General features: G+C 70.9%; 46 protein-coding genes and 2 pseudogenes. 34 read left to right on the top strand and 14 right to left on the bottom strand.

Annotated features, from left to right (window positions below; genetic code table 11):
* Positions 1–689 (top strand): annotated as a pseudogene (locus PV396_RS22960) (hypothetical protein); the annotation flags it as partial.
* Positions 689–1417: a tetratricopeptide repeat protein gene (locus PV396_RS22965; protein ID WP_319207427.1), complete on the top strand. Its 729-nt coding sequence runs from the start codon at positions 689–691 to the stop codon at positions 1415–1417. The pseudogene PV396_RS22960 and the gene PV396_RS22965, both read left to right, overlap by 1 nt.
* 56 nt (positions 1418–1473) lie before the next feature.
* On the opposite strand, the gene PV396_RS22970 is transcribed toward PV396_RS22965, so the two are convergent.
* Positions 1474–2778 carry a DUF1015 domain-containing protein gene (locus PV396_RS22970; protein WP_319207429.1) on the bottom strand — a complete coding sequence of 435 codons (1305 nt, stop codon included), beginning with the start codon at positions 2776–2778 and terminating at the stop codon, positions 1474–1476.
* A 73-nt stretch (positions 2779–2851) separates the two neighbouring features.
* Here PV396_RS22970 and PV396_RS22975 point away from each other — a divergent pair, with 73 nt between their 5' ends.
* The 4 genes from PV396_RS22975 to PV396_RS22990 all read left to right on the top strand — a co-directional run bounded on the left by PV396_RS22975 (position 2852) and on the right by PV396_RS22990 (position 6972).
* On the top strand, positions 2852–3886 hold the full coding sequence (locus PV396_RS22975) for an HAD hydrolase-like protein (RefSeq protein WP_319207430.1): 1035 nt from the start codon (positions 2852–2854) through the stop codon (positions 3884–3886).
* A 94-nt stretch (positions 3887–3980) separates the two neighbouring features.
* Positions 3981–5024 carry a FecCD family ABC transporter permease gene (locus PV396_RS22980; RefSeq protein WP_319207432.1) on the top strand — a complete coding sequence of 348 codons (1044 nt, stop codon included), beginning with the start codon at positions 3981–3983 and terminating at the stop codon, positions 5022–5024.
* A complete protein-coding gene (locus PV396_RS22985; RefSeq protein WP_319207435.1) occupies positions 5021–6094 on the top strand; it encodes a FecCD family ABC transporter permease in 1074 nt (357 codons plus the stop codon). Before PV396_RS22980 ends, PV396_RS22985 begins: the two co-directional genes overlap by 4 nt.
* Complete coding sequence (locus PV396_RS22990; protein WP_416071462.1) at positions 6091–6972, top strand: ABC transporter ATP-binding protein; 882 nt, start codon at positions 6091–6093, stop codon at positions 6970–6972. Before PV396_RS22985 ends, PV396_RS22990 begins: the two co-directional genes overlap by 4 nt.
* On the opposite strand, the gene PV396_RS22995 is transcribed toward PV396_RS22990, so the two are convergent.
* On the bottom strand, positions 6956–7303 hold the full coding sequence (locus tag PV396_RS22995; RefSeq protein WP_319207437.1) for an SCP2 sterol-binding domain-containing protein: 348 nt from the start codon (positions 7301–7303) through the stop codon (positions 6956–6958). The two genes, PV396_RS22990 and PV396_RS22995, sit on opposite strands and share 17 nt — an antisense overlap.
* A 42-nt stretch (positions 7304–7345) precedes the next feature.
* Between PV396_RS22995 and PV396_RS23000 the strand changes: the two genes are divergently transcribed.
* From PV396_RS23000 to PV396_RS23020, 5 genes are all read left to right on the top strand, one after another.
* A complete protein-coding gene (locus PV396_RS23000; protein ID WP_319207439.1) occupies positions 7346–7693 on the top strand; it encodes a hypothetical protein in 348 nt (115 codons plus the stop codon).
* Between the two features lie 7 nt (positions 7694–7700).
* A complete protein-coding gene (locus PV396_RS23005; protein ID WP_319207441.1) occupies positions 7701–8516 on the top strand; it encodes a TlyA family RNA methyltransferase in 816 nt (271 codons plus the stop codon).
* Entirely contained in the window at positions 8513–9418 is a 906-nt protein-coding gene (locus tag PV396_RS23010; RefSeq protein WP_319207444.1) for an NAD kinase, read from the top strand. The genes PV396_RS23005 and PV396_RS23010 overlap by 4 nt, the downstream gene beginning before the upstream one ends.
* Before the next feature lie 140 nt (positions 9419–9558).
* A complete protein-coding gene (gene recN, locus PV396_RS23015; RefSeq protein ID WP_319207446.1) occupies positions 9559–11301 on the top strand; it encodes a DNA repair protein RecN in 1743 nt (580 codons plus the stop codon).
* A 230-nt stretch (positions 11302–11531) separates the two neighbouring features.
* Positions 11532–12653 carry a glycosyltransferase family 4 protein gene (locus PV396_RS23020; protein ID WP_319207448.1) on the top strand — a complete coding sequence of 374 codons (1122 nt, stop codon included), beginning with the start codon at positions 11532–11534 and terminating at the stop codon, positions 12651–12653.
* 14 nt (positions 12654–12667) lie between these two features.
* Here the strand turns inward: PV396_RS23020 and PV396_RS23025 are convergent, their stop codons facing one another.
* From PV396_RS23025 to PV396_RS23035, 3 genes are all read right to left on the bottom strand, one after another.
* Entirely contained in the window at positions 12668–14311 is a 1644-nt protein-coding gene (locus PV396_RS23025) for a PucR family transcriptional regulator (protein WP_319207450.1), read from the bottom strand.
* Between the two features lie 66 nt (positions 14312–14377).
* Positions 14378–15760, bottom strand: coding sequence for an FAD-binding oxidoreductase (locus PV396_RS23030; protein ID WP_319207452.1), 1383 nt, complete (start codon positions 15758–15760; stop codon positions 14378–14380).
* A 171-nt stretch (positions 15761–15931) separates the two neighbouring features.
* The gene (locus tag PV396_RS23035) at positions 15932–17734 is read right to left on the bottom strand and encodes a glycoside hydrolase family 15 protein (protein WP_319208388.1); all 1803 of its coding nucleotides are present in this window, start codon (positions 17732–17734) and stop codon (positions 15932–15934) included.
* A 530-nt stretch (positions 17735–18264) separates the two neighbouring features.
* On the opposite strand from PV396_RS23035, the gene PV396_RS23040 reads away from it, so the two are divergent.
* The 12 genes from PV396_RS23040 (at position 18265) to PV396_RS23095 (ending at position 32200) form a co-directional block, all read left to right on the top strand.
* A complete protein-coding gene (locus tag PV396_RS23040) occupies positions 18265–19932 on the top strand; it encodes a CTP synthase (protein ID WP_319208389.1) in 1668 nt (555 codons plus the stop codon).
* Positions 19933–20068: 136 nt separating this feature from the next.
* Complete coding sequence (locus PV396_RS23045) at positions 20069–20698, top strand: NUDIX hydrolase (protein WP_319207453.1); 630 nt, start codon at positions 20069–20071, stop codon at positions 20696–20698.
* A 181-nt stretch (positions 20699–20879) separates the two neighbouring features.
* A complete protein-coding gene (locus PV396_RS23050) occupies positions 20880–22988 on the top strand; it encodes a tetratricopeptide repeat protein (RefSeq protein WP_319207456.1) in 2109 nt (702 codons plus the stop codon).
* Between the two features lie 142 nt (positions 22989–23130).
* Positions 23131–24246, top strand: coding sequence for an alanine dehydrogenase (ald, locus tag PV396_RS23055; protein WP_319208391.1), 1116 nt, complete (start codon positions 23131–23133; stop codon positions 24244–24246).
* A gap of 447 nt (positions 24247–24693) precedes the next feature.
* On the top strand, positions 24694–25830 hold the full coding sequence (locus PV396_RS23060; RefSeq protein ID WP_319207458.1) for a ParA family protein: 1137 nt from the start codon (positions 24694–24696) through the stop codon (positions 25828–25830).
* Positions 25815–26405 (top strand): hypothetical protein, encoded by a 591-nt coding sequence (locus PV396_RS23065; protein WP_319207460.1) that lies wholly within the window; start codon positions 25815–25817, stop codon positions 26403–26405. Before PV396_RS23060 ends, PV396_RS23065 begins: the two co-directional genes overlap by 16 nt.
* An 18-nt stretch (positions 26406–26423) precedes the next feature.
* Positions 26424–27461 carry a segregation and condensation protein A gene (locus PV396_RS23070; protein WP_319207461.1) on the top strand — a complete coding sequence of 346 codons (1038 nt, stop codon included), beginning with the start codon at positions 26424–26426 and terminating at the stop codon, positions 27459–27461.
* Positions 27458–28120, top strand: coding sequence for an SMC-Scp complex subunit ScpB (gene scpB, locus PV396_RS23075; protein WP_319207463.1), 663 nt, complete (start codon positions 27458–27460; stop codon positions 28118–28120). The genes PV396_RS23070 and scpB overlap by 4 nt, the downstream gene beginning before the upstream one ends.
* Positions 28120–29334, top strand: a complete 1215-nt coding sequence (locus PV396_RS23080; protein ID WP_319207464.1) for a pseudouridine synthase — start codon at positions 28120–28122, stop codon at positions 29332–29334. Before scpB ends, PV396_RS23080 begins: the two co-directional genes overlap by 1 nt.
* A gap of 281 nt (positions 29335–29615) precedes the next feature.
* On the top strand, positions 29616–30407 hold the full coding sequence (locus tag PV396_RS23085) for an NUDIX hydrolase (protein ID WP_319207466.1): 792 nt from the start codon (positions 29616–29618) through the stop codon (positions 30405–30407).
* On the top strand, positions 30404–31426 hold the full coding sequence (locus PV396_RS23090) for an ADP-ribosylglycohydrolase family protein (protein ID WP_319207468.1): 1023 nt from the start codon (positions 30404–30406) through the stop codon (positions 31424–31426). Before PV396_RS23085 ends, PV396_RS23090 begins: the two co-directional genes overlap by 4 nt.
* 3 nt (positions 31427–31429) lie before the next feature.
* Entirely contained in the window at positions 31430–32200 is a 771-nt protein-coding gene (locus tag PV396_RS23095; RefSeq protein ID WP_319207469.1) for a DNA polymerase beta superfamily protein, read from the top strand.
* Here the strand turns inward: PV396_RS23095 and PV396_RS23100 are convergent.
* Genes PV396_RS23100 through PV396_RS23115 form a run of 4 tightly spaced genes read right to left on the bottom strand, consistent with a single transcriptional unit; the run spans position 32126 to position 34616 of the window.
* On the bottom strand, positions 32126–32899 hold the full coding sequence (locus PV396_RS23100; protein ID WP_319207471.1) for a DNA polymerase beta superfamily protein: 774 nt from the start codon (positions 32897–32899) through the stop codon (positions 32126–32128). The two genes, PV396_RS23095 and PV396_RS23100, sit on opposite strands and share 75 nt — an antisense overlap.
* A 22-nt stretch (positions 32900–32921) precedes the next feature.
* Positions 32922–33329 carry a Rieske (2Fe-2S) protein gene (locus PV396_RS23105; RefSeq protein WP_319207473.1) on the bottom strand — a complete coding sequence of 136 codons (408 nt, stop codon included), beginning with the start codon at positions 33327–33329 and terminating at the stop codon, positions 32922–32924.
* The gene (locus tag PV396_RS23110) at positions 33326–33910 is read right to left on the bottom strand and encodes a DUF6529 family protein (protein WP_319207475.1); all 585 of its coding nucleotides are present in this window, start codon (positions 33908–33910) and stop codon (positions 33326–33328) included. The genes PV396_RS23105 and PV396_RS23110 overlap by 4 nt, the downstream gene beginning before the upstream one ends.
* A 34-nt stretch (positions 33911–33944) precedes the next feature.
* On the bottom strand, positions 33945–34616 hold the full coding sequence (locus PV396_RS23115; RefSeq protein WP_319207476.1) for a hypothetical protein: 672 nt from the start codon (positions 34614–34616) through the stop codon (positions 33945–33947).
* Between the two features lie 270 nt (positions 34617–34886).
* Here PV396_RS23115 and aroH point away from each other — a divergent pair, with 270 nt between their 5' ends.
* The 5 genes from aroH to der all read left to right on the top strand — a co-directional run bounded on the left by aroH (position 34887) and on the right by der (position 39479).
* Positions 34887–35249, top strand: a complete 363-nt coding sequence (gene aroH / locus PV396_RS23120; RefSeq protein ID WP_319207477.1) for a chorismate mutase — start codon at positions 34887–34889, stop codon at positions 35247–35249.
* Positions 35246–36331 (top strand): prephenate dehydrogenase, encoded by a 1086-nt coding sequence (locus PV396_RS23125; protein ID WP_319207478.1) that lies wholly within the window; start codon positions 35246–35248, stop codon positions 36329–36331. The genes aroH and PV396_RS23125 overlap by 4 nt, the downstream gene beginning before the upstream one ends.
* A 215-nt stretch (positions 36332–36546) precedes the next feature.
* Positions 36547–37224, top strand: coding sequence for a (d)CMP kinase (gene cmk / locus PV396_RS23130; protein ID WP_319207480.1), 678 nt, complete (start codon positions 36547–36549; stop codon positions 37222–37224).
* Positions 37182–37934, top strand: coding sequence for a lysophospholipid acyltransferase family protein (locus tag PV396_RS23135; RefSeq protein WP_416071463.1), 753 nt, complete (start codon positions 37182–37184; stop codon positions 37932–37934). Before cmk ends, PV396_RS23135 begins: the two co-directional genes overlap by 43 nt.
* Positions 37935–38033: 99 nt before the next feature.
* On the top strand, positions 38034–39479 hold the full coding sequence (gene der, locus PV396_RS23140) for a ribosome biogenesis GTPase Der (protein ID WP_319207482.1): 1446 nt from the start codon (positions 38034–38036) through the stop codon (positions 39477–39479).
* Positions 39480–39541: 62 nt separating this feature from the next.
* Here the strand turns inward: der and PV396_RS23145 are convergent, their stop codons facing one another.
* Positions 39542–39976, bottom strand: a complete 435-nt coding sequence (locus PV396_RS23145; protein ID WP_319207485.1) for a hypothetical protein — start codon at positions 39974–39976, stop codon at positions 39542–39544.
* Positions 39977–40133: 157 nt separating this feature from the next.
* Positions 40134–40907, bottom strand: a complete 774-nt coding sequence (locus tag PV396_RS23150; protein ID WP_319207487.1) for a hypothetical protein — start codon at positions 40905–40907, stop codon at positions 40134–40136.
* A 538-nt stretch (positions 40908–41445) separates the two neighbouring features.
* Between PV396_RS23150 and PV396_RS23155 the strand changes: the two genes are divergently transcribed.
* The 3 genes from PV396_RS23155 to PV396_RS23165 all read left to right on the top strand — a co-directional run bounded on the left by PV396_RS23155 (position 41446) and on the right by PV396_RS23165 (position 43822).
* Positions 41446–42162, top strand: a complete 717-nt coding sequence (locus PV396_RS23155) for a transglycosylase family protein (protein WP_319207489.1) — start codon at positions 41446–41448, stop codon at positions 42160–42162.
* Between the two features lie 179 nt (positions 42163–42341).
* Entirely contained in the window at positions 42342–43343 is a 1002-nt protein-coding gene (locus PV396_RS23160) for a helix-turn-helix transcriptional regulator (RefSeq protein ID WP_416071464.1), read from the top strand.
* A 266-nt stretch (positions 43344–43609) separates the two neighbouring features.
* Positions 43610–43822 carry an I78 family peptidase inhibitor gene (locus PV396_RS23165; protein ID WP_319207492.1) on the top strand — a complete coding sequence of 71 codons (213 nt, stop codon included), beginning with the start codon at positions 43610–43612 and terminating at the stop codon, positions 43820–43822.
* 24 nt (positions 43823–43846) lie between these two features.
* Here PV396_RS23165 and PV396_RS23170 read toward each other — a convergent pair whose 3' ends face one another.
* Positions 43847–44890, bottom strand: coding sequence for a phosphatase PAP2 family protein (locus tag PV396_RS23170; protein WP_319207494.1), 1044 nt, complete (start codon positions 44888–44890; stop codon positions 43847–43849).
* 222 nt (positions 44891–45112) lie between these two features.
* The gene (locus PV396_RS23175) at positions 45113–46276 is read right to left on the bottom strand and encodes a mannosyltransferase family protein (protein WP_416071465.1); all 1164 of its coding nucleotides are present in this window, start codon (positions 46274–46276) and stop codon (positions 45113–45115) included.
* A 266-nt stretch (positions 46277–46542) separates the two neighbouring features.
* On the opposite strand from PV396_RS23175, the gene PV396_RS23180 reads away from it, so the two are divergent.
* Together PV396_RS23180 and PV396_RS23185 are read left to right on the top strand one after the other, a co-directional pair.
* Positions 46543–48183, top strand: coding sequence for an MFS transporter (locus tag PV396_RS23180; protein ID WP_319207495.1), 1641 nt, complete (start codon positions 46543–46545; stop codon positions 48181–48183).
* Positions 48184–48395: 212 nt separating this feature from the next.
* Complete coding sequence (locus PV396_RS23185) at positions 48396–49592, top strand: acyl-CoA dehydrogenase family protein (protein WP_319207496.1); 1197 nt, start codon at positions 48396–48398, stop codon at positions 49590–49592.
* Between the two features lie 38 nt (positions 49593–49630).
* On the opposite strand, the gene PV396_RS23190 is transcribed toward PV396_RS23185, so the two are convergent.
* Positions 49631–50071 carry a cell division protein SepF gene (locus tag PV396_RS23190; protein ID WP_319207499.1) on the bottom strand — a complete coding sequence of 147 codons (441 nt, stop codon included), beginning with the start codon at positions 50069–50071 and terminating at the stop codon, positions 49631–49633.
* An 879-nt stretch (positions 50072–50950) separates the two neighbouring features.
* On the opposite strand from PV396_RS23190, the pseudogene PV396_RS23195 reads away from it, so the two are divergent.
* Positions 50951–52711 (top strand): annotated as a pseudogene (locus tag PV396_RS23195) (FAD/NAD(P)-binding protein); the annotation flags it as partial.
* Positions 52712–53115 lie beyond the last annotated feature (404 nt).

The following is a 53115-nucleotide window of genomic DNA, read 5'->3' on the forward strand; positions in this document are numbered from 1 at the left end:
CGATCGCCGTGAGGGTGAGCGTTCCGGTTTCCGTCGGGATGATGATCGCGGTGGGTTCCGTGGGCGTAGTGACGATCGTGGGGATCGTGGCGGGTTCGTCCGGCGTGACGATCGTCGGGACGATCGCGGTGGTGACCGTGGTGGCCGTCCGGCCAGTGGCGGCTTCCGGCGTGATGACGACCGTGGTGGCCGTCCCGCCGGTGGCGGCTTCCGTCGTGATGACGACCGTGGTGGGCGTCCCGCCGGTGGTGGGTTCCGTCGTGACGACGACCGTGGTGGGCGCCCCGCCGGTGGTGGGTTCCGTGGGCGTGATGACCGTGGTGACCGCGGTGGCTTCCGGCGTGATGACGACCGTCGGGACAGCGACCGTGGCGGGTTCCGTCGCGACGACAACCGTGGTGAGCGCACTGGCTTTGCGCGGCGGGACGACGATCGCGGTGGATTCCGTGGTCGGAGCGACGACCGCGGTGGCCGTCCGGCCGGCGGAGGCTACCGTGGGCGGGACGACCGTGGCGGTCGGCCCGGTGATGGCGGCGGTTTCCGGGGGCGTGATGACCGCCGGGACGACCGTCGCGACGGTGGGCGGTTCCGTGACGAGCGCGACCGGGACCGGGAGCCGATCAAGCGGCTGCCGATCGCCGAGGACGTCACGGGCGAGGAGATCGACAAGGACGTACGCCAGGAGCTGATGAGCCTGCCCAAGGGGCTGGCTGAGGAGGTCTCCAAGAACCTGGTGATGGTCGCGAGGCTCATCGACGAGGACCCCGAGAGCGCCTACGGGTACTCGCGGGTGGCTCTGCGGCTGGCTTCGCGCGTGGCCGCCGTACGGGAGGCGGCCGGGTTCGCCGCGTACGCGAACCAGAAGTACAGCGAGGCGCTGGCCGAGTTCCGTGCGGCTCGGCGGATGACGGGGAACGTCGAACTGTGGCCCGTCATGGCCGACTGCGAGCGTGGGCTCGGGCGGCCCGAGAAGGCGCTCGACATGGCCGGGGCGCCCGAGGTGCACAAGCTGGACAAGGCCGGTCAGGTCGAGATGCGGCTCGTCGCGGCCGGTGCCCGGCGTGACATGGATCAGCTGGACGCTGCCATCGTGACCCTGCAGAGCCCCGAGCTGGCCTCCAACTCCGTGCAGCCGTGGACCGCGCGACTGCGGTACGCGTACGCCGACGCCCTGTTGGCGGCCGGGCGTGAGGACGAGGCGCGGGAGTGGTTCGCCAAGGCCGTCGAGTCCGACAAGGACGGCAGCACGGACGCCTCCGACCGGCTCGCCGAGCTGGACGGCGTGGAGTTCGTCGACGCGTTCGACGACAGCGAGAGCGACAGCGACAGCGACGACGATGCCGATGGTGATGAGGCTGCTGAATCGGCTGTCACCGTCGCCGCCGCCGACGACAGTGCCGAGGACGAGCAGCGCTGATCTGCGGTAATAGGTGAAGGGCGGGATCCCGGTCAGGGGTCCCGCCCTTTCGCGTTTCAGTGCGCCAAGGTGCGCAGGACCAGGCCCGAGGCCGGTTTGGGGCCGAAGGACGTCGACTTGCGGGGCATCGTGACGCCCTGGCGCGCCAGGTCCCGTACGACCTCCTCGCGGACCGGGTGCATCAGGACTGCCGTACCGCCGTCCTGTTCCGCCTTCTCCACGGTGGCGGCGGTGTCGTGGATGTACGCGATGCGCGCCGGTGAGTCCTCGGGGATGTGCCAGATGTGGGCGAGGAGCGTCGCGTGCAGGACTGTCGCGTCCAGGGTGCGCCAAGCCTGCGGGCGGTCGGCCGGGATCGTACGGGCCAGGAGGGCCTCGTCCGGGCGGTCCACGAGGTGGAAGGCGCCGTCGCCGGCCAGGAGGAAGGCGTTGCCCGTGGTGGCCGCCTCGGCGAGGGCGGTGAGTGCCTCGGGGAGGAGAGCCGAGAGGTGACGTACCCGGAAGTGGCCCTCCAGAGCCGCCAGGGCCTCGGAGACCGGGAGGTCGTGCAGGAGGCGGTGGATCGCGCGGACGCGCAGGGGGTAGTGGGCGGTGTCCACGAGGAGTACTAGACCGTGGTCCCAGGGGCTGGGGGAGGGATGCTCCGCGCGTAGACGCAGATACGTCGCCCAGCGGTGGTGTCCGTCGGCGATGAGTGCCTGGTGATGTGCCAGATCTGTCTGGATCCCGGCCAGTTCGGCAGGGTCGGTGATGGCCCAGAGACGGTGGCCGTAACCGTCCTCCGTGGTCGTCGAGAGCAATGGGGGGCGGTCAACCGTCCGTTCGATCAGCGTGCTGGTCGCGTGGGGCGACGGGGCGGAGGAGTTGTCGCTCCGGTAGGTCAGGAGGAGGGGTTCCAGGTTCGCGTAGGTGGCGCGCATCAGGGCCGCGCGTTCCGCCACCACGTGCGGCATGACGTCCTCGTGGGGCAGGACGACGCGCTCCGAGGGCTCCGACAGACGCAGGGCGCCGATGACCCCGCGCTGGAGGTGGCCGGTCGTGTCGCGCTGCTCGTAGACGTACAGGGCGGGTTCGGGGTCGGTGGTCAGGATGCCTTCGGCCAGCCAGTCGTCCAGGGTGTCGGCGGCCTGTTCGTTGCGGATGGACGGGGTCGCCGCCTGGGGGAGGATCAGCCGGACGATGTTGTGCGGGTCGGCCGATTCGAGGTGTATCAGGCCGTCCGGGCGCACGATGACGTCGTACGGCGGAGAGGTCACGGCGGCCAGGCTGCCGACCCGGTCGGGGTCGTAGCGAAGGCCCCGGAAAGGGGTCAGTTGAAGGCCCATGCGAGCCGGTACGTCCGCGGGACCTGCAGTGTTCATTGGTGCATCGTAGGGCTGTCAGTGCCATGGGGGATGATCGGGGGAAAGCCGGTCGAACGAGGAGCGATGCACAATGAGCCAGACCGTCAGGACGCGGCCCGAGGGCAGTGCGCGGGCCCTCAGCGAGGCGTACGACACGGCGCTGCTCGACCTCGACGGGGTGGTGTATGCGGGGGGCAGCGCGATCGTGCACGCCGTCGAGTCGCTCGGTGTCGCGCGCGACGGTGGGATGCGGCTCGCGTATGTCACCAACAACGCGTTGCGTACTCCGGACGCGGTGGCCGAGCATCTCACCGAGCTGGGTATAGCGACGGAGGGCTCGGACGTCATCACCTCGGCGCAGGCGGTGGCCCGGCTGATCGCCGACCAGGTGCCGGCGGGGGCGCGTGTGCTGGTGATCGGCGGTGAGGGGCTCAGGGTCGCGCTGCGCGAGCGGGGGCTCGAGCCCGTCGACTCGGCCGAGGACGAGCCGGTGGCGGTCGTGCAGGGGTACGGCGGGCCCGAGTTGCCCTGGGGGCGGTTCGCCGAGGCGTGCTATGCCATCGCGCGCGGGGTGCCCTGGTTCGCGTCCAACACCGACCTGACGATTCCCAGCGGGCGTGGGATCGCGCCGGGCAACGGGGCCGCGGTGGAGGTCGTGCGCATCGCGACCGGGGCCGAACCGCAGGTGGCGGGCAAGCCGTTGCCGCCGATGCACCGGGAGACGGTGCTGCGGACCGGGGCCCGGCGTCCACTGGTCGTCGGGGACCGGCTGGACACGGACATCGAGGGCGCGTTCAACGGGGAGGTCGATTCGCTGCTGGTGCTGACCGGAGTGGCGGACGGCGCGCAGTTGCTGGCCGCGCCGCCGCAGCACCGGCCCACCTATGTCGACGCCGACCTGAGGGGGCTGCTGACCGGGCAGCCGGAGGTGACGGAGACGGACGGGGGCGGCGGATTCCGGTGCGGGGGATGGACGGCCACGGCGGGGGAGGAGTTGCTCGAACTGACCGGGGACGGGGAGGCCCTCGACGGGCTTCGCGCGCTGTGCGCGGCGGCCTGGACGGCGGCGGGGGACGGCGCGTGCACGTTGGACGGGGGGAAGGCGCTGGCGCGGCTCGGGTTGTGAGGACTTCGACGCGCCGAGGGCCAACGTGGCACGCGTCGGGGGCGCTCGCAGGGCAGGGACCGAGGTGTTAGCCAGGGTAGGCTAACCTAACTTCGTGATGGTCGACGGTCCTCCCGAGCAGTGCGCGCAGACGGCTCCCGCGCCGCCCAAGCGGCAGGCGATACGGGCCGTGGGACTCCTCGTCTCCGTGGGAATCCTGCTTCTCGTAGTCCTCGCGAGCATTGCGATCGGCGCGAAGGAACTGTCCCTCGATCAGGTCTGGCACGGCCTGTTCCAGGACTCGGGGACCTACGGCGACGTCGTCGTGGGCGAGCGCGTCTCGCGCACCCTTCTCGGCCTGCTCGCCGGTGCCGCGCTCGGCCTGTCCGGAGCCGTGCTCCAGGCGCTGACGCGCAACCCGCTGGCCGATCCCGGGCTGCTCGGCATCAACGCGGGCGCCTCGGCCGCCGTGGTCACCGCCATCACCTTTCTCGGCGTCACCTCGCTGAGCGGCTATGTGTGGTTCGCCTTCTTCGGAGCTGCCGCCGTCGGGGCCCTGGTCTGGTTCCTCGGGGGCAGCCGGGGTGCCACACCCGTGCGGCTCGCGCTCGCGGGCACCGCGATCAGCGCCGCGCTCTACGGCTATCTCCAGGCCGTGATGATCACGGACGACGCCGCACTGAGCAGGATGCGCTTCTGGACGGTCGGTTCCCTGGCCTCGGCCACCGACGACACCATCACCCAGGTCCTGCCGTTCATCGTGGTCGGCACCGTCCTCGCGCTGCTGCTCGCCCGGCCGCTCAACGCCGTGGCGATGGGCGACGACACCGCCCGCGCACTCGGCGCCGACCTGAACCGCACCCGGGCGCTGTCCATGGCCGCCGCGACCGTGCTGTGCGGCGCCGCGACCGCCGCCTGCGGCCCGATCGTCTTCGTCGGCCTGATGGTCCCGCACGTCGTGCGGTCCTTCACCGGACCCGACCTGCGCTGGATCCTGCCGTACGCGACCGTCCTCTCGCCCGTGCTGCTGCTCGGCGCCGACGTCATCGGGCGGGTCGTCGCGCGGCCCGCCGAACTCCAGGTCGGCATCGTCACCGCGGTCATCGGCGGCCCGGTCTTCATTCTTCTCGTACGACGGCGGAGGACGGCCCAGCTGTGAAGAGCAACCTTGTCCGGCCCGCCCGACGGGTCGGCGGCACAGGGCGTGTCGTACGGACCCCGGGCGGGCTCTCCCTCCGGCTGGACGTGCGGGCGTTGGTCGTCGTCGTGGTGCTGCTCCTGGCAGCGCTGACCGCGAGTGTGCTGCTGGTCGGTACCGGCGACTTCCCGATCCCGGCCGGGGATGTGATCAAGACCCTGTTGGGGGACGGAAACCCCGGCCAGGAGTTCGTCGTCAACCAGTTGCGGCTGCCCCGGGTGCTGGTCGGGCTGCTGGTCGGGGCCTCGCTCGGGCTGGGCGGCGCGCTGTTCCAGGCCATCTCCCGCAATCCGCTGGGCAGTCCCGACGTACTCGGCCTCAGTCAGGGCTCGACGGCAGGTGCGCTGGTCGTGATCGTGCTGTTCTCCGGGAGCGCCGCGCAGGTCACCGCGGGTGCTGTCGTGGGCGGGCTGGTGACCGGGCTCGCCATCTATCTGCTGGCGTGGAAGCGGGGCGTGCACGGCTACCGGCTGGTGCTCGTCGGCATCGGGGTCTCCGCGCTCGTCACGGCCGTCAACGGTTACCTGATCACCAAGGCGGACCTCGTCGACGCGGCCCGCGCGGTCGTGTGGATGACCGGCTCCCTCAACGGGCGGGGCTGGGACCAGGTCCGGCCGCTGCTGTGGCTGTGCGCGGTCCTCGTACCCGTGGTGCTCGCGAACGCGCGCGGGCTGCGGATGACGGAGATGGGCGACGACGTGTCGTACGCCCTCGGGGTGCGCGTCGAGCGCGTACGGCTGGTGCTGATGACGGCCGCCGTGCTGCTCACCGCGGCTGCCACGGCCGCCGCCGGCCCCGTGGGCTTCGTCGCGCTGACCGCGCCGCAGCTCGCCCGGCGCCTGACCCGATCGCCCGGGCCGAACCTGGTGCCGTCCATGTGCATGGGCGCCACCCTGCTGGTCGTGGCCGACTGGGCCTCGCAGCGCCTCTTCGGCGCGGATCAGCTGCCCGTGGGGGTGGTGACCGGTGTGCTCGGCGGGGTGTATCTGCTGTGGCTGCTGGTCACCGAGCGGAAGGCGGGCCGGATATGAGTCGCCGGAGCGAGCCGGAAGAGAGCGGCTCAGCGAACGAGAACGTCAAGAAGGGCACCGACACCGTGAACCGCCTGTCCGCCGAGAACATGACCCTCGCCTACGACCAGCGTGTGATCGCCGAGCGGTTGTCGGTGGAGATCCCCGACAACTCCTTCACGGTCATCGTCGGGCCCAACGCCTGCGGCAAGTCCACGCTGCTGCGGGCCCTGTCGCGGATGCTGAAGCCGAGCGAGGGCCGGGTGCTGCTCGACGGGCAGGTCATCCAGTCGATGCCCGCGAAGAAGGTCGCGCGGACACTCGGGCTGCTGCCGCAGTCGTCGATCGCGCCCGACGGGATCACCGTCGCCGACCTGGTGGGCCGGGGCCGCTACCCGCACCAGGGCATCCTGCGCCAGTGGTCCACCGAGGACGAGCGGGTCGTCCAGGAGTCCATGCGGCACACCGGGGTCGCGGAACTCGCCGACCGCTACGTCGACGAACTCTCCGGTGGTCAGCGTCAGCGGGTGTGGATCGCGATGGCGCTCGCCCAGCAGACACCGCTGCTGCTGCTCGACGAGCCGACGACCTACCTCGACATCCAGCACCAGATCGACGTCCTCGACCTCTGTGCCGAACTTCACGAGGAGCAGGGCCGGACCCTGGTCGCCGTTCTGCACGACCTCAATCACGCGGCCCGGTACGCCACGCATCTCATCGCACTGCGCGAGGGCGAGGTCATCGCCGAGGGCGCGCCGGGCGACATCGTCACGGCCGGGCTCGTCGAGGAGGTGTTCGGGCTGCGCTGCCAGGTCATCGACGATCCGGAGACCGGGACGCCGCTGGTGGTGCCGGCCGCGCGCAAGGCCCGTACACAGGTCGCTACAGGAGTTTCCTGAGGCGGAACAGATCCTTCAGGCCCGCCTCCAGTTTCACCCGGCCCGAGCCCCACGCCTTCGCGAAGTTCAGCTCACCGGAGACCAGCGCCAGCAAGTCGTCGCCGGACATGGTGAGCCGGATCTCGGCCTTCTCCCGGGGCGGGCCCTGGAGGGTGTCCTGGACCTCGATCCGGCCGGCCTTCAGCCGTCCTACGAAGGTCACGTCCAGATCGGTGATACGGCAGCTCAGCGAGCGGTCCAGGGCCGCCGCCTCGCGTACGTCCCCGCTCGCGCTCGCCATGTTGTCCGAGAGCCTGTCGAGTGCGCTGCGGCACTCCTCAATCGTCGCCATCGCGCACGACGGTACCTCAGCCGTTCGCGGTAGCGTCAGGGCATGAACGACTCAGTGCCCCCGGCCGAGGGCCCGGAGGAAGATCCCGTTCCGGTTTCGGCTCCGGACCCGGCTCCGGATGCGGTTCCCGGGGAGGCCGTCGAATGTGGCTCTGACGTGTCCGACACCGACCCCGCCGCCCCGGCCCCGCTGGGCATCCCCCGCGCCGCCACGGGCAACGCGGACGTCGACGCCCGGCTCGAGCGGCTCGGTGACGCCGACCACCTCGCCACGGACGGACATGTGGAGGTGTACGAGGATGTACACCGGGGGCTGCGCGACGCGCTCACCGCGCTCGACGCCCGCCCGGGACCTCCGGCGCCCCCGACGACGTACGACCCCAGGAGCTGAACCGAACGTGGCAGGAGTGGCACGCCGCCGTCTTGATGCCGAGCTGGTGCGGCGGAAGCTCGCCCGCTCGCGGGAGCACGCGAGCCAGCTGATCGCCGCCGGGCGGGTCACCGTCGGCAAGACCGTCGCGACCAAGCCCGCCACCCAGGTGGAGACCGCCGCCGCGATCGTCGTCGTGAGCGACGACAGCGATCCCGAGTACGTGTCCCGGGGCGGCCACAAGCTCGCGGGCGCGCTGGAGGTTTTCGTACCGCAGGGGCTGAAGGTGGGCGGCCGGCGGGCGCTGGACGCCGGTGCGTCCACCGGCGGATTCACCGACGTACTGCTGCGCGCGGGCGTAGCACACGTCGTCGCCGTCGACGTGGGGTACGGACAACTCGCGTGGTCTCTCCAGAGCGATGAACGCGTCACCGTCAAAGACCGTACGAACGTACGCGAGTTGACGCTCGAAGCGATCGATGGGGAACCAGTGGATCTTGTCGTGGGGGATCTGTCCTTCATCCCGCTCGGTCTCGTGCTGCCCGCCCTCGCGCGGTGCGCGGCACCCGATGCCGACCTGGTGATGATGGTCAAACCACAGTTCGAGGTGGGGAAGGAACGACTGGGCAGTGGAGGAGTCGTACGCAGTCCCGAACTGCGTGCCGAGGCGGTGCGCGGAGTCGCCGCCAGGGCGGGGGAACTGGGGCTCGGGGTGCAGGGCGTGACCGCCAGCCCGCTGCCCGGTCCCTCGGGGAACGTCGAGTACTTTCTGTGGCTGCGGGCCGGCGCACCCGAACTCAACCCGGCCGACGTTGACCGTGCAGTGGCGGAGGGGCCTCGTTGACTCAGACCCGAGATCGTACTGTTTTCCTGCTCGCCCACACCGGGCGGCCGGCCGCGATCAGAAGTGCCGAACTGGTGGTCCAGGGGCTGGTGCACTCCGGACTCGGGGTGCGGGTGCTCGCGGCGGAGGCGGCGAACCTGCCGCTGCCGCCGGAGGTGGAGCTGATCGAGGAGGCCACCGCGCAGTGCCTCGACGGCTGCGAGCTGCTCATCGTGCTGGGCGGTGACGGGACGCTGCTGCGCGGCGCCGAGTTCGCCCGGGCGTCGGGGGTGCCGATGCTCGGCGTCAACCTCGGCAGCGTCGGCTTCCTCGCGGAGGCCGAGCGGGACGACCTCGACAAGGTGGTCGACCGGGTGGTGACGAAGGCGTACGAGGTCGAGGAACGGATGACCATCGACGTCGTCGTCCACCAGAACGGCAACATCGTGCACACCGACTGGGCGCTGAACGAGGCGGCCGTGCAGAAGGTGTCCGCGGAGAAGCTGCTCGAGGTTGTTCTGGAGATCGACGGGCGGCCTGTTACCGGGTTCGGGTGTGACGGGATCTGTCTGTCGACGCCTACTGGGTCGACCGCTTATGCCTTCTCTGCCGGGGGACCTGTGGTGTGGCCCGAGGTGGAGGCGCTGTTGATGGTGCCGATCAGTGCGCATGCGTTGTTCGCGAAGCCGTTGGTGACGTCGCCTGATTCTGTGCTGGCTGTGGAGGTTCTGCCTCATATTCCGCCGGGCGTTCTGTGGTGTGACGGGCGGCGGACCGTGGAGTTGCCGCCGGGGGCGCGGGTTGAGGTTCGGCGGGGGGCTGTGCCGGTTCGGTTGGCTCGGCTGCATCATGCTTCGTTCACTGATCGGCTCGTTGCCAAGTTCGCGTTGCCTGTTTCCGGGTGGCGGGGGGCGCCGCACTGACGCGGTCCGTGGGGGGTGGCTTGGAATCGATGGCGGGTGCGGGTGCGCTGTGGCTTGTCGCGCAGTTCCCCGCGCCCCCTTGGGTGGGTCCACCCCCCTGGGTGACAAGGGTGGGTCGCACATCGGGTGGCTGACCTCGTATGGTCGTCCTCGTGTTGGAGGAGATGCGGATACGGTCGCTCGGCGTCATCGACGATGCGGTCGTCGAGCTGTCGCCCGGCTTTACCGCCGTGACCGGTGAGACCGGTGCGGGTAAGACCATGGTCGTGACCAGCCTCGGGCTGCTGCTCGGTGGGCGGGCCGATGCGGCTTTGGTGCGGATCGGGGCCAGGAACGCGGTCGTGGAGGGGCGGATCACCGTGCCTCCGGGCGGGTCGGCCGTCGTACGGGCCGAGGAGGCCGGTGCCGAGCTGGACGACGGAGCGCTGCTGATCAGCCGTACCGTTTCCGCCGAGGGGCGCTCCCGGGCGCACCTGGGCGGGCGGTCCGTGCCGGTCGGGGTGCTCGCCGAGCTCGCCGACGAGCTGGTCGCCGTGCACGGGCAGACCGACCAGCAGGGGCTGCTCAAGCTGTCCCGGCAGCGGGCGGCCCTCGACCGGTACGCGGGGGACGCGGTCGCAGCGCCGCTGACCAAGTACGCCGAGGCGTACCGGCGGCTGCGTGCCGTCGTCAATGAGCTGGACGAGATCACCACGCGCGCGCGTGAGCGGGCCCAGGAAGCCGACATGCTGCGGTACGGGCTCGACGAGATCGCCGCCGTGGAGCCGCGCGCCGGTGAGGACGTCGAGCTCGCCGAGGAGGCCGAGCGGCTCGGGCACGCGGAGGCGCTTGCCTCGGCCGCGACCGTCGCCCACGCCGCCCTGGCCGGCAACCCCGAGGACCCTGAGGGCATCGACGCCGCCACGCTCGTCGCGGGTGCCCACCGGGCCCTGGAGGCCGTACGGTCGCACGACTCCGCCCTGGCCGCGCTCGCCGACCGGATCGGCGAGGTCGGCATCCTGCTCGGGGACGTCGCCGGGGAGCTGGCGGGGTACGCCGACGACCTGGACGCCGATCCGCTGCGGCTGGCGGCCGTCGAGGAACGGCGGGCGGCACTCACCGCGCTGACCCGCAAGTACGGCTCCGATGTCGCCGGAGTGCTCACCTGGGCCGAGCAGGGTGCCGCGCGGCTGCTCGAACTCGACGGTGACGACGAGCGGATCGGTGAGCTGACCGCCGAGCGCGACTCGCTGCGCGCCGAACTGGGCGGGATGGCACAGGCGTTGACAGACGCGCGGACCGAGGCGGCCTCGCGGTTCGCGGCCGCCGTGACCGCCGAGCTGGCCTCGCTGGCAATGCCCCACGCGCGCGTGTCGTTCGACATCCGGCAGACCGAGGACCCGGAGGGGGTCGAGGTCGACGGCCGTACCGTCGCCTACGGTCCCTCCGGCGCCGACGAGGTCGAGCTGCTGCTCGCCCCGCATCCGGGGGCGCCCGCCCGGCCCATCGCCAAGGGCGCGTCCGGCGGTGAGCTGTCCCGCGTGATGCTGGCCGTGGAGGTCGTGTTCGCCGGTACCGATCCGGTACCCACCTATCTGTTCGACGAGGTCGACGCCGGGGTGGGCGGCAAGGCGGCCGTGGAGATCGGGCGGCGGCTGGCCAAGCTGGCGAAGAGCGCACAGGTCGTCGTCGTGACGCATCTGCCGCAGGTCGCCGCGTTCGCCGACCGGCAGCTGCTGGTGGAGAAGACCAACGACGGGTCGGTGACCCGCTCGGGCGTCAAGGTGCTGGAAGGTGAGGAGCGGGTACGGGAGCTGTCGCGGATGCTGGCCGGGCAGGAGGACTCGGAGACGGCGCGGGCACACGCGGAGGAGTTGCTGGCGGCGGCCAGGGCGGACGGCTGACGTTCGAACAGCTGACGGTTAGTGGGGTCTCTCTCACCCGAGTGAGTGACTCGCCCCACCCTTCCGTGGTTCGGAACACCCGTACGTACTGGCATCCTTGAAGGAGCACGGAAAACCCCCGTACCCGGAGGAAGCCGCGCGGTACACCCCTTCCGCCCAAACCTTCTGTACGTTTCGTCCGTGCCCTTCCTTCGTGACCGCCCGACGCCGAACCAGGAGCCTCTGGCCACGTGACCAGCCACTCACCGCACGGTCAGTCATCGCTGCGCACCGTGCAGGTGCTCGGCGGCGGCAACGCCGGCAGCAGCGCACACGTGCGTTCGCTGGCCGCGGGGCTCGTGGCGAGAGGCGTGCGGGTCATCGTGTGCGCCCCCACCGACGCCGACATCGCCTACGACTTCTCCGGCGCCGGTGCCGAACACGTGCCCATTCCGCGCAGCAGCGACCCCGGCTCGGTGGCGGCACTGCGCGCGGCCTGTTCGAACGCCGACCTTGTGCACGCGCACGGGCTGCACGCCTCCTTCCGGGCCGCTCTCGCGCTCAGCGGACGCCGTACGCCGCTCGTCGTCACCTGGCACAACCGCGCCTATGTCGAGGGGCCGCGCGCCCATCTGCTGAGGGTGCTGGAGCGGCGGGTCGTGAAGTCCGCCGCCGTCGTCCTCGGGACCTCCTCCGACCTCGTGGACCGGGCCAGGCGACGCGGGGCCCGCGATGCCCGGCTGTCCGCCGTGGCGATGCCCGCCCCGGGCGGGGCCCCGGGGCGGGACGAGTCCGACCGGTGCAAGACCCGGGCCGAACTCGGCGCGACGGACCGCCCGTTGCTCATGGCCGTCGGCTCCCTCGACCGGCACCGCGGCTACGACGTCCTGCTGGACGCCGTACGCGCGTGGCGTGGCCTCGATCCCGTGCCGCTCCTCGTGATCGTGGGGGAGGGGCCGCTACGGCCGGAACTGCAGGGTCGCATCGAGAAGGAGGGCTTGCCGGTACGGCTCATCGGGCACCGTGACGACGTGAGCGAACTGCTCGACGCCGCCGATCTCGCCCTCCTGCCCAGCCGTTGGGAGTCCCGCTCGGTCTTCGCCCAGGAAGCCCTCCACGCGCGTGTGCCGCTGATCGCGGCCGCCGTGGGAGGCGTTCCGGAGCTGGTAGGGGACGCGGCCGAACTCGTCCCCTACGGCGACGCGACGGCGCTCGGCGAGGCCGTGGTGCGGCTCCTCGGGGATCCGGAGCGCCGGGAACACCTCCGGGAGCGGGGCGTCCGGCAGATCGGCACCTGGCCCACCGAGGACGCGACGGTCGCCCAAGTGCTCAGTGTGTACGACGAGTTCACCCAGCTGCGGCCGCTGAGCTGACAGCCTGGACCGGTTCAGCTCACGTGTCTGCGGGCCCGTAGCGCGAGGCTCAGTGCCAGTACCGTCTGCGGGTCGTCCAGGTCCGTGCCCAGCAACTCCCCGATCCTCGCGAGGCGGTTGTAGAGCGTCTGGCGGTTGAGGTGGAGTTCGCGGGCCGTCTCCGCCTTGCGGCCCGCGTGCGCCAGATAGGTCTCCAGGGTGGGCAGCAGCGGCGGCTTGGACCGGTCGTCGTGGGTGCGCAGCGGGCCGATCGCACGGTCCACGAAGGCCGCCAGGTCCGGCTGGTCGCGCAGCCGCCACAGCAGCAGGTCGATGTCCAGGCGACGGGCGTCGTACCAGGGCCGGTCCGGCAGACCCTGGGCGGCCGTCGCTGTCTCCGCCGCGTGGCGCAGGCCCGCCGAGGCAGCCGCCCAGCCACCGGCGACGCCGACCACGACGACCGGCGGCTGGGCGCCCGGGCGTTGCATCCCGGCGCGTTCCACCCCTGCCCGCAGCGCCGCCGCAACCCGGTCGGCGACCGCCGGACGCTCCGCCTCCGTACGCAGGCCCACCAGCAGCGGCACCCGCCCCTCGACCGGCCGTACGCCCAGCAGCACCGGCACGCCCACCGACGCCAGCTCCTCCGCGACCGCACGCGCCAGCACCGCCCAGCCGCCACCCGGCGACAATGTGTCGGCGAGCCGCATCACCACCGGCAGGAGCGGCCCGGAGCCGGGCTTGAAGCCGAGGACGCGGGCCTGCGCGGGCGCGGCCTCCGCGTCGACCCGGCCCTCGGCGAGGTCGGTGAGGAAGTCGCCGCGCCCGCGCGCCGCCAGCTCCTCCTCCTGGCGGGCCTGCATCAGGACGACGGCCAGAATCCCCGCGGCCCGCTCGGCGGCGATGCGGTGAACGGGGGCGAGCGGTTCGAGGACGGGCAGCAGCACCAGACGTGCGCGGACCGACCCGGCGCCGGGCCCGCCCCCGGGGACGTCGACGAGCACGGAACCGGCGGGCGGCGGCGCGTCCTTCTGCTGGGCGCGCAGGCCCTCCCACACCTGGAGCGGATCGGCTCCCTCGGGGCCGGCGCCGGCCGCGTACAGGAGCTGGCCGTCCGTCGTCTCCAGGAACACCGGGTTGCCGCCGAAGTCGGCCAGTATGCCGAGGACCTGCGGGATCCCGCCGCCGCCGAGCAGGGCCTCCGTGCAGCGCCGGTGGACCTCCTCGGCCCGCTGGAGCAGCGCGTAATGGCCGTTGACGATCTCGGTGTGGATCTCCTCGGTGACGGCCACGAACGGCACCTCGCGGTGCAGCTGGACCAGGGGCAGGCCGGTCGAACGGGCCGTGTCCACAAGCGCCGCCGGCAGCCGGGTGAAGCGGGGGCCCAGCTCCACGACGAGGGCCGCGATGCCCCGCTCGGCGAGCGTACGGACGAACGCGCGCTGCTCGGCGGGACGGGTACCGAGCCCGTAGCCGGTCGTCAGGAGCAGCTCGCCGCCCTTGAGCAGCGAGGCGATGTGCGGGACCTCGCCCGCGTGCACCCACCGCACGGTGCGCCCCAGCCGTTCGGCGCCCGCCAGGATCTCCGGCAGTCCGCTGCGCAGCCCGGGCAGCTCGAGCGCCCGCCGCACCGTGATCCCGGCGCCCTCGGTCTCGAAACGGCTGTCCGCGCGGCTGTCCATGCAGCGGACGCTACCCGCACCTACGTACCGCTGACGACCTGCGCATCAGCGGCACGACCGGCTCGGCTACGACGGAACGATGTTGTGGTTGAAGCGGAACACGTTGTCCGGGTCGTACTGGCGTTTCACCGACGCCAGCCGACGTGTGTGCTCGGCGCCCAGGCCCGCGATCACCCGCTCCGCGCCCTCGTCGCCGATGAAGTTGAGATAGACCGCGCCGGTGCTCCAGGGCCGGACACCGGCACGCAGGTCATGGACCCAGCGGACGCAGCGTTCGTCGTCCGCCGGGTCCTCCCAGAGGCCGAAGGGGTGCACGGCCCACCGGGCGTCCCGGTAGGGGACCGGGTACTCGGACGGGCCGTCGGCGATGGCGCCGCCGAGCGGGAACAGCGCGCTCTGGGTGCCGGTGGGCACGGGGACGGCGTCCCCGAGGGCGCAGAAGGCGTCCACGAACTCGTCGGGCGCGCCCGTCAGATACTCCGCCGACCAGTAGTTCCGCAGGCCGGGCGGGTCGTCGAGCATGCACTGGAAGTCGGCGTACGGGATCGCGGTGACGATCTCCACCTCGTGCGGCAGGGCGAGCAGTGGTTCCGCGAGCTTGCGCATGTCGTCCTCGGTACCCGCGTACGTCAGCAGCGCGCCGCACAGCAGCTGTCCGACCAGCTGCGGCGGGACGAACTCCTCGGGCGGGCCGGTGAGATAGATGACGCCGCCGCTCGCCTCGACCGGGCCGGCCTCGATCACGTCGCGGTAGGTGCGCACGACCTCGGCGCCGAACTCCGGGAGGTAGAGCAGCAGCGCGACGGAGAAGGCGGGCAGTTCGTGCAGCCTCAGGGTGAGCGAGGTCGCGACGCCGAAGTTGCCGCCGCCGCCGTGCAGGGCCCAGAAGAGTTCCGGGTGGTGCTGGGCGCTCGCGTGGACCTCGGTGCCGTCGGCGGTGACCAGGTCGACGCCGATGAGGTTGTCGACGGCGAGTCCGTGCGCCCGGTCGAGCCAGCCGCTGCCACCGCCGAGCACGAAACCGGCGACGCCGGTCGTGGAGGCCCGGCCGCCGGTGGTCGCCAGTCCGTGCGGTTGGGTCGCCCGGTCCAGGTGGCTCATCAGGGCGCCGCCCTGGACCCGTACCGACTGCGCCGCCCGATAGACGGTCACCTCGTGCATCCGGCGCAGGTCGATCACCAGACCGTTGTCGTTCACGCCCATACCCGCCACGCTGTGGCCGCCGCCGCGCACCGCGATCTTCAGGTCCAGATCACGGGCGAAACGTACGGAACGGGCCACGTCGGCCTCGTCGGCGCACTGCGCGATCACCGCGGGGCGTTTGTCGATCATGGCGTTGAAGACGACGCGGGCCTCGTCGTATCCGGGGTCGCCCGGGGCGATTACGTCACCGGTGAGGTCTTCGCGGAGCGCGGAGAGGGCTGCGCCCGCCGTTGAGGGGGAAGCCATGGCGGTCCCCTTCCGACGCAGGGACAGGTGTGCGTTCCAGCCTAGGTGCTCCGCTGCGAGGGCGCGGGTTCGAGCTGCGGCGCCGTCGTGGCTGGTCGCGCCCACGCGGCGGAGCCGCAATTGTCAGAGCCCCGCGCCCCTTCCGGGGCGCGGTTCGCTGGGCGTCGGTTTCTAGCCGCCGTACGCCCCCGAAGCCGTCAGGCGCAGGGCCGTGTCGATGAGGGGGACGTGACTGAAGGCCTGCGGGAAGTTGCCCACCTGGCGCTTGAGACGCGGGTCCCACTCCTCGGCGAGCAGGCCCAGGTCGTTGCGGAGGGCGAGGAGCTTCTCGAAGAGCTTGCGGGCCTCGTCGACCCGGCCGATCATCGCCAGGTCGTCCGCCATCCAGAACGAGCAGGCGAGGAACGCGCCCTCGTCGCCCGGCAGACCGTCGAGGTTCTCCTCGCCGCCCGAGGTCGGGTAGCGCAGGATGAAGCCGTCCGAGGTGGACAGTTCGCGCTGGATGGCCTCGATGGTGCCGATGACGCGCTTGTCGTCGGGGGGCAGAAAGCCCATCTGCGGGATCAGCAGCAGGGAGGCGTCCAGCTCCTTCGAGCCGTACGACTGTGTGAAGGTGTTGCGCTCCTTGTCGTAACCCTTCTCACACACGTTCCGGTGGATGTCGTCGCGCAGTTCGCGCCACTGCTCCAGCGGGCCGTCCGCGTCGCCGGACTCGATGAGCTTGATCGTGCGGTCCACCGCGACCCAGGCCATGACCTTGGAGTGCACGAAGTGGCGGCGAGGGCCGCGCACCTCCCAGATGCCCTCGTCGGGCTCGTCCCAGTGCCGCTCGAGGTAGCGGATCAGCTTCAGCTGCAGCAGGGAGGCGTAGTCGTTGCGGGCCAGACCCGTCATATGGGCCAGGTGCAGAGCCTCGGTGACCTCGCCGTACACATCCAGCTGGAGCTGGTGCGCGGCGCCGTTGCCGACCCGGACGGGGCCCGAGTTCTCGTAACCGGGCAGCCAGTCCAACTCGGCCTCGCCCAACTCCCGTTCGCCCGCGATGCCGTACATGATCTGCAGATTCTCCGGGTCGCCCGCGACCGCGCGCAGCAGCCATTCGCGCCAGGCGCGGGCCTCGTCGCGGTAGCCGGTGCGCAGCAGGGAGGAGAGGGTGATGGCCGCGTCACGCAGCCAGGTGTAGCGGTAGTCCCAGTTGCGTACGCCGCCGATGTCCTCCGGGAGGGAGGTGGTGGGGGCCGCGACGATGCCGCCGGTCGGCGCGTACGTCAGCGCCTTCAGCGTGATCAGCGAGCGGATGACGGCCTCCCGGTAGGGGCCGTGGTACGTGCACTGCTCGACCCACTCCCGCCAGAACTCCTCGGTGGCCTCGAGGGACTGCTCCGGCTCGGGCAGCGGGGGCGGCTGCTTGTGCGAGGGCTCCCAGGAGATGGTGAACGCGATCCGGTCACCGGGTGCCACCGTGAAGTCGGAGTACGTCGTCAGGGACTTGCCGTACGTCTCGGCGGTGGTGTCGAACCACACCGAGTCGGGGCCCGCGACGGCGACTGTCCGGCCCTCGTGCCGGTGCACCCACGGCACGACACGGCCGTACGAGAACCGCATGCGCAGGGCCGAGCGCATCGGCACCCGGCCGCTGACGCCCTCCACGATGCGGATCAGCTGGGGGGCGCCGTCGCGAGGGGGCATGAAATCGGTCACTCTGACCGTGCCGCGCGGGGTGTCCCACTCGGATTCGAGGATCAGCGAGTCGCCGCGGTAGCGGCGGCGGGCCGCCGCGGGCGGTTTCGCGTCCGTCGCGTGCGCGGGACCGAGGCGCCAGAAGCCGTGCTCCTCGGTGCCGAGCAGTCCCGCGAAGACGGCATGGGAGTCGAAGCGGGGCAGGCACAGCCAGTCGACTGTGCCGTCCCGGCAGACCAACGCTGCGGTCTGCATGTCTCCGATGAGTGCGTAGTCTTCGATGAGCCCGGCCACGTGCAACTCCAGTCGAACGGCCACGTCGCCCCCATGGAAAAAAGGGGGTCTCGCTCTTGCGGTCAAAGGGTTCGTTCTTCAAGCGTCGTTGAGCGGTGAAGCAAACACCAATCTTTGCTCAACGGACTGACGAGCTCTCGTTGTTCCGGGGTACGGGCGGGGGTGGTGCCGTGTTGCCGGCCGGGCTCGGCAGCGAGTGTCCGAGGAGCATACGACGCACTCAGATGATCCGCGTGCCGCTCCGGAGAACCTGGGTCCGCTGAACGAGTGAAGCTCGAGTGAGCGGACACTGTTTCGGGTGAGCGCCGGACAGGCGGTGGGTGACTCGTGTACGGGATGTGTGCCCACGCGTGCGCGGAGCGTGGCCGGGAGCCATCTCCCCGGCTCGCTGATACCCTGGTAGCCCGTGGACCGGTGGGCACGAAACCCCCGAACCGCAGCGACGGATCCTCCCCTGAAAACCCGGAAAGCTCCGGGCCGGGCGGCCGTACCGCACTCCAGACCGCGACCACGGGAGCCCCGCCTTGGCCATGACACCCGCTGCTTTTCGAAACAGCAACGCCACGACGACCAAGCACATCTTCGTCACCGGGGGTGTCGCCTCCTCGCTCGGCAAGGGGCTGACGGCCTCCAGCCTCGGCATGCTTCTCAAGGCGCGCGGCCTGCGGGTCGTCATGCAGAAGCTCGACCCCTACCTCAACGTCGACCCGGGCACGATGAACCCCTTCCAGCACGGTGAGGTGTTCGTCACGCACGACGGCGCCGAGACCGACCTGGACATCGGCCACTACGAGCGTTTCCTCGACCGCGACCTCGACGGCTCGGCCAACGTCACCACCGGCCAGGTGTACTCGACGGTGATCGCGAAGGAGCGGCGCGGCGAGTACCTGGGCGACACCGTCCAGGTCATCCCGCACATCACCAACGAGATCAAGCACCGCATCCGCCGGATGGCCACCGACGAGGTCGACGTCGTCATCACCGAGGTCGGCGGCACGGTCGGCGACATCGAGTCGCTGCCCTTCCTGGAGACAGTGCGTCAGGTCCGCCACGAGGTCGGCCGCGACAACGTCTTCGTCGTCCACATCTCGCTGCTGCCCTACATCGGCCCGTCCGGCGAGCTGAAGACCAAGCCGACCCAGCACAGCGTGGCGGCGCTGCGGAACATCGGTATCCAGCCGGACGCGATCGTGCTGCGCTGCGACCGCGAGGTGCCCGTCGCGATCAAGCGCAAGATCTCCCTGATGTGCGACGTCGACGAGGCCGCGGTGGTCGCCTGTCCGGACGCCCGCTCGATCTACGACATCCCCAAGACCGTGCACCGCGAGGGCCTGGACGCCTATGTCGTCCGCAAGCTGGACCTGCCGTTCCGGGACGTGGACTGGACGACGTGGGACGACCTGCTGAACCGCGTCCACAACCCCGCCCACGAGATCAACCTGGCGCTGGTCGGCAAGTACATCGACCTGCCCGACGCCTATCTCTCGGTCACCGAGGCGCTGCGTGCCGGCGGATTCGCGAACCACGCGCGCGTGAAGATCAAGTGGGTCACCTCGGACGACTGCAAAACCCCCGCGGGGGCGAAGAAGCAGCTGGAGGACGTGGACGCGATCTGCATCCCCGGCGGCTTCGGCGACCGGGGCGTGTCGGGCAAGGTCGGCGCGATCCAGTACGCCCGCGAGCACAAGATCCCGCTGCTGGGGCTGTGCCTGGGCCTGCAGTGCATCGTCATCGAGGCCGCCCGCAACCTGGCCGGCATCGAGGACGCCAACTCCACGGAGTTCGACGCCGCGACCGCCCACCCGGTCATCTCGACGATGGCCGAGCAGCTCGACATCGTCGCGGGCGACGGCGACATGGGCGGCACGATGCGCCTGGGCATGTATCCGGCCAAGCTCGCCGAGGGCTCCATCGTGCGCGAGGTGTACGACGGCAAGGAGTACGTCGAGGAGCGCCACCGGCACCGCTACGAGGTCAACAACGGCTACCGGGCCGAGCTGGAGAAGAAGGCCGGTCTGCAGTTCTCCGGCACCTCCCCGGACGGCAAGCTCGTGGAGTACGTCGAGTACCCGCGGGAGATCCACCCCTACCTGGTGGCCACCCAGGCCCACCCGGAGCTGCGTTCCCGGCCCACCCGCCCCCACCCGCTCTTCGCCGGCCTCGTCAAGGCCGCCGTACAGCGCAAGTCGGGCAAGTAGCGCCAGGGCTGTACGGTGACCGGGGTGCGCGCCTTTTGGGGTGCGTGCCCCGGTTTCGTGTGCCGGTCCTTGTGCTGGTGGCTGTGCCGGTTTCGTGTGTACGGGCGGGATGTGGGATGCGGGAGGACAAGTCGACATGACCACCATCAAGGACACTCCGGAGGAGTGGGAGATCCGGGCCTCGGAGACCCCCTTCGTGGGCAACAAGACCTCCGTGCGCACCGACGAGGTGGTCATGCCCGACGGCTCGGTCGTGGGCCGCGACTACCAGGTACACCCCGGCTCCGTGGGCGTCGTCGCCCTCGACGACGAAGGGCGGGTCCTGCTGATCCGTCAGTACCGTCACCCCGTCCGCCAGCGGCTCTGGGAGATCCCGGCCGGTCTGTTGGACGTACCTGGCGAGAATCCGCTGCACGCCGCCCAGCGCGAGCTGTACGAGGAGGCGCACGTCAAAGCCGAGGACTGGCGGGTCCTGGCCGACGTCTATCCCACGGCGGGCGGCTGCGACGAGGCCGTACGGATCTTCCTGGCCCGGAATCTGTCCGAGGTCGTGGGGGAGCGCTTCGAGGTCGAGGACGAGGAGGCCGACATGGAGTACGCGCGCGTACCCGTCGGCGAACTGGTCCGGGGTGTTCTCGCCGGTGAGGTGCACAGCAACTGCCTTGTCGTGGGCGTCCTTTCGCTGGTGGCGGCCGAGCAGGGCGACGGGCTGGAGGCACTGCGCCCGGCCGAGGCGCCGTGGCCGGCCCGGCCCTTCGACGCCTGAGGCGCGCCCTCCGGCCTTCCGGGGCCGTCTGCCGCGTCCGGTGTGACCATCGGCTGATCCGATCGGGCGATCCGTCCGCCGTGCTCCGCACAGATCGTTGCAGAGCGTGAACTAGGCTCTGGAAACGCCCGAACCGGAGTCCCGGCGGGATTGCGCGCGCAGGTGGACGGGAGTGTGCCCCGTGACGGATCAGGCGGTGGACCCAGACGGTACGAAGCTGTCCGGAAACGATCGCTCGCCCGCTCCTACGGACAGTCAGTTCCTGGGCCGTACAAGAGAGTTGAAGGAACTGCGCGCCGACATCGAGCGCGCCGGACTCGACACTCTCGCGGGCCGGAAGGCGCCCCGCGCGCGCGTGCTGCTCATCGCCGGCAGGCCCGGCTCGGGCCGCACCGCGCTCGCCGAGGAACTGGTCCGGCAGGTCGCGGACAGTTACCCGGACGGTGTGCTGCGCGCCCGGCTCGCCGAACCCGACGGTACGCGCGTGCCGACCGAACGCACCGCCCGCGAACTGCTGACCGCCCTGGCGCTGCGCACCCCGCCCGGCGCCGACGAGGACGAGCTGTCCGAGGCGCTGCGCGACGCGCTGGCCGACCGGCGGATGCTGCTTCTGCTCGACGACGCGGCCGACGCCGAGCAGGTCGACGCGCTGCTGCCGGACAACCCCGACTGTCTGGCCGTCGCCGTCTCCGGGGGCCCGCTGACCGGGATCTCCGACGTCCGCCCGTGCACCCTGGGCGGCCTCGACACCAAGTCGGCCGTGGAACTGCTCGAGCGCTTCACCGGGTCGGTGCGCATCACCGTGGACCCCCGCTCCGCCGAGGCCCTCGCCGAGGTGTGCCAGGGGCAGCCCGCCGCGCTGATGCTGGCCGGCGGCTGGCTCGCGGCACGGCCCAAGTCGGCCGTCTCCGACCTTGCAAAGCAGCTGCACGCCGAGAGCGACGAGGGCACCGCCCTGGGCCGCGTCTTCCGCCTGGTGTACGCCTCGCTGCCGGTCCCGGCCGCCCGGATACTGCGACTGCTCGTCCTGGCCCCCGGCGGCCTCGTCGACCTCCAGACGGCCTCCGCGCTGGCCGGCTGCTCCGTCGGGGACGCCCGCGCCACCCTGGACGACCTCGTCGCCCTGAGTCTCCTGACGGCCGTCGACTCACCGCTGCCGCAGTACGAGGTCCCCGGCTGCCTGCTGCCCCTCCTGCGCCCCCTGGCCGAGTCCCAGGACCGCCCGGCCGAGCTTCAGCTGGCCCGGGCCCGGATGCTGGAGCGGACGGTACGGCTGCTGGTGTCCTGCCGGGCCATCACCGAGACCGACAGCCCGCTGGCCCGCGAGAAGCTCCTCGGCACCCCCGGCTCGCTGCGCTTCCCCAGCCCGAGGGCGGCGGCGGACTGGCTGGAGATCCGCCGGCCCGCCCTGCTCGCGGCGGCCCGGCTGGCCGTGGCCGACGGCGAGCTGGACACGCTGGCCCGCCGGCTGATGTCCGCCCTGGTCAAGGCCATGGTCGCGCACATCGGCACCCAGGCCGCCGCCCCCGACCTCTACGGCGTCCACCGTCTCGTCCTCGACGTCGCCGAACGCCGCGAACTGCCCCGCGAACGGGCCGCCGCCCTGCTGAACCTCGCCGACCTGGACGCGCAGACCGGCCGTACGAACGACGCGCTGGCCCGCTACCGGGCCGCGCTGGACGCCGGACGCGAGGCGAACGACCCGTATGCGACCGGGCGCGCGATGGAATCCGTAGGTGGCGCACACCAGGAGCTCGGGGACTACGACCGCGCCGCCGACTGGTACGGGCGGGCCCTCGCCCAGCGCCTGGCGCGCGACGAGCGCGAGGACGCCGCCCGGCTGTACGGCCGTATCGCCACCGCGCACACCTACGCGGGCCGCTACGGCGAGGCGCTGCGCAACTGGCGTGCCGCGGTGGCCGGTTACCGCAAGAACGGTGATGTGGCCGCGCACGCGCGGGCGTTGAGCGAGCTGGCGCGGGTCCAGGAGTACGCAGGGCGGCCCGAGGAGTCGCTGCGCACCTGCCAGGAGGCGGTGGAGTGGGCCCGCCGCGCCGACGACGTACGGCTGCAGGCAGCGCTTCAGCTGCGGCTGGCCGACACGATGGAGCACCTCGGCGATCCGGCGGCGGCACGGCTGCACCGGAGCGCGGCGGAGCGGCTGCTGGGCGACGGGCCGGACCCCCGGGAGGACGGGCAGGAGGACCTGCCGGAGCCCGCCGAGGACGACTCTGACCTGGAGCACGAAGCCAACACCTACGAAATCCGTAGTGCATCAGTCGAAGATTGATGCATTGAAAGGCTAGACACCGAGAACACCTTCATTAGACTGGCTCTACCGCGCCTTCCTCTGCGGTCTCCTGGTGTGCCCCCGCACGTCCGGGTATGCAGTGCTATGCCCCACATCCTCTGAGCCAAGGACCGTGATCGACGTGAAGGTCGGCATCCCCCGCGAGGTCAAGAACAACGAGTTCCGCGTGGCCATCACCCCCGCCGGCGTGCACGAGCTGGTGCGCCACGGCCACCAGGTCGTCATCGAGCGGAACGCCGGTGTCGGCTCCTCGATCACGGACGAGGAGTTCGTGGCCGCCGGGGCGAGCATCCTGGCGACGGCCGACGAGGTGTGGGCCACCGCCGACCTGCTGCTGAAGGTCAAAGAGCCCATCGCCGAGGAGTACCACCGCCTCCGCAAGGACCAGACGCTCTTCACCTACCTGCACCTGGCCGCCTCCAAGGAGTGCACCGACGCGCTCGTCGCGTCCGGCACCACGGCGATCGCCTACGAGACCGTCGAGCTGCCCGGGCGCGCCCTGCCGCTGCTCGCCCCGATGTCGGAGGTCGCCGGCCGGCTGGCCCCGCAGGTCGGCGCCTACCACCTGATGCGCTCGGTCGGCGGACGTGGTGTGCTCCCCGGCGGCGTGCCCGGCACGCAGCCCGCGCGGGCCGTCGTCATCGGCGGCGGCGTCTCCGGCTGGAACGCCACGCAGATCGCCGTCGGCATGGGCTTCCACGTCACGTTGCTCGACCGCGACATCAACAAGCTGCGCGAGGCCGACAAGGTCTTCGGCACCAAGGTCCGGGCGATCATGTCCAACTCCTTCGAGCTGGAGAAGGCCGTCCTGGACGCCGACCTCGTCATCGGCGCGGTGCTCATCCCCGGCGCCAAGGCCCCCAAGCTGGTCACCAACGAACTGGTGTCTCGGATGAAGCCCGGAAGCGTTCTCGTCGACATCGCGATCGACCAGGGCGGCTGCTTCGAGGACTCGCGCCCCACGACCCACGCCGAACCGACTTTCCCGGTCCACGGATCGGTCTTCTACTGCGTCGCCAACATGCCCGGCGCGGTCCCGAACACCTCGACCTACGCGCTCACCAACGCCACTCTGCCGTACATCGTGGAACTCGCCGACCGCGGCTGGGTGGACGCGCTGCGCCGCGATCCCGCGCTGGCCAAGGGCCTCAACGCCCATGACGGCAAGGTCGTCTACCGAGAGGTCGCAGAGGCGCACGGGCTGGAGCACGCCGAGTTGGAATCGCTGCTCGGCTGACGTTGTCAGCAGCCGTTCCCGGCCGCCCAGCCGGTGCTCCCGGTCGACAAAAAGACCAAGTCATCAGTGGGTAAAAGGCGATACGTCAACAGGGGTCGTCAACGCCCCGCACCCCGCCGGACCTTGCCCGACAAGGTCCGGCCGGATGTGTGTATGGTCACTTTGCGACACTCGTTCAACTCGCCTCGAACATAACGCTTCAACCGATTCGCACACCGGTGAACCCTGCCGTGCGACGGCCGTACGCCCTTGACAGCGGGATGTTTCATTGTCGACACATCGAGCCGGGTCCGGCGGATTGTGTTGCTGCGAACGGTCGACACGCCATAGAGTCGCCAACCGTCGGCATGGTGCCACGCTGACCTATCGAGAAGTTTCCTGGTCACCAAGGAGGTAAGACGACTTGTGAATGAGTCGACATTTACTCCCGGGGGTGGTCAACCAGGAATGCCGGCGCGGGGATCGGGCCCCACGGGGCTCGCGGCTGTCGGCTCCGTCGCGGTCCGCACCTTCGCAGCCCATCAGGGTCACCAGATGCCGGTGGTGACTCAGCCAGCACACATGAGCATGGATGGCCATCACGTGAACGCCATGGCCGGCGACGGTAGTGGCGGGGTCCACAACCACTTCGCCGACTACGACGAACTGCCCGACGGGCACTTCTACGACCCCGACGCCGAGTACGAGCCCGATCCGGAGTACGCGGCCACGCTCGCGCCCGACGCGGCCCGTCAGCGCCGCGAGCGTATCGGTCCCACCGGACGCCCGCTGCCCTACTTCCCGATCCCGGGTCCGCTGACCAGTCACGGCCCCGCGACGATCATCGCGATGTGCAACCAGAAGGGCGGCGTCGGCAAGACCACGTCGACCATCAACCTGGGTGCCGCGCTCGCGGAGTACGGGCGCCGGGTCCTGCTGGTCGACTTCGACCCGCAGGGTGCCCTGTCCGTGGGCCTCGGTGTGAACCCGATGGAACTCGACCTGACGGTCTACAACCTGCTCATGGAGCGGGGGATGTCCGCGGACGAGGTCCTGTTGAAGACCGCGGTCCCGAACATGGACCTGCTGCCGAGCAACATCGACCTGTCGGCGGCCGAGGTGCAGCTGGTGTCGGAGGTCGCGCGCGAGTCGACGCTCCAGCGCGCCCTGAAGCCGCTCCTGGCCGACTACGACTACGTCGTGATCGACTGCCAGCCCTCGCTCGGCCTGCTCACCGTGAACGCCCTGACGGCGGCTCACAAGGTGATAGTGCCCCTGGAGTGCGAGTTCTTCGCACTGCGGGGTGTCGCGCTGCTGACGGAGACCATCGAGAAGGTCCAGGAGCGGCTGAACCCGGATCTGGAGCTCGACGGCATCCTCGCCACGATGTACGACTCGCGCACGGTGCACAGCCGTGAGGTGCTCGCACGTGTCGTCGAGGCCTTCGACGACCACGTCTACCACACGGTCATCGGACGCACGGTCCGCTTCCCGGAGACCACGGTCGCCGGTGAGCCGATCACCACGTACGCCTCGAACTCCGTCGGTGCCGCCGCCTACCGCCAGCTCGCCAGGGAGGTGCTCGCCCGGTGTCACGCCGAGTGAGTCTGCCGGGGGCCGACGAGCTGTTCCGTACCACGGGGGGCATGGCGCTCCAGTCGTCCACCCCCAGGCGCCAGACCAACGGCGAGGCCCGGGTGCCGGGTCCCGCCGGCGAGAGTGACGGAGCCGCCGCCTCGGAGGACGCGCCGCACTCGGTGCCCGTCCAGGGTGGCGACGGCGACGGTGACGAGCATGTCGCCGCCGGCGTCGACCCCGCCGGGGAGTCGCGCAGCCGGGGAGCCGTCGCGGAGCGCCCGGTCCGGCGCCAGGGCGAGCAGGAAGGTTCTGCCTCCGGGCAGCCGGGGCCGTCGCCGCAGTCGGTGTCGGCGTCCCGGAAGCGCGGACGGGCCCCCAACCGGCGGCCCAGCGGCCGTGAGCGGCACGACGAGAAGATCACGGTGTACGTCTCCGCCGAGGAGCTGATGGACCTGGAGCACGCGCGTCTGGTGCTGCGGGGCGAGCACGGTCTCGCGGTCGACCGCGGGCGGATCGTGCGCGAGGCGGTCGCGGTGGTGCTCGCCGATCTCGAGTCCCGTGGGGACGCGAGCATCCTCGTACGACGGCTGCGTGGCCGCTAGCGGTAGCCTGCCTGGGCCATGACCTCGAACGACGCCCCTGCTCCCGGCCCCGGTTCCGCCGGTCGTCGGCGTGTGCTGGGGCGGGGGCCGGGAGGCGTGCCGCCGGTTCCGGTCGAGGAGCCGGTGGCCGGGGACGCGGTGGTCGAAGAGGCGGTGGCCGAGGACGCGGCGGCGCGAGTACCCGGAGTCCCGGTAGCACCCGAGGTACCGGAGCCCCCGGTTCCGCCACAGGACCCCGAAGTCGATGACGGGGTCTTCAAGGTCCGGCTCGCCAACTTCGAGGGGCCCTTCGATCTCCTCCTCCAGCTGATCTCCAAGCACAAGCTCGACGTCACCGAGGTCGCCCTGTCCAAGGTGACCGACGAGTTCATGGCCCACATCAGGGCGATGGGGCCGGACTGGGATCTCGACCAGACGACCGAGTTCCTGGTCGTCGCGGCAACCCTGCTGGACCTGAAGGCCGCGCGGCTGCTGCCCGCCGCCGAAGTCGAGGACGAGGCCGACCTGGCCCTGCTGGAGGCGCGCGACCTGCTGTTCGCGCGGCTGCTCCAGTACCGCGCGTACAAGCAGGTCGCCGACATCTTCACCCGCCGCCTCGACGACGAGGCCCGCCGCTATCCCCGTACCGTCGGACTCGAGCCGCACCACGCCGAACTGCTGCCCGAGGTCGTCATCAGCATCGGGGCGGAGGGCTTCGCGAAGCTCGCCGTGAAGGCGATGCAGCCCAGGCCGAAGCCGCAGGTGTACGTCGACCACATCCACGCGCCCCTGGTGAGCGTGCAGGAACAGGCCCGGATCGTCGTCGCGCGGCTGCGGGAACTGGGCGAGGCCACCTTCCAGGACCTCGTCGAGGACATCGAGGACACCCTGACCGTCGTGGCGCGCTTCCTGGCCCTGCTGGAGCTGTACCGGGAGAAGGCCGTCGCCCTCGACCAGGAGACCGCGCTCGGGGAGCTGGTGGTGCGCTGGACGGGCGGGGAGGGCGACCGGGAGCCGACGGTCACCGACGAGTTCGACCGGCCGCCGGAGCCGGCGAAGGAGGAGAAGAAGGCGTGAGCGAGGAGACCAACGAGGTGCCGGCCGGGCTGCGGACCGTCGCCGAGCTCGATCTCGGGCCTGCCCTGGAGGCCGTCCTCATGGTCGTGGACGAACCCGCGACCGAGGAACACCTCGCGAAGATCCTCCAGCGGCCCCGGCGGCAGATCGCGGACGCCCTGCGCGCGCTGGCCGACGAGTACACCGTCCAGGGGCGCGGCTTCGAGCTGCGGCTCATCGCCGGCGGCTGGCGTTTCTACTCACGGCCCGAGTACGCGGCGGCTGTCGAGGGCTTCGTACTGGACGGGCAGCAGGCCCGGCTCACCCAGGCCGCACTGGAGACGCTCGCGGTCGTCGCCTACCGGCAGCCGGTCAGCCGCAGCCGTGTCTCGGCCGTACGCGGAGTCAACTGTGACGGGGTCATGCGGACCCTGTTGCAGCGCGGTCTGGTCCAGGAGGCGGGCACGGAACCCGAAACAGGTGCGATCCTGTACACGACGACGAACTACTTCCTGGAGCGGATGGGCCTGCGAGGCCTGGACGAACTCCCGGAGCTCGCACCCTTCCTCCCGGAGGCGGACGCGATCGAGGCCGAGACGCAGGAAGGTGTTCCGTCGTTCGATCCGGACGCTCCCGATGCTCCGGGTGCAGACGACGCAGACGAACAGACGGAATTTTGATGCGAAGCAGCGGTAGCGGTAGCGGTGGCGGCAAGAGTGGTGGCGGACGCGGTAACTCTCGCGGCGCCGGCGGCGGGGGCGACAGGCGGGGCCAGGGTCAGGGCCAGGGACGCGGTCAGGGCCAGGCGCGCGGTCAGGGGCAGGGACGCGGTCAGGGTCAGGGCCAGGGGCGTGGTCAGGCTCCGGGTCGTGGTCAGGGCCAGAGCCAGGGGCAGGGCCAGGCCCAGGGTCGTCCCAGCAAGCCGCGTCCCGAGGAGCGCCGCTACGACGTGGGGCCGGGCGCGAGCCCGGACGGTCCGAAGTCCGGGCGCGGCGCCTCCGCGCGCGGCGGTGCGAAGGGCACGCCCAAGCAGGGCCAGACCAGCACCGGACGGGGGCGCTGGGTCCCGGCGACCTCTCGCGAGTACGACGCGCGGGCCGAGGAGCGCAACCGGGAGCGCTACGCCGACAAGAAGGACGTCAAGCTGCCCAAGACCTTCCCGGGCGCCGAGCAGGAGGGCGAGCGGCTGCAGAAGATCCTCGCGCGCGCGGGCTACGGTTCCCGGCGGGCCTGCGAGGAGCTGATCGAGCAGTCGCGCGTCGAGGTCAACGGCGAGATCGTGGTGGAGCAGGGGCAGCGTGTCGACCCCGAGCGCGACGAGATCAAGGTCGACGGGCTGACGGTGGCCACGCAGTCGTACCAGTTCTTCTCGCTGAACAAGCCCGCGGGTGTCGTCTCCACGATGGAGGACAACGAGGGCCGGCAGTGCCTCGGCGACTACGTGACGAACCGCGAGACGCGGCTCTTCCACGTCGGACGGCTCGACACCGAGACCGAGGGCGTCATCCTGCTCACCAACCACGGTGAGCTGGCGCACCGGCTGACCCACCCCAAGTACGGCGTGAAGAAGGTCTACCTCGCGCACATCGTGGGCCCGATCCCGCGCGACCTGGGCAAGCAGCTCAAGGACGGCATCCAGCTGGAGGACGGGTACGCGCGTGCGGACCACTTCCGGGTCGTCGAGCAGACCGGCAAGAACTACCTCGTGGAGGTCACCCTCCACGAGGGCCGCAAGCACATCGTGCGCCGCATGCTCGCGGAGGCCGGCTTCCCGGTCGACAAGCTGGTGCGCGTCGCCTTCGGCCCGATCACCCTGGGCGACCAGAAGTCGGGCTGGCTGCGCCGGCTGTCCAACACCGAGGTCGGCATGCTGATGAAGGAAGTCGACCTTTAGGGCGCCTTGAGCGCTGACGGCCGGCCCCGGAGCTTTCCGGGGCCGGCCGTCTTTGTCTGCCAGGGCCCGGCCAAGGGGCGCCGAAGCGCGCTGTAGGGGATCGGGCGCCCTGTGGGTCATCCCGGGTCCCGCGACCCTTCCTGGGCGCCTGAGGGACCGCTGAGGGGCTTTTGGCGTATGGGAGTCGTCAAGAAGGCTTGTGCGGGCTGCCCGCGCTCTTTATAGTCGGTATGACTATTGGTCATGGTGACCATAAAGGCGATCGTGAGGGGGTGGGCGGTATGACCGCACCTGTGGGATACGACAAGTACGCCTTCGAGCCCTTCGCCGTCACCGTCGATCTGGCGGTGCTCACCATCCGGGCGGGCGCCCTGCACGTGCTCCTCGTCGAGCGCGGTCACGAGCCGTACGCCGGCCGCTGGGCACTGCCCGGAGGCTTCGTCCTGCCCGACGAGTCCGCCGAGAGGGCGGCCCGGCGTGAACTCGCCGAGGAGACCGGCCTGTCGGACGTGTCCGGGCTGCACCTGGAGCAGCTGCGCACCTACAGCGAACCCGACCGCGACCCGAGAATGCGGGTCGTGTCCGTCGCCTTCGCCGCGCTGCTTCCCCACGCGCCCGAACCGCACTCCGGCGGGGACGCGGCGCAGGCCCAGTGGCTGCGGTACAACGCGGTCGGGCCGCTCGCCTTCGACCACGACCGCATCCTGGCCGACGCCCACGACCGGGTCGGCGCCAAGCTGGAGTACTCCTGCATCGGGACCGCCTTCTGCCCGCCCGAGTTCACCCTCGGCGAGCTGCGGCAGGTCTACGAGACCGTGTGGGGCACCCCGCTCGACCCGCCCAACTTCCGCCGCAAGGTGCTCGCCACCCCGGGCTTCGTCGAAGCGGTACCGGGAGCCGCCCGCCTCACCGGCGGCCGGGGCAAACCCGCCGCGCTGTACCGCGCCGGCACCGCGGCCACCCTGCACCCCCCACTGCTGCGCCCGACCACGTCGATGGCGCCCACCTCGTCCCCGCCCTCCCCAACCCCTTCTTCTCCGTCGACACCGTCACCGGAAGGACGCCCCGCATGACCACCACGACCGTCAGGAAGCGCGCCGCCAGCGGAGCGTTGATCGGGCTCGCGCTCGGCGACGCCCTGGGCTTCCCGACCGAGTTCAAGGACATCCCGTCGATCCTCGCCACCCACGGCCCCTGGCGGCAGATGCAACTGCCCACGCCCGCGATCGTCACCGACGACACCCAGATGACCCTGGCGCTCGCCCACGGGCTGCGTGCGGCGATGGACCGGGGTCTGCTCGCCCCGCTCGGGATGGAAGGGCCGGTGCGCGAGGAGTTCGTGAACTGGTTCCAGTCACCGGACAACAACCGGGCGCCCGGTCACACCTGCCTCGTCGCCTGCAACCTGCTCAAGAAACAACGGCTGCCCTGGCAGGAGGCCAGCCAGATCGGCTCCAAGGGCTGCGGCGCCAACATGCGCGTGGCGCCCGTGGGCCTGGCCCCGGGGCTGAGCGACGAACAGCGCGCGGGCGCCGCCCAGTTGCAGGCGGCGTTCACCCACGGCCACCCGACGGCCCTGGCCGCGTCCGACCTCACCGCACACGCCGTACGGCTGCTCGCCCAGGGTGCCGACCCGGCCGGGCTGGTCGACCTGCTGCGTACGTACGCGCAGGAGAGCCGCAGCCACTACTACCACCGGTGGCTCGGCGACCTGTGGACGCACAGCCACGACCCGAGCCCCGAGCACTTCATCGCCCGCGGCTGGGACGAGTGCCTGGCGATTCTGGACCGGCTCCAGCTCGCCGTCCGCACCGCCTCTCCCGAGGACGACCCCTGTCTCGCCACCGGCGCCGGCTGGACCGCCGAAGAGGCTCTCGCCACCGGCCTGCTGTGCTTCCTGCTCTTCCCCGGCGAGCCCCTCACGGCCCTGCGCCGCGCCGCCTGCACCTCGGGCGACTCGGACTCGATCGCCTGCCTCACCGGAGCCTTCGCGGGCGCCCACCACGGCACCGACGCCTGGCCGACGCCCTGGGCGGACCGCATCGAGTACGGGGGTGACCTGCAGACGCTGGGAGCGCTCTGGGACGCTTGACGGATGAACGACGCGCCGGTTCTCACCGAACTCCCCGATCTCGACCTCACGTCGGTGGTCGCCGAGCAGCCCGACCCGGTGCTCTTCGCCACGGTCTCCGGCGCACACCTCTACGGTTTCCCGTCCCGTGACTCGGACGTGGACCTCAGGGGCGTCCACCTGCTGCCGACCGCCGACCTCGTCGGACTGCGCGAGCCCGAGGAAACCCGGTCGCGGATGTGGGAGCGGGACGGCGTCGAGCTGGACCTGGTCACCCACGATCTGCGCAAGTTCGTACGGCTCATGCTGCGCCGCAACGGCTATGTGCTGGAGCAGCTGCTGTCTCCGCTGGTCGTGCACACGTCCGACACGCACGGGGAACTCGTCGCGCTCGCCCCGGGCGTCATCACCAGCCACCACGCGCACCACTACCGGGGCTTCGCGGTGACGCAGTGGCGGCTCTTCGAGAAGACGGGCGAACTGAAGCCGCTGCTCTACACGTTCCGCGTGCTGCTCACCGGCATCCACCTGATGCGCGCGGGCGAGGTGCAGGCCCATCTGCCCACGCTCGTCGGGGAGATCGGCGAGGCGCCCGCGTATCTGCCGGAGCTGGTCGCGGCCAAGGCCGAGCACGAACACGGGGCGGCCGACGTCGACCACGCGCGCGTGGCGGCCGATGTGGAGCGGCTGCACCGCGTGCTCGACGAGGCGCAGGCCGCTTCAGGGCTGCCGGACGCCCCGGCCGCGTACGACGCCCTGCACGACTTCGTCGTACGGGTCCGCTCGACGGGCTGAGGCACGGCGGGTGCGGACGAGGAAGTCCTCGACGCGGCGGAAATCCGGTTCCTGGGGGAGCGGACTGCGGTGGTAGGCCCGCTCGGCTTCCTCGGCGAGCCGGTTCATACGCGACTCGACCTCCGGCCAGGGCACCTCGCCCCGCTTCACCGCCAGCAGCGGGCCGCGCTCGTCGCCGACGTCGATCGTCAGTGTGCCCGTGCGCAGCAGGTCACGGCAGGTCATCAGCAGGCGCAGCAGGTGCATCGCGTGCTTCCAGCGCGGGGCGCCATGGACGCGGACATCGGCCTCGAGCTTCTTGTGCTGGCCGAGCGCGTAACGTGCGAACGTCTCGTGTGCCTGGCGGGAGAGGAACGCCCCGCGCAGGGCGAGGAGTTCGCGGCCGGTGTCGTCGACGTGCTCCACGAGAGGAGAGTGGAGGCACTCCAGGATGTTCGGGTTGGCCCGCAGAGCCAGCGTGCAGAAGCGTTCCAGCTCCCAGCTGAACTGTTCCTCCGCGGGGCCCTCCACATGCGTGGGGGGCTTCTCGAAGCGCCAGAACAGGGGAGTGGGCGCGAGGAACACCCCGCGCCGGTCCGTGTCGCTGCCGTCCGTCGCCAGACCGAAGGCGCGGGAACCCATCACACAGGCGTAGACCGTGTGATCACTTACGAGGGTCTCGGGTCCGACAGGGTTCTCGGGGCCGGGATGGGGGCGCATTCCGGGAGCGTACGCGCGTACGTCACGCCAGGCGGATCGAATTTCCCGCCACCGTGATCTTCTTCTCGGCCAGCGGTCGCGTCGCCGGCGGGTGGGCCACCGAACCGTCCGTGATGTTGAACTTGCTGCCGTGGCAGGTGCAGTTGATGGTGCCGCCCTCGACGTTGGCCACGGGGCACTGCTGGTGCGTGCAGATCGACGTGAAGGCCTTGAACTCGCCCTCCTTCGGCTGCGTCACCACGACCTGCTCGTCCTTGAAGATCGTGCCGCCGCCCACCGGGATGTCGGCCGTCGTGGCCAGCTCCTGTCCGGGGGAGCCGGCGGAGACCGACGAGGACGACGATTCGTCGCCGTACTCGCTGCATCCCGCCGTGAGCGCCGCCGCGCCCGTCGCGAGGAGGATCGTGCGTCGCGTCGGGCCGTGCGTCATGTCGTCACTCCGAAGGTGCGGAAGAACCAGAGGGCGGAAGTGAGCCAGACGATGGTCAGGACGGTGAAGACCAGTCCGCCGACGACCGGCAACAGCCAGCCGGGCAGTCGATCCCAGCGAAGCAGCAGCATCTTCGCACTGAAAACGCCGAAGACGAAGCAACCCAGGAGAGAGTGCAACATCACGCGTGAATCGTATGTTTGAAATCCGAATGCGTACAGACAGTGCACTGCCACCGGAACCATCACCAGGAACGCGATCCGCCCGGACCAGCGGTGCAGCGTCGCCGACCAGCTCGGGCCCGGCAGCTTCCCGTACACCATGAGCGCCGACACGACCTGGACGAGCGCGAAGCCGAAGGCCGTCGTCGCGAGCCAGGACTTCACCGCGCCGGTGCTGCTGAACCCGGCCAGGTTGAACGCGGTGCCCGCCGGGTCGTGGACCTTGCCGTACGCGCCGAGGGCCACCGCCACCGCGGCGGCGACGAGGGCCGGGACGAGATAGCGGGCCGCGCTCGGGCCGCCGGGGGCGGGCGGACGCGGAGGGAAGCTCTGGGTTGCGGCGTTGGGGTCCACGGTCATGGTCGGCTCCCTGTCCCTGGGCGGAGGCGGTGCTTCACGGGGTGACCGGGCGGGCCGTCAGTTGTTGCCCGTCGATCGTCACCGCGCCGGTCTCCGGGTCGATCCGGGGCGCGGGGGAGGGCTTGCCGTCGCGGTTGAGGATGCCGACCTGGTCCCCGGTGGACAGCACGATCCAGCCGCCGTCGATCTTGGCGTCCCGTACGGTCGCGGTCGCCCGGTAGAGCCCCGACGGCTTGACCGCCTTGTCCGCGGTGAAGGCGTAGTGCCCGCCCTCGATGTCGACCGTGCCGCGGATGCTCTTCCCCTTGAGGGTGCCGTTGAGTACGGACTTGCCCTTGCCGGTGAGCTTCATGGAACCGTCGGCCTCGACATCGCCCTTCAGCCACGACTCCTTGTCACGGCCGTCGCAGAAGTAGGCGATCGCCCTGCCGTCGCGCAGCGAGACCGACACCGCGGAGGAGTCGTCGTCCGTACGGCCCGCGTAGTCGGCGTTCGGCGCGGGAGCCCTGGTGGGCGACGCGGACGGGGTGGGCGTCGGGGACGTCTTCGTGGCCGTGGGTGCCGACGACGGTGACACCTTGTCGGCGGGTGAGTCGGCGTCGTACTGGGATGCCTGCCTGGTCCCTGTCGTCGCATTGAGCGACAGCATGAACAGGGCCAACAACAGCCCCGCGAGCAGTGTGAAAAGCGGTCCGGTGCGCTTCATGGGGCCTCCCCCGAGGCGAGCTTCCTGCCATGAGAGCGGACCCGGGGCCCCGCGTCCAGGGCGCACGGGCGTGTTCGTACGCCAAGTCGCGGATTGGGGCGAATCGGGTGACATTGGCAGAGCTCGGCGCCAGTCGCGCGGAGCGTCTCAGCGGGCGGGCTCCGCACATCCGTTCCGGCCCGGCTGACTAGGCTGGACGCACCAGGAGCCGATCCGGCAACCGAACAAGTGGATCAGCTCGCACCACGTACATCAGCGAGGAGCATCACCGTGGCGGTACGAGCGGTCCGGGGCGCCGTCCAACTGGATCGGGACGAGGCCGGGCACATGGACGAGCGGGTCAGCGAACTGCTCACCGAGGTCCTGGAACGCAACGGCCTCACCGCGGACGACCTGATCAGCATCTGGTTCACGGCCACCCCCGACCTGCACAGCGACTTCCCGGCCGCCGCGGCCCGCAAGCTCGGCATCGTCGACGTACCGCTGATCTGCGCCCAGGAACTGGACATCGAGGGCGCGATGCCCCGGGTGGTCCGGATACTCGCGCACATCGAGTCCGACATCCCCCGCGCCGACATCGCGCACGTCTACCTCGGTGCCGCGGGGGCGCTTCGCAAGGACATCGCCCAGTGAGAACCGCACTCGTCATCGGCACGGGCCTCATCGGTACGTCCGCCGCGCTCGCCCTCGTCTCACGCGGCGTCATCGTCCACCTCGCCGACCACGACCCCGAGCAGGCCCGTACGGCCGCCGCCCTGGGCGCCGGCACGGACGAGGCACCGGAGGGACCGGTCGACCTCGCGATCATCGCCGCGCCGCCCGCGTACGTGGCCGGCGTCCTCGCCGACGCGATGCGCCAGGGTGTCGCGCGCGGCTACCTCGACGTGGCCAGCGTCAAGGGCGGTCCGCGCCGCGAGCTGGAGGCGCTGGGCCTCGACCTGGCGTCGTACATCGGCTCGCACCCCATGTCGGGGCGGGAGAAGTCCGGGCCGCTGGCCGCGACCGGCGACCTCTTCGAGGGCCGTCCCTGGGTGCTGACGCCGACCCGCGACACCGACACCGAGGTGCTGAACCTCGCCCTCGAGCTGGTCTCGCACTGCCGTGCCGTCCCCGTCGTCATGGACGCGGACGCCCACGACCGTGCCGTGGCCCTCGTCTCCCACATGCCCCACCTGGTCTCCAGCATGGTCGCGGCGCGACTGGAGAACGCGGAGGAGGCGGCCGTACGGCTGTGCGGGCAGGGCATCCGGGACGTGACCCGGATCGCCGCGTCCGACCCCGGCATGTGGATCGACATCCTCTCCGCCAACCCCGGGCCGGTCGCCGACCTCCTCACCGATGTCGCCGCCGACCTGGAGGAGACGGTCCAGGCGCTGCGGTCCCTCCAGTCCTCCGACGAGGCGAAGCGCCGCGAGGGCGTCACCGGGGTCGAGGACGTGCTGCGGCGCGGGAACGCGGGGCAGGTGCGGGTGCCCGGCAAGCACGGGTCCGCTCCGCGGGTCTACGAGGTCGTGGCTGTGCTCATCGACGACCAGCCCGGGCAGCTGGCCCGTATCTTCGCCGACGCGGGGCGGGCGGGGGTCAATATCGAGGACGTGCGCATCGAGCACGCGACGGGGCAGCAGGCGGGGCTTGTGCAGTTGATGGTGGAGCCGAAGGCGGCGCCGGTGCTGAGCGCCGCGCTGCGGGAGCGCGGGTGGGCTATTCGGCAGTAGGTGGGGTTTGTTTCGCCCCCGCCGCCCCTACCCGTCCCATCCCGTTCCTGGGGGCTGTGCCCCAGACCCCCCCTTCGCGCTGAACGCGCTCGTCCTCAAACGCCGGACGGGCTGGTTGGGCGTGCGGCCGGACGAGTGACTCGTACCCAGTAACCTTGTCCGGGGCGCCTTGCGTCCCCGTCCCACCACCCCGGACCAGGAAAGGTGCCTCCACAGTGGATCGCGCCGCAGTGATTGTCGCCATCGACGGGCCCTCCGGCACAGGCAAGTCGAGCACGTCCAAGGCCGTTGCCGCGCAGCTCGGGCTGAGCTACCTGGACACCGGGGCCCAGTACCGGGCGATCACCTGGTGGATGGTGAACAACGGGATCGACATCTCGGACCCCTCCGCGATCGCCGCTGTGGCCGGCAAGGCCGAGATCGTCTCCGGTACGGATCCGGGGAACCCGACGATCACCGTGGACGGCACCGACGTCGGCGGGCCGATCCGCACCCAGGAGGTCACCTCCAAGGTCAGCGCGGTGAGCGCCGTACCGGAGGTGCGTGTCCTGATCACCGAGCTGCAGCGGTCCATCGCCGCGTCCGCCGAGAAGGGGATAGTCGTCGAGGGGCGGGACATCGGGACGACCGTGCTGCCCGACGCCGATCTGAAGATCTTCCTCACGGCCTCCCCGGAGGCTCGTGCCGCCCGGCGCAGCGGTGAGCTGAAGGGCGCCGACGTCAACGCCACCCGTGAGGCGCTGCTGAAGCGGGACGCGGCCGACTCCAGCCGTAAGACCTCGCCGCTCGCCAAGGCGGACGACGCGGTCGAGGTGGACACCTCCGAGCTGACCCTCCAGCAGGTCATCGAGTGCGTCGTCACCCTTGTCGAGGAGAAGCGGGACGCGAAGTGAGCGTTTCGTCCAAGGCGTCCGGGGATTCCAAGGGGGCCGAGGCTCCTACGGCGCGGGGTGCCGAGGTGGGGCGGCGTATCGGCGTCGGGCTGATGTACGGGCTGTGGAAGCCGCGTGTCCTCGGCTCCTGGAAGGTTCCCGCGACCGGTCCGGTGATCCTCGCCGTCAACCACTCGCACAACATCGACGGCCCGATGGTCATCGGTGTGGCACCCCGGGCCTCCCACTTCCTGGTCAAGAAGGAGGCGTTCATCGGTCCGCTCGGGCCCGCCATGCACGCCCTCGGCCAGGTGAAGGTGGACCGCTCGACCGCCGACCGCACGGCGATCTCCCAGGCCCTCGGGGTACTGGCGAACGGCGGGGTGCTCGGGATCTTTCCCGAGGGCAGCCGGGGCGAGGGCGACTTCGCCGCGCTGCGCGCCGGGCTCGCCTACTTCGCGGTGCGCAGCGGGGCCCCCGTCGTGCCCGTGGCCGTACTGGGAAGCACCGACCGGCCCGGACGGTTGATAAAGGGGCTGCCCGCGCTGCGCAGCCGCGTCGACGTGGTCTTCGGTGACCCGTTCGAGGCGGGCGACGGCACCGGGCGGCGTACGCGTGCGGCGCTGGACGAGGCGACCGTACGCATTCAGAAGCAGCTCACCGCGCACCTGGAGAACGCCAGACGGCTCACCGGCCGTCAGGAAAACGCCGGGCGCCCCGCTGAGCGCTGAGAGACACTTGACCAACTGACTGCCTGAGCAGTTCGAGTAGTGGATCGCCCGACAACAGGGGGTTCCACCGATCACCACGATGAACGAGGTACGCACTTCATGAACGACCACGAGCACGGAGAGCTCGGCGATGCCGAGTACGCGGAGTTCATGGAGCTCGCCGCGGTAGAGGGCTTCGACATCGAGGATGTCGAGGGCGCGATCGACGAGGCGGGACACGGTCCGCTGCCCGTCCTCGCCGTCGTCGGGCGGCCGAACGTCGGCAAGTCGACGCTCGTCAACCGCATCATCGGGCGCCGTGAGGCCGTCGTCGAGGACAAGCCCGGCGTCACCCGCGACCGTGTCACCTACGAGGCCGAATGGTCCGGGCGGCGCTTCAAGGTCGTCGACACCGGCGGCTGGGAGCAGGACGTCCTCGGTATCGACGCCTCCGTGGCCGCGCAGGCCGAGTACGCGATCGAGGCGTCCGACGCGGTCGTCTTCGTCGTCGACGCCAAGGTCGGCGCGACCGACACCGACGAAGCGGTCGTCCGGCTGCTGCGCAAGGCGGGCAAGCCCGTCGTGCTGTGCGCCAACAAGGTCGACGGGCCGAGCGGCGAGGCCGACGCCACCGCCCTGTGGGCCCTCGGGCTCGGCGAACCGCACCCCGTCTCCTCGCTGCACGGCCGTGGCACTGGCGACATGCTGGACGCCGTCCTGGAGGCGCTGCCCGAGGCGCCCGCGCAGACCTTCGGCGCCGGGGTCGGCGGCCCGCGCCGCATCGCCCTCATCGGCCGCCCGAACGTCGGCAAGTCCTCGCTGCTGAACAAGGTGGCGGGCCAGGAGCGCGTCGTCGTCAACGAGATGGCGGGCACCACCCGTGACCCGGTCGACGAGCTGATCGAACTCGGCGGCGTCACCTGGAAGTTCATCGACACGGCGGGCATCCGCAAGCGGGTCCACCTCCAGCAGGGCGCCGACTACTACGCCTCGCTGCGTACGGCCGCCGCCGTGGAGAAGGCCGAGGTCGCCGTCATCCTGATCGACGGCTCCGAGAACATCTCCATCCAGGACCAGCGGATCGTCACCATGGCCGTCGACGCGGGCCGTGCGATCGTCCTCGCGTACAACAAGTGGGACACGCTCGACGAGGAGCGCCGCTACTACCTGGAGCGGGAGATCGAGACCGAGCTCGCCCAGGTGGCGTGGGCGCCCCGCGTCAATGTCTCGGCGCGCACCGGACGGCACATGGAGAAGCTGGTCCCCGCGATCGAGACCGCCCTCGCGGGCTGGGAGACCCGGGTTCCGACGGGCCGGCTGAACGCCTTCCTCGGCGAACTGGTCGCCGCCCACCCGCACCCGGTCCGGGGCGGCAAGCAGCCGCGCATCCTGTTCGGCACGCAGGCGGGCACCAAGCCGCCGCGGTTCGTGCTCTTCGCCTCCGGCTTCATCGAGGCCGGCTACCGCCGATTCGTGGAGCGCCGACTGCGCGAGGAGTTCGGCTTCGACGGCACGCCGATCCACATCTCGGTGCGGGTGCGCGAGAAGCGCGGCAAGAAGAAGTAGCAGGTCCACAACTGAGGGGCGGCTCCGGGTGGAGTCGCCCCTCAGTCATGCGCGGGTGGTGCTCACAGGCCCCGGCGCGGGCCCGGTGGCAGGGCCGCCGGGATGTGGGTCATCCCGGTGTAGTGCTGTTGTCGTCCACCCGTGGGCCATACGACGGTCGGGGGCGGGGTCGCCGGCTGCCCCTGCTGCGCGTCGAGTTGACCGACCCGCTGCCACACGGACTGCTGACCGCCGCCCTGACCGCCGTGGCGCGCGCTGAACGCCCCCGCGCTGTAGGCGCTGTACGAGCCCGAGTTCGAGCCGAACGAGCCGCCGTACGGGGTGAGGCCGTCCGGATGGGTCCCGAACGCCGCGAAGTCCAGCTCGTCCTCGCCGCTGCGGTCACCCGGCAGCGAGCGGAAGGACTTGCCGTACTCCGCGTACAGCGCGTCGTAGATCGGCGTGGCCGATGGGCCGCTGGGGTAGGACTGGCGGCGGGGGACGTGGTAGGTGTGCACACACCTCCAAACGACCCCACCCCCCAACAGATGCGGCCGCGACCCTGACTTTGCAGGGGTGCGCGAAGCGCCCCCCTGCAGGGGCGCGGGGAACTGCGCGACCAGCCACACTCAACCGCACGCCGCCAACTACCCGGGCCACCCCCGGTCTACGGCGTCACGTCCCCGCCAGAGGCAAAGCGCTGGCGACCAGCTTCCCGATCCCCGCCGCCTTGTCCAACGCGTCCCGCAGCAGGTCCTCGCGGGGCTGGCGCCCGATCGAGCCGACCGGTGCCGCGAACATCAGCACCTGCTGGTGCTTGTTCGCGGCGGCCCGCCAGCTCTCGGTGACCTGGAGCGGCTGGTGCGCCTGCCACCAGGCCACCGGGGTCCCGCCGTTCGGGCCCGGCTGGAGTACGGCGTGCAGCTGGCCCGCGGCGAGCAGCACCGACCAGCCGTGCAGCACGGGCGGCACCTCCGTCAGCTCGGTCAGCGGCATGAAGCCCTGCTCGATGAGGAGCGGCAGGAAGTCGTCACCGGCGCCCGTAGCGCCGGGGCGGACGATGGGGGCGGTCGGTTCGACGACCAGAGCGGGGTGCAACTCGCCCTCGATCAGTACGAGTCCGCTGGTGACCCCCAGCACGGCCTGCTCGGGTGCGGCCATCGGGGCCTCCTCGTCTGCGTTGATGGAGCGGACCGCGCCCTGGAGCTGCTCCTCGGTGACCTGGACGACCTGCGACGGCAGGCAGCCCGCATGGGCGAAGGCGAGGACGGCGGTCTCGTCCCCGATGAAGAGGACGGTGCTGGTGCGCTCCTGGGCGGAGTCGCCCGGCGTGCGGCAGGACGTGCAGTCGTAACTGCCCGGTGCGTTGTCGCCGGCGAGCAGCCGGTCGGCTTCTTCGTCGCCGATCTCGGCGCGGACCTCGTCGCTGACATCGAGCATGCGCGGCACGGGTGGCTCCCTCGGGATGCGGTGCGTGGCGGGGCCGGGTCGCCCCGGCCGGTGAACCCGGACAGCCCAGGCTCATGAAGATGACAACGGGCGATCTGTGGCAGGGGTCACGCTGCACGGCGAACGGAATCGAACCAACCTGCGCGCATGGTCACGGTGAGTGTTGAATTGACTACTCAAAGTCAAGTAACGGACGGGTTACGGAAGTTGGTTTGGTGAACTGACTCACAGTTTGTCCGAGTAGCTGGTTGATAAATCAGGAAATGAGCGAATGAAGTGGGTGGCCAGATTTCGCCGATACCCACGGTAACCGCGAACTGGCCTGGGACAACAGGGAGTTGGTTGATATCGCCATGTCGCGGTCCATAGATTCCTCCGCCGGGTGCACCTAGCACCGCTCGGGCAGTTCCGTCGGCCGCGCAGAACCAGACACCGCGCAGCACCACCGCCGACGGACGGGGCGGAGCGTGCCGACCGCGTTCCTGCGTGGTCGACACGCCCGGTCACGGGGAGCCCGGGTCTGTGGAGAGGGAACTACATGTCCGAATGTGCCGATAGTTACACCCGCAAGTCCCGCAAGACGGCGGTCCTCGCCGGAGCCGCACTGCTCGCTCCGCTCGGACTACTGGCCGCGACAGGCAACGCCGCGGCGGCGGACAGCGGGGTGTGGGACCGCATCGCCCAGTGCGAGAGCGGCGGCAACTGGCACATCAACACCGGCAACGGCTACTACGGAGGGCTCCAGTTCTCCGCGAGCACCTGGCGCGCCTACGGCGGGACGGCCTACGCGGCCACCGCCGACGGCGCCAGCAGGTCCCAGCAGATCGCCGTCGCCACCAAGGTCCAGGGCGCCCAGGGTTGGGGCGCGTGGCCGACCTGTTCGGCGCGAGCGGGGGCCGGCGGGAGCGCTCCCGCGGTATCGGGCGCCGACTCGGGTTCTGCATCGGGCTCCGGTTCGACCGCCACCAAGTCGACGAAGAAGTCGGCCAAGTCGTCCAGCGAGCGGTCGGTCAAGAAGGCCACCGGTTCCGGTGAGTCCGTGGTGTCGAAGGCGCCGTCCAAGGCGCCGGAGCGTTCGCCGGCCCACACGGGCCGCAGCTCGTCCCGAGGCGACTACACCGTCCGCCAGGGCGACACCCTGAGCGGCATCGCCGCCCGGTACACGACGACCTGGCAGCACCTCTACGCCACCAACAAGGCTGTCATCGGCGGCGATCCCAACCTGATCGTGCCGGGACAGCAGCTCGACTTCTGAGCCGCCTCCTTCGCTTCCGGCACCATGCCGGCACTGTGCCCCATCCCGTCCGTCCCCGGACCGGGTGGGGCACCCGCGTTCGCGGCCGAGCCCTTTCGACGCACCGCAGTTGGCCTCGGGACAGCGGCCAGGAACGTTGAGGACAGTCGCTGTCCTCGATCGCTGGCAGACTCGGGCCCATGTTGGAGACCTCGGCACGGCTGCTGCGTCTGCTCTCGCTGCTCCAGGCCCACCGCGAATGGTCCGGCGCCGACCTGGCGGGCCGCCTCGGCGTGACCCCGCGTACCGTCCGCCGGGACGTGGACCGGCTGCGCGACCTCGGCTATCCCGTGGACGCCAGTCCGGGCACCGGCGGCGGTTATCGGCTCGGCGCCGGCGCCGAACTGCCGCCGCTGCTGCTGGACGACGACGAGGCCGTCGCCGTGGCCGTCGGGCTGCGGACCGCCGCCGGACAGGGCATCGAGGGGATCGGCGAGACCTCCGTACGGGCGCTGGCCAAGCTCGAACAGGTATTGCCCGACCGGCTCCGCCGACGGGTCGGCGCCCTGAACGCCTTCACCGTGCCGATGCTGCGCGGACCGCAGCCCTCCGCCGTGGACCCGGCCGTCCTCACCGAACTCGCCCACCTCTGCCGGGACACGGAACGGCTGCGCTTCGAGTACCGGGGACACGAAGGGGCCGTGTCCCGCCGTACCGTCGAACCGCACCGGCTGGTGTGCACCGAGCGGCGCTGGTACCTGGTCGCCTGGGACGTCGACCGAGTCGACTGGCGTACGTTCCGGGTGGACCGCATCACGCCGAAGCCGCCGCACGGGCCGCGCTTCGCCCCACGGACACCTCCCGCCGGTGATCTCGCCGCCTACGTCTCCAAGGGCGTCTCCACGCGCGCGTACGCCTCGCAGGCCGTCGTGCGGCTGCTGGCGCCCGTCGAGGAGGCCGCCGCGCGGATCTCGCCCTCCGCCGGGACGCTGGAACCGGACGGCGAGGAGGCCTGTCTGCTGCGCACCGGGGCCGCGAGCCTCGAGGTGATGGTCATCCACGTCATGCTGATGGGCTTCGAGTTCGAGGTGCTGGAGCCCGCGGAACTCGTCGACGTGATCAGGACCTCCCGGGACCGGCTGTCCCGTGCGATGGCGCGGTCGCCGCTTCCCGGAAGCGGGCCGGGGGAGAAGCAGGGGTGAGCAGGTGCGGTGCGGGGGCTTTGTGTGGAAGTCGTGGGTGTTTTATGTGTTCTGTCGCCGGGATGGTGTGAAGACGCGTGGCATCACCACGTATGGCGTCTGTAAGAAGAACGTAAGAGGTCGCGGCGGGGGTGGCCGGTGGAATTCACTCTCCGTGAGTTTCCTGTCCGGCTTCTTTGAGTGGGGTTTATCGAGGGCCCGCGGAGACATGTCGAATTACGTTCGAATGGCTGCGGGAAGGACGGGTGACGCCTACGGTGACGGGCATGGAACCGAATCCCACGACCGAAGAACCCCAGGACAATCCGGACACCTATCTCGGCCTCGACTCCGCGCGGGCCGAGCGGCTCGCCAGGGAACGCGGCTGGTCAGCGGTGCGGTCGCTGCCGCCCGGGGCGATCATCACCATGGAGTACCGGTCCGGGCGGCTCAACTTCGAGGTCACCGACGGCACGGTGACCCGCTGCTGGAAGGGCTGACGCCGGTCGGCGCGCCTCCGGCGGTCAGCCGTTGCCCGGCAGGGGGCGCGTCGACGGGGTACCGGTGGCCCGGGGTGCGCGGTCCGCGTGCGGCGGGCGGCGGCTGCCGACCGGGGTGACCGGTGTGCGCTCCGAGCGGCTCGCGTGCGGCCCGGGGGCCAGATGCGCGGGGTGTGCCGGGTGCGCGGGCGTCCGGGACGAGCGGGCCGCCGGGGTGGTGTTCTCGCGGGCCGCGGCCTCCTCCTCGGCGCTCGCGTGCGGCTTGAGCAGCGCCGGCGAGCCGACCCCGGCCGGTACGGGCGCGGTGCCGCGTCCCCGGGCGCGCCTGCGGTCGCGCTGGTCGAGCAGCCAGGTCTCGGCGCGGGTGATCAGGGGCTCGCACCACGGCAGTGCCAGCAGCACCAGCAGACCCGCGACCCAGCCCAGGACGACATCGCTCAGCCAGTGCGTGCCCAGATAGACCGTGGTGAGACCGACGCCGAGCGACATCAGCGCCGAACTGGCGGACAGCCAGCGCCTGGTCCCGGGGGTCGAGGCCAGATAGGCCAGGATGCCCCAGGTCACCACGGCGTTCGCGGTGTGGCCGCTGGGGAATATGTCCCCGCCCATGCCCATCTCGTTCGAGCCGATGGTTGTCGCGTAGTGCGGTCCGAGGCGGCCCATGCCGATCTTGGCGGCGCCGACCGTGATGTTGAGCAGCAGCAGCGCCGCGCCGAACACGAGCAGCGGTCGCAGGGTGTGCTGGCGCCAGGCGCGCCATCCCAGCCAGGCCGAGATCATCACGGCGGTGGGGCCGCGCTGGCCGAGGACCACGTAGTAGTCGAGGAACGCGTGCACCTCCGGCCACTGCTGGTACGGCCGGAAGAACATGACCTGCCAGTCGAGCCGGACCAGCCATGAGGTGATCACTACGGCCCACACGGTGGCGAGATAGAAGGCCAGGGTCGCGACAAGGAGCACGATCCTGTGCCGGCTCATCTTCGGCACGTCGAGGGTCGGCCGTCCCGGTTCCCGGTCCAGCCTCGCGAACACCCGGTCCAGACGGGCGAGGTTTCGTTCGGTACGCACGCAATCGACGTTACAGCGAGTGAGCGCAGTTCTCCGCCCAATCCGCGTCTTTGTAATGACGATGTGATGTGGGATTGCTCTCAGGGCGATGTTCAATTCACCGGAATCCCTATTCGACGTGCGCGCCTTCCCTTTCTTTCCATTGATCATGCGGCGGTGGCGTTTTATGGCCCTTTCGAATTGGTTCACCGGGTGCTTGTCCGGAATTCGCCCGGAGGTCGGTCAGGGCGGACCGGAGCCGTTCAGCCAGAACGCCCCGTAGACCGCCGAGGCCACCGCGGCCACACCCGTCACCAGCACCGACCTGGACGTACGCAGCCTGGCCAACCCCCGTGCGAGCGGCAGCAGAAGAGGGAACGCGGGCAGCAACAGGCGTGGTTTCGAGCCGAAGTAGCTCGACGCGCACAGGGCGAGGACGGTGACGACCCCCGCGTACACCAGCACAGGCAGGGGCTGGCGCTGCCGTACGCAGGTGACGTACAGCCAGATCAGCAGGGCCACGCCGACGATGAGTCCGACTCCGGCCAGTGCCGAGGGGAACGAGGTGAACTTGTCGGCGACGAAACGGGCGAAGGCGGCGCCGCCGTCGAAGCCGTTGCGCCAGCCTGCCTGGACGTCCAGATAGCCCAGGGGGCCCTTGCCGGTGCGGTGGCCGACCCACAGGACGTAACCGGCGGCGCCGAGCGGTGCGATCAGCATGCCGAGGGCGCGCCGCCACCGGGGCGCGCTCCCGTCCCGTACGAACGAGGCGATGGCCGCCGCCCACACGGCTGCCACCACCGCGAGTCCCACCGGGCGGGTCAGGCCGGCCAGCAGGGCCAGGGTGCCGGCCGTCAGCCAGCGGCCGGTGAGGACCGCGTACAGCGACCAGGCGGCCAGGGCAGTGAAGAGTGACTCGCTGTACGCCATCGACTGGACGATCCCCACCGGCAGCACCGCCCACAGCAGTACGGCGCACACTCCCGCCCGGCGGCCGTAAACGTGGTCCGCGACCGCGAACACGCCCCAGGCGGCGGCGAGTGAGGCCAGCGCGCTCACCGCGAAGCCCGCGTCGGCGTACGACATCGGGGATACGGACGCCAGAAGCCGCTCCAGCCAGGGCAGCAGCGGGAAGAAGGCGAGGTTCGAGTGCACGTCACCGCCCGGGAGGCGCACCTCATAGCCGTAGCCGAGCTCGGCGACCCGCGTGTACCAGAGCGAGTCCCAGCGGGCGGTCAGCAGCTTGTACGCGCTCTTGTCCCGGGCCGCGCTCCACACGGCCAGCGCGAGCAGGCCCAGCACTCGGACGGCCACGTACCCGAGGAGGGCGGGCGCGGCTCGGCGGAGCGTGGGCAGCGCGGGGTGCGTGGGGAGCGGGCGGGTGTCACGAGTGCCAAGAGCTGTCACCGGTCGATTATCGGCGGTCCGCGACATACGGGTGGGCGCGGGGAGCGTGCGGCCCATGGGGGCGTGGTGCAGGCCACACGGGTTCCGGGAGAGGGTGAGAGGTCCGCCACTTTTCGCCGCTCAGGACTCGCGTACGCTGTCGGACCACTCGCTTTTCGCCGCGCGGACCGAGGACACCGCTCCTCCTCGGTCGAAGCCGAAGCCCGCCGGGGAGTCCCCACCCCGCCGCGGACCGCCGAACGCGAGGGAACCTTGGAGGTACGTACATGTCCGGGACGACCACGGCTGCCGCCGCGCTGCGCCGCCGGGCGGCCGGGGCGAGCGCCAACCGCTGGGTCGTCCTTCTCGTCCTGTGCACGAGCCTGCTGCTCGTCGCCGTCGACGCGACCGTGCTGCATGTGGCGGTGCCCGCCGTCAGCGAGGATCTCCGGCCCGGCGCGATAGAGCTGCTCTGGATCGTCGACATCTATCCGCTGGTCTGCGCCTCGCTGTTGATCCTGTTCGGCACGCTCGGTGACCGGGTCGGCCGCAGACGGATCCTGCTCCTCGGGTACGGGCTCTTCGGTGTCGCCTCCGGTATGGCCGCCTTCGCCGGCAGCCCGCAGCTGCTGATCCTGGCGCGGGCGCTGCTGGGTGTCGGCGGCGCGATGATCATGCCGGCGACGCTCTCGATCCTTCGCCAGGTCTTTCCCGACCGGCGCGAACGGGCGCTGGCGATCGGTGTCTGGAGCGCGGTGGCAGCGGTGGGCGCGGCGGTCGGTCCGCTGCTCGGCGGCTTTCTGCTGGAGCACTTCTGGTGGGGGTCGGTCTTCCTCGTCAACATCCCGTTGATGCTGGTCAGCCTTCCGGTCGGCCGGTTGCTGCTGCCCGAGTCGCGCGGCGGGCGGAGCGAGGGTCCGTGGGACGTGGTCGGCGCGCTGACGGCGGCGGGCGGGCTGTTCGGGGTCGTGCTGGGCGTGAAGCGGCTGGGCGGCGGAGAGGGCGTGGGGAACTTCCTGACGGTCCTGCCGTTGGTGGGGGGAGCGGCGCTGCTGGTGGTGTTCGTGCGCAGGCAGCGGCGGCGTACGCATCCGCTGGTCGACCTGCGGATGTTCGCGCGGCCCGCGTTCAGTACGTCCGTGGGGTGCATCGTGCTGGCGATGCTCGCGCTGGTCGGGCTCGAGCTGATCGCGGCGCAGTATCTGCAACTGGTGCTGAAGCTCTCACCGCTGGAGACGGGGCTACGGCTGCTGCCGCTGACGGTCGCGGCGATGGCGGCGGGGCTGGTGGGGGCGCGGCTGCTGCGGAGGTTCGGGCCGCGGGCGATGGTGTGCGCCGGGTTCTGCCTCACCGCGGCGGCGGTTCTGCTGCTGACGGCGATGGGCGGGGAGGACAACGCGGGGCTGTTGCTCGCCGGGTTCGTGCTGCTGGGCTTCGGGCTGGAGACGACGCTCTTCGGGGCGTACGAGTCGATGCTGAGCGAGGCTCCGGCGGAGCAGGCGGGTGGGGCGGCGGCGATCGGGGAGACGTCGTACCAGTTGGGCGCGGGGATAGGGATCGCGCTGCTGGGGAGTGTGATGAACGCGGCGTACGCGCCGGGGGTGGGGTCCGTGCGGGGGGTTCCGGAGGCGGCGTCGGTTGCGGCGGGGCATTCGCTGGGAGAGGCGTACGAGGTTGCCGGGCGGCTCGGGGGGTCTTCTGGGGTTGCCCTGCGGGCGGCGGCTCGGGATGCGTTTGTGCACGGGCTGCATGTGACGTTGGTGGTGAGTGCGGGGTTGTTGGTGTTGGGGGCGGTGATGGCGTTGCGGTTGCCGCGGGTGATGAAGTGTGAGGGGGAGGCCGTGGGGGTGCCTGGTCCTCGGGGTGGTGAGGGGGCGACGTGCGTTGGTGTGAACGCCGGAGGTCTCCCACCCACGCACCACCCGTGACGGTCACTTGAGCGGTGGACGTCGCCTGTGGGGATGCGGGAGCGCCGGCGGGTGCGGGTGGCCGTCCTGGGGCTGGGTTCCGTGGGGGGATTGCGGTGGGCGGTCGTTCAGCTCTTGGACGTCCCGCACGGGCGGTGCGTGGGTGGGAGACCGTGCGGTACCGTCGGGTTCGTCGTAACTAGCGGTGCTAGTTTAAGTTGCCGGAGGCTCCTGTGGCTGTGTTCGCGAAGTTGCCCCCTTTCGATCCCGCCGATCCGCTCGGCCTCGACGACCTGCTCGACGCGGAGGACCTGGCGATCAGGGACACCGTGCGGGCCTGGGCGGCGGACCGGGTGGTGCCGCATGTCGCCGGATGGTTCGAGGAGGGTGAACTGCCGGACATCAGGGGGCTCGCCCGTGAGCTGGGCGGCATCGGCGCCCTCGGGATGTCGCTCACCGGCTACGGCTGCGCCGGCGCCTCCGCCGTGCAGTACGGTCTCGCCTGCCTGGAGCTGGAGGCCGCCGACTCCGGTATCCGGTCCCTTGTCTCCGTACAGGGCTCTCTCGCCATGTACGCCATCCACGCCTTCGGGAGCGAGGAGCAGAAGCAGCACTGGCTGCCGAGCATGGCCGCCGGTGACGTCATCGGCTGCTTCGGGCTGACCGAGCCCGACCACGGCTCCGACCCCGCAGGCATGCGTACGTACGCCAAGCGCGACGGCGCCGGCGGCGACTGGGTGCTCAACGGGCGAAAGATGTGGATCACCAACGGGTCGGTCGCGGGCGTGGCCGTCGTGTGGGCGCAGACCGACGACGGCATCCGGGGGTTCGTCGTGCCCACCGACACCCCCGGGTTCTCCGCGCCCGAGATCAAGCACAAGTGGTCCCTGCGTGCCTCCGTCACCAGTGAGCTGGTGATGGACGGCGTGCGACTGCCCGCCGACGCCGTGCTGCCCGACGTCACCGGCCTTCGTGGTCCCCTGAGTTGTCTCTCCCACGCCCGCTACGGGATCGTCTGGGGTGCCATGGGCGCCGCCCGGTCCTGTTTCGAGGCCGCGGTCGACTACGCGAAGACGCGGGAGCAGTTCGGGCGGCCCATCGGGGGGTTCCAGCTCACCCAGGCCAAGCTCGCCGACATGGCGGTCGAGCTGCACAAGGGGATTCTGCTCGCCCACCATCTGGGGCGGCGCATGGACGCCGGCCGCCTGCGTCCCGAGCAGGTCAGCTTCGGCAAACTCAACAACGTACGAGCGGCCATCGACATCTGTCGTACGGCCCGGACGATCCTCGGGGCCAACGGGATCTCACTCGAGTACCCGGTGATGCGGCACGCGACGAACCTCGAGTCGGTGCTCACGTACGAGGGCACCGTCGAGATGCACCAGCTGGTGCTGGGCAAGGCGCTCACCGGACTTGACGCCTTCCGCTGACCTGAACAACGGACGGCGGGGCCGGTGAGCGGCCTTGCTCAGCTCTGGTTGAAGAAGCCGTCCGCGCGGTGCGGCTGGGCCTCCCCGCTGATGATCTCCGTGTCGGCGGGGGTCAGCAGGAACACGCGGTTGGACACCCGCTCGATCGAGCCGCGCAGACCGAAGATGAGGCCTGCGGCGAAGTCGACGACGCGCTTGGCGTCGGCGGGCTCCATGGCGGTGAGGTTCACGATGACCGGGACGCCGTCCCGGAAGAGCTCGCCGATGGCGCGGGCGTCCCGGAAGCTGTCCGGGGTGACCGTGCCGATGCGGCGGCCCTTCTCCTCGGCCACCTCACCCGCGACCTTGACCCGGGGGTCCGTTACCCAGGCATCGCCGGGCTGTTCGGTTCCCTCGGAGTAGTCGTCGTCGTAGTAACGCTCGTCATCGTTGTCGTCGACGAGGCCAAGCCAGGCACTCGCCTTGCGTACCGATCCCATGGACGCCTCCTCTCACAGCGGTCTCTCATGCTTTCCGCATCCCTATGGTCATCCATGATGCGGATGGCGCGCCAAGTGAATAGACGCCGCGCGGGGGTTTCGTGACGGTACTGGTGCACAACCATTTCGTCGAGAGGCCCCGCGCCGCAAGGGTCTTACTGTGTTCGACTGCTGACTGAGAGTGAAATATGATTCTTCGTGGCGTATGGGTGAGCGTTGGGACGTATGGGTGAATGGGTGTCCTGTGCGCTTTCCTGACGGAGGATCAGGTGCGGTAAGGGCAGGCCCAGTCGCTGCCGGGCTTCGTGTGACGCCGGGTCAGCCCTTTCTCGTCGGTGGGGAGATCTGCGATGGCGAGTTATGAGAGGAGTGGGGCAAGAGGGAGGGGGGCGAGCTTGAGGGGAGGGGCGCGCGGGTGTGAAGGCGCGGGCGAAGTGTGGAGTGCGCGGGAGAACGCGAAAAGGCGCCCGGAAACGAGCGGGCGCGCAGGGGGTCAGCTCAACAGGAAGAGGACCACACTCGACCGAGGTCGATGTGGGAGCGCTTGACCAGCCACTGCTGTGGATGCATGGGGCAAGTGGAACAGGCATTCGGAGTCGAGTCAACCGACATGAGACGAACCGCTCACAGTTCGGACAGCCTTGACAGTGAGGGGAAACGAGGTCGTACAGTCGACGGACGGCCCTGCTGAGGGGCTCGGCCGTATCGCGCGCCGACTGTGCCGCCGTACCGCTGTCAGGTACGCCGTGCCGCGCGCCCCGCGCGCCCGTGTGAAGGCATCACCGTGTTCGACCTATCGCGTCACGGAGCCTTCGCATGTCCTCAGACACCTTTGCCGGCTCGGCCCCTCCGGCAGACCCTGAACACCCTCTCGACCCGGTGGTGCCGACTCTTGTCATCGTCGGGGCCGGCCCCCGAGGGACCGGTCTCCTGGAGCGGATCGCCGCCAACGCGCCCGAGCTGTACGGGGATTCGGAGCTCGACATCCATCTTGTCGACCCGTATCCGCCGGGCGGCGGCCGGATCTGGCGGCAGGAGCAGTCCCCGCTGCTGTGGATGAACTCGCAGGCCCAGGACGTCACCATGTTCACCGACGAGACGGTGGCCATGGCGGGCCCGGTGCGCCCGGGACCCACGCTGCACGAGTGGGCGGACATCGACGGCCGTGTCTTCTCGGACCGGCAGCGCCTCGGCGCCTATCTGAACTGGGTGTACGAGGACACGGTGGCCGCCCTGCCGCCCGGCATCCGCGTCCGGCACCACGTGGGGCGCGCCCTGCGGGTCGGCGGGGCGCGCGAGGGACGCCAGCAGGTGTGGCTGGAGGGGCGCGCCCGGCCGCTGCTCGCCGACCTCGTCGTGCTGACGCTCGGTCATCTCGACGCCGAACTCGACGACGAGCAGAGTGAGTTGGCCGGGTACGCGCGGACCAACGGGCTGGTCCATCTGCCGCCCGACTTCACCGCCGACAGCGACCTGTCCGCGCTGCGACCCGGCGAACCCGTTCTGGTGCGCGGTTTCGGGCTCGCCTTCGTCGACCTCATGGTGCTGCTCACGGAGGGACGCGGCGGACGTTACGAGGGCGATGCCGAGGAGGAGCTGACCTACGTGCCGTCCGGGCGGGAGCCCGTGCTGTATGTCGGCTCGCGGCGTGGGGTGCCCTACCACTCGAAGATCGGCTACGACTGGACCGGTGAACGGCCGCCCCTGCCGCGGTTCTTCGGGCCCGCTGAGGTGGACGCGCTGCTCGCTCGGCCGGACGGCTTCGACTTCCGGCGGGACGTCTGGCCGCTGGTGGAGAAGGAGCTGGGGTTCGCGCACTACCACCGGCTGTTCACCGTCCACCCGGAGCGCACCAGCGGCGCCTGGACGGACTTCGAGGAGAAGTACGCCGCCGCCGACGCGATGGAACGGGAGGTGCTGGTCGCCTCGACCGTGCCCGACCCGGCCGACCGGCTCGACCTCGCCGGCCTCGACCGTCCGCTGGAGGGGGTGCGGTATCCGTCGTACGACGCGCTCCAGGAGGGGCTGCGGACGTACATCCAGGATGACCTGACGAGGCGCCATCAGCCCGCGTACAGCCCGGATCTGGCGGTTTTCCTCGGGCTGCTCTCCGTCTATGGGCAGCTGGTCCGGCTCGGGGACATCGGGTCCTGGTGGCACGGCTTCTTCAGTTACCTCGCCTCCGGGCCGCCGGGACCCCGGCTGCGGCAGATGCTCGCGCTGTCCCGGGCCGGAATCCTCAACTTCCTCGGCGCCGACACGACGGTCACCGCCGAGGGCGGGGTGTTCCGGGCGAGCGGAGCGAGTGTGCCGGGTGCCTCGGTGGAGGCCCGCGCCCTGGTCGAGGCGCGGCTGCCGGACCCCACCCTGGAGCGCGCCCGCGACTCGCTGCCGCGCGAGCTGTACGACGACGGGACCGGTGTGACCCCCGAGGGACTGCTCGCCGTGGACCCCGTTGACGGGCGGCTCCTGGACGGGCACGGCCGGCCGCACCCACGGCGCTTCGCGCTCGGACCGCACACGGAGGCACGTGGCTCCGGGGCGTTCACCAGGCCGCGTACCGGGGGCCCGGCGTTCCGCCAGAACGACGCGACGGCACGCTCGACGCTGACGTTCCTGCGAGAGCTCGCCGCCGATGCGCGACGCGGCAACGGCCACGCCGCTGAACCGAAGAGGGGGCGCGCCGCAGAGCCGACTCTTGGCCACGCCGCCGAACCGACCCCAGGGCACACTGCCGAACGGGCTGCCGGTCACGTTGCGGTACCGGTTGCTGAGGGGGGTGCCTGGGGTGCTGTCGGGCCGACTGGCGGGGGTGGTGCCGAACTGGCTGGTGGGGGTGATGTCGGGCGGGTTGCGGGGCGTGGTGCCGAACCGGTCGTCGAGGGAGTTGCCGGGCGTGGTGCCGGGCCGGCTGGCGGAGGTGATCTCGAGCAGGTCGTCGAGCGCGTTGTCGAACCGTCGGGCGTACCGGGCGCAGAGCGCCCTGCCGAATCAGCCGCCGAGCGGGTCGCCGGGCGCGCTGTCGAACTGGCTGCCGAGCGCGC

This window comes from Streptomyces sp. ME02-8801-2C (assembly GCF_033793965.1).
Lineage (GTDB): Bacteria > Actinomycetota > Actinomycetes > Streptomycetales > Streptomycetaceae > Streptomyces.

Excerpts from the sequence above, each read along its gene's own strand:
- PV396_RS22965 (WP_319207427.1), top strand. The coding sequence starts at position 689 with ATGAGCCTGCCCAAGGGGCTGGCTGAGGAGGTCTCCAAGAACCTGGTG.
- PV396_RS23160 (WP_416071464.1), top strand. The coding sequence starts at position 42,342 with ATGTTGGAGACCTCGGCACGGCTGCTGCGTCTGCTCTCGCTGCTCCAG.
- PV396_RS23085 (WP_319207466.1), top strand. The coding sequence starts at position 29,616 with ATGACCGCACCTGTGGGATACGACAAGTACGCCTTCGAGCCCTTCGCC.
- PV396_RS23090 (WP_319207468.1), top strand. The coding sequence starts at position 30,404 with ATGACCACCACGACCGTCAGGAAGCGCGCCGCCAGCGGAGCGTTGATC.
- der (WP_319207482.1), top strand. The coding sequence starts at position 38,034 with ATGAACGACCACGAGCACGGAGAGCTCGGCGATGCCGAGTACGCGGAG.
- PV396_RS23180 (WP_319207495.1), top strand. The coding sequence starts at position 46,543 with ATGTCCGGGACGACCACGGCTGCCGCCGCGCTGCGCCGCCGGGCGGCC.
- PV396_RS23060 (WP_319207458.1), top strand. The coding sequence starts at position 24,694 with ATGCCGGCGCGGGGATCGGGCCCCACGGGGCTCGCGGCTGTCGGCTCC.
- PV396_RS22970 (WP_319207429.1), bottom strand. The coding sequence starts at position 2,778 with ATGAACACTGCAGGTCCCGCGGACGTACCGGCTCGCATGGGCCTTCAA.
- PV396_RS23080 (WP_319207464.1), top strand. The coding sequence starts at position 28,120 with ATGCGAAGCAGCGGTAGCGGTAGCGGTGGCGGCAAGAGTGGTGGCGGA.
- PV396_RS23045 (WP_319207453.1), top strand. The coding sequence starts at position 20,069 with ATGACCACCATCAAGGACACTCCGGAGGAGTGGGAGATCCGGGCCTCG.
- PV396_RS23155 (WP_319207489.1), top strand. The coding sequence starts at position 41,446 with ATGTCCGAATGTGCCGATAGTTACACCCGCAAGTCCCGCAAGACGGCG.
- PV396_RS23165 (WP_319207492.1), top strand. The coding sequence starts at position 43,610 with ATGGAACCGAATCCCACGACCGAAGAACCCCAGGACAATCCGGACACC.
- PV396_RS23110 (WP_319207475.1), bottom strand. The coding sequence starts at position 33,910 with ATGACCGTGGACCCCAACGCCGCAACCCAGAGCTTCCCTCCGCGTCCG.
- PV396_RS23030 (WP_319207452.1), bottom strand. The coding sequence starts at position 15,760 with ATGGCTTCCCCCTCAACGGCGGGCGCAGCCCTCTCCGCGCTCCGCGAA.
- PV396_RS23070 (WP_319207461.1), top strand. The coding sequence starts at position 26,424 with ATGACCTCGAACGACGCCCCTGCTCCCGGCCCCGGTTCCGCCGGTCGT.
- recN (WP_319207446.1), top strand. The coding sequence starts at position 9,559 with ATGGTCGTCCTCGTGTTGGAGGAGATGCGGATACGGTCGCTCGGCGTC.
- PV396_RS23105 (WP_319207473.1), bottom strand. The coding sequence starts at position 33,329 with ATGACGCACGGCCCGACGCGACGCACGATCCTCCTCGCGACGGGCGCG.
- PV396_RS23115 (WP_319207476.1), bottom strand. The coding sequence starts at position 34,616 with ATGAAGCGCACCGGACCGCTTTTCACACTGCTCGCGGGGCTGTTGTTG.
- PV396_RS23190 (WP_319207499.1), bottom strand. The coding sequence starts at position 50,071 with ATGGGATCGGTACGCAAGGCGAGTGCCTGGCTTGGCCTCGTCGACGAC.
- PV396_RS23095 (WP_319207469.1), top strand. The coding sequence starts at position 31,430 with ATGAACGACGCGCCGGTTCTCACCGAACTCCCCGATCTCGACCTCACG.
- PV396_RS22975 (WP_319207430.1), top strand. The coding sequence starts at position 2,852 with ATGAGCCAGACCGTCAGGACGCGGCCCGAGGGCAGTGCGCGGGCCCTC.
- PV396_RS22995 (WP_319207437.1), bottom strand. The coding sequence starts at position 7,303 with ATGGCGACGATTGAGGAGTGCCGCAGCGCACTCGACAGGCTCTCGGAC.
- PV396_RS23040 (WP_319208389.1), top strand. The coding sequence starts at position 18,265 with ATGACACCCGCTGCTTTTCGAAACAGCAACGCCACGACGACCAAGCAC.
- PV396_RS22990 (WP_416071462.1), top strand. The coding sequence starts at position 6,091 with ATGAGTCGCCGGAGCGAGCCGGAAGAGAGCGGCTCAGCGAACGAGAAC.
- PV396_RS23000 (WP_319207439.1), top strand. The coding sequence starts at position 7,346 with ATGAACGACTCAGTGCCCCCGGCCGAGGGCCCGGAGGAAGATCCCGTT.
- PV396_RS23025 (WP_319207450.1), bottom strand. The coding sequence starts at position 14,311 with ATGGACAGCCGCGCGGACAGCCGTTTCGAGACCGAGGGCGCCGGGATC.
- PV396_RS23100 (WP_319207471.1), bottom strand. The coding sequence starts at position 32,899 with ATGCGCCCCCATCCCGGCCCCGAGAACCCTGTCGGACCCGAGACCCTC.